Source organism: Pseudomonas sp. Xaverov 259, from assembly GCF_019352915.1.
Lineage (GTDB): Bacteria > Pseudomonadota > Gammaproteobacteria > Pseudomonadales > Pseudomonadaceae > Aquipseudomonas.
The window spans coordinates 155887-213557 of the sequence record NZ_JAAAFV010000051.1 but is presented as its reverse complement, the minus strand read 5'-3'; the positions used below and the strand labels follow the sequence as shown (position 1 = coordinate 213557).

At 60.5% G+C, this 57671-nt stretch carries 47 protein-coding genes and 1 other RNA gene (2 of these 48 only partly in view); 29 read left to right on the top strand and 19 right to left on the bottom strand.

Annotated features, from left to right (window positions below):
* The 6 genes from rraA to K0H48_RS22495 all read left to right on the top strand — a co-directional run.
* Positions 1–227: the 3' portion of a ribonuclease E activity regulator RraA gene (rraA, locus tag K0H48_RS22520; RefSeq protein WP_219269289.1), read on the top strand. The gene continues 262 nt to the left of window position 1, outside the view; the window shows 227 of its 489 coding nt (coding positions 263–489); its start codon lies off the left edge, out of view; the stop codon is at positions 225–227.
* A gap of 25 nt (positions 228–252) precedes the next feature.
* Complete coding sequence (locus K0H48_RS22515) at positions 253–1248, top strand: zinc transporter ZntB (RefSeq protein WP_138814349.1); 996 nt, start codon at positions 253–255, stop codon at positions 1246–1248.
* 86 nt (positions 1249–1334) lie between these two features.
* Positions 1335–1580 (top strand): hypothetical protein, encoded by a 246-nt coding sequence (locus K0H48_RS22510; RefSeq protein WP_005790375.1) that lies wholly within the window; start codon positions 1335–1337, stop codon positions 1578–1580.
* A 2-nt stretch (positions 1581–1582) separates the two neighbouring features.
* Positions 1583–2407: a mechanosensitive ion channel domain-containing protein gene (locus K0H48_RS22505; protein WP_003193288.1), complete on the top strand. Its 825-nt coding sequence runs from the start codon at positions 1583–1585 to the stop codon at positions 2405–2407.
* Positions 2408–2494: 87 nt separating this feature from the next.
* Positions 2495–3085 carry an RNA polymerase sigma factor SigX gene (gene sigX / locus K0H48_RS22500; protein ID WP_219269259.1) on the top strand — a complete coding sequence of 197 codons (591 nt, stop codon included), beginning with the start codon at positions 2495–2497 and terminating at the stop codon, positions 3083–3085.
* Between the two features lie 107 nt (positions 3086–3192).
* Positions 3193–4173, top strand: a complete 981-nt coding sequence (locus tag K0H48_RS22495; RefSeq protein ID WP_219269258.1) for an OmpA family protein — start codon at positions 3193–3195, stop codon at positions 4171–4173.
* A 60-nt stretch (positions 4174–4233) separates the two neighbouring features.
* Here K0H48_RS22495 and cobA read toward each other — a convergent pair whose 3' ends face one another.
* From cobA to K0H48_RS22455, 8 genes are all read right to left on the bottom strand, one after another.
* On the bottom strand, positions 4234–4977 hold the full coding sequence (gene cobA, locus K0H48_RS22490) for a uroporphyrinogen-III C-methyltransferase (RefSeq protein WP_219269257.1): 744 nt from the start codon (positions 4975–4977) through the stop codon (positions 4234–4236).
* A 10-nt stretch (positions 4978–4987) separates the two neighbouring features.
* Complete coding sequence (locus K0H48_RS22485) at positions 4988–7696, bottom strand: nitrate reductase (RefSeq protein WP_219269256.1); 2709 nt, start codon at positions 7694–7696, stop codon at positions 4988–4990.
* Positions 7696–8013, bottom strand: coding sequence for a nitrite reductase small subunit NirD (nirD, locus tag K0H48_RS22480; protein WP_219269255.1), 318 nt, complete (start codon positions 8011–8013; stop codon positions 7696–7698). The genes K0H48_RS22485 and nirD overlap by 1 nt, the downstream gene beginning before the upstream one ends.
* On the bottom strand, positions 8010–10463 hold the full coding sequence (nirB, locus tag K0H48_RS22475) for a nitrite reductase large subunit NirB (RefSeq protein WP_017134765.1): 2454 nt from the start codon (positions 10461–10463) through the stop codon (positions 8010–8012). The genes nirD and nirB overlap by 4 nt, the downstream gene beginning before the upstream one ends.
* Before the next feature lie 231 nt (positions 10464–10694).
* The gene (locus K0H48_RS22470) at positions 10695–12365 is read right to left on the bottom strand and encodes a bifunctional protein-serine/threonine kinase/phosphatase (RefSeq protein ID WP_219269288.1); all 1671 of its coding nucleotides are present in this window, start codon (positions 12363–12365) and stop codon (positions 10695–10697) included.
* Positions 12365–13576, bottom strand: a complete 1212-nt coding sequence (locus tag K0H48_RS22465; RefSeq protein ID WP_219269254.1) for a NarK/NasA family nitrate transporter — start codon at positions 13574–13576, stop codon at positions 12365–12367. The genes K0H48_RS22470 and K0H48_RS22465 overlap by 1 nt, the downstream gene beginning before the upstream one ends.
* A 183-nt stretch (positions 13577–13759) precedes the next feature.
* On the bottom strand, positions 13760–14335 hold the full coding sequence (locus tag K0H48_RS22460; RefSeq protein WP_053257467.1) for an ANTAR domain-containing response regulator: 576 nt from the start codon (positions 14333–14335) through the stop codon (positions 13760–13762).
* Positions 14336–14348: 13 nt separating this feature from the next.
* On the bottom strand, positions 14349–15575 hold the full coding sequence (locus tag K0H48_RS22455; RefSeq protein ID WP_219269253.1) for a CmpA/NrtA family ABC transporter substrate-binding protein: 1227 nt from the start codon (positions 15573–15575) through the stop codon (positions 14349–14351).
* 288 nt (positions 15576–15863) lie between these two features.
* Here K0H48_RS22455 and sctC point away from each other — a divergent pair, with 288 nt between their 5' ends.
* From sctC to K0H48_RS22435, 4 genes are all read left to right on the top strand, one after another.
* The gene (gene sctC, locus K0H48_RS22450; protein WP_219269252.1) at positions 15864–17321 is read left to right on the top strand and encodes a type III secretion system outer membrane ring subunit SctC; all 1458 of its coding nucleotides are present in this window, start codon (positions 15864–15866) and stop codon (positions 17319–17321) included.
* A gap of 206 nt (positions 17322–17527) precedes the next feature.
* Complete coding sequence (locus K0H48_RS22445) at positions 17528–17929, top strand: winged helix-turn-helix domain-containing protein (RefSeq protein WP_219269251.1); 402 nt, start codon at positions 17528–17530, stop codon at positions 17927–17929.
* Complete coding sequence (locus K0H48_RS22440) at positions 17922–18377, top strand: transglycosylase SLT domain-containing protein (RefSeq protein ID WP_219269250.1); 456 nt, start codon at positions 17922–17924, stop codon at positions 18375–18377. Before K0H48_RS22445 ends, K0H48_RS22440 begins: the two co-directional genes overlap by 8 nt.
* An 85-nt stretch (positions 18378–18462) precedes the next feature.
* The gene (locus K0H48_RS22435) at positions 18463–19482 is read left to right on the top strand and encodes a quinone-dependent dihydroorotate dehydrogenase (RefSeq protein ID WP_219269249.1); all 1020 of its coding nucleotides are present in this window, start codon (positions 18463–18465) and stop codon (positions 19480–19482) included.
* A gap of 136 nt (positions 19483–19618) precedes the next feature.
* Here the strand turns inward: K0H48_RS22435 and K0H48_RS22430 are convergent, their stop codons facing one another.
* A complete protein-coding gene (locus K0H48_RS22430; protein ID WP_002553055.1) occupies positions 19619–19834 on the bottom strand; it encodes a ribosome modulation factor in 216 nt (71 codons plus the stop codon).
* A gap of 532 nt (positions 19835–20366) precedes the next feature.
* On the opposite strand from K0H48_RS22430, the gene rlmKL reads away from it, so the two are divergent.
* The gene (rlmKL, locus tag K0H48_RS22425; protein WP_219269247.1) at positions 20367–22631 is read left to right on the top strand and encodes a bifunctional 23S rRNA (guanine(2069)-N(7))-methyltransferase RlmK/23S rRNA (guanine(2445)-N(2))-methyltransferase RlmL; all 2265 of its coding nucleotides are present in this window, start codon (positions 20367–20369) and stop codon (positions 22629–22631) included.
* A 151-nt stretch (positions 22632–22782) separates the two neighbouring features.
* Positions 22783–25167 (top strand): diguanylate cyclase, encoded by a 2385-nt coding sequence (locus K0H48_RS22420; RefSeq protein ID WP_219269245.1) that lies wholly within the window; start codon positions 22783–22785, stop codon positions 25165–25167.
* A gap of 118 nt (positions 25168–25285) precedes the next feature.
* Here the strand turns inward: K0H48_RS22420 and dacB are convergent, their stop codons facing one another.
* Entirely contained in the window at positions 25286–26746 is a 1461-nt protein-coding gene (dacB, locus tag K0H48_RS22415; protein WP_219269243.1) for a D-alanyl-D-alanine carboxypeptidase/D-alanyl-D-alanine-endopeptidase, read from the bottom strand.
* 236 nt (positions 26747–26982) lie between these two features.
* Between dacB and K0H48_RS22410 the strand changes: the two genes are divergently transcribed.
* On the top strand, positions 26983–27327 hold the full coding sequence (locus K0H48_RS22410; RefSeq protein WP_017134776.1) for a YggL family protein: 345 nt from the start codon (positions 26983–26985) through the stop codon (positions 27325–27327).
* 37 nt (positions 27328–27364) lie between these two features.
* On the opposite strand, the gene K0H48_RS22405 is transcribed toward K0H48_RS22410, so the two are convergent.
* Entirely contained in the window at positions 27365–28555 is a 1191-nt protein-coding gene (locus K0H48_RS22405) for a benzoate/H(+) symporter BenE family transporter (RefSeq protein ID WP_219269241.1), read from the bottom strand.
* Positions 28556–28769: 214 nt separating this feature from the next.
* Between K0H48_RS22405 and K0H48_RS22400 the strand changes: the two genes are divergently transcribed.
* Entirely contained in the window at positions 28770–29534 is a 765-nt protein-coding gene (locus tag K0H48_RS22400) for a GntR family transcriptional regulator (protein WP_003175499.1), read from the top strand.
* A gap of 70 nt (positions 29535–29604) precedes the next feature.
* On the opposite strand, the gene guaD is transcribed toward K0H48_RS22400, so the two are convergent.
* The 4 genes from guaD to xdhA form a co-directional block, all read right to left on the bottom strand.
* Positions 29605–30909, bottom strand: coding sequence for a guanine deaminase (guaD, locus tag K0H48_RS22395; protein WP_219269239.1), 1305 nt, complete (start codon positions 30907–30909; stop codon positions 29605–29607).
* A gap of 15 nt (positions 30910–30924) precedes the next feature.
* Positions 30925–31764 (bottom strand): xanthine dehydrogenase accessory protein XdhC, encoded by an 840-nt coding sequence (gene xdhC / locus K0H48_RS22390; RefSeq protein ID WP_219269237.1) that lies wholly within the window; start codon positions 31762–31764, stop codon positions 30925–30927.
* 120 nt (positions 31765–31884) lie between these two features.
* Positions 31885–34272, bottom strand: a complete 2388-nt coding sequence (gene xdhB, locus K0H48_RS22385) for a xanthine dehydrogenase molybdopterin binding subunit (protein ID WP_219269235.1) — start codon at positions 34270–34272, stop codon at positions 31885–31887.
* The gene (gene xdhA / locus K0H48_RS22380) at positions 34265–35713 is read right to left on the bottom strand and encodes a xanthine dehydrogenase small subunit (protein ID WP_219269233.1); all 1449 of its coding nucleotides are present in this window, start codon (positions 35711–35713) and stop codon (positions 34265–34267) included. Before xdhA ends, xdhB begins: the two co-directional genes overlap by 8 nt.
* Positions 35714–35993: 280 nt before the next feature.
* On the opposite strand from xdhA, the gene K0H48_RS22375 reads away from it, so the two are divergent.
* From K0H48_RS22375 to K0H48_RS22335, 9 genes are all read left to right on the top strand, one after another.
* Entirely contained in the window at positions 35994–36653 is a 660-nt protein-coding gene (locus K0H48_RS22375) for a GntR family transcriptional regulator (protein WP_219269231.1), read from the top strand.
* 2 nt (positions 36654–36655) lie between these two features.
* Positions 36656–40144 carry a chromosome segregation protein SMC gene (gene smc, locus K0H48_RS22370; RefSeq protein ID WP_219269229.1) on the top strand — a complete coding sequence of 1163 codons (3489 nt, stop codon included), beginning with the start codon at positions 36656–36658 and terminating at the stop codon, positions 40142–40144.
* Between the two features lie 259 nt (positions 40145–40403).
* Positions 40404–41273, top strand: a complete 870-nt coding sequence (zipA, locus tag K0H48_RS22365; RefSeq protein ID WP_017134785.1) for a cell division protein ZipA — start codon at positions 40404–40406, stop codon at positions 41271–41273.
* An 87-nt stretch (positions 41274–41360) separates the two neighbouring features.
* Positions 41361–43718, top strand: coding sequence for an NAD-dependent DNA ligase LigA (gene ligA / locus K0H48_RS22360; protein WP_219269227.1), 2358 nt, complete (start codon positions 41361–41363; stop codon positions 43716–43718).
* A 161-nt stretch (positions 43719–43879) separates the two neighbouring features.
* Complete coding sequence (locus K0H48_RS22355) at positions 43880–45043, top strand: putative zinc-binding metallopeptidase (RefSeq protein WP_219269225.1); 1164 nt, start codon at positions 43880–43882, stop codon at positions 45041–45043.
* 115 nt (positions 45044–45158) lie between these two features.
* Positions 45159–45255: signal recognition particle sRNA small type (ffs, locus tag K0H48_RS22350), an RNA gene on the top strand.
* A 193-nt stretch (positions 45256–45448) separates the two neighbouring features.
* Positions 45449–46375 carry an N-acetylmuramidase family protein gene (locus tag K0H48_RS22345; RefSeq protein ID WP_219269287.1) on the top strand — a complete coding sequence of 309 codons (927 nt, stop codon included), beginning with the start codon at positions 45449–45451 and terminating at the stop codon, positions 46373–46375.
* Positions 46376–46530: 155 nt separating this feature from the next.
* Entirely contained in the window at positions 46531–47577 is a 1047-nt protein-coding gene (locus tag K0H48_RS22340) for an N-acetylmuramidase family protein (protein ID WP_219269223.1), read from the top strand.
* Between the two features lies 1 nt (position 47578).
* Entirely contained in the window at positions 47579–48172 is a 594-nt protein-coding gene (locus tag K0H48_RS22335) for a hypothetical protein (RefSeq protein WP_219269221.1), read from the top strand.
* On the opposite strand, the gene K0H48_RS22330 is transcribed toward K0H48_RS22335, so the two are convergent.
* Positions 48169–49032: a LysR family transcriptional regulator gene (locus K0H48_RS22330; RefSeq protein WP_219269219.1), complete on the bottom strand. Its 864-nt coding sequence runs from the start codon at positions 49030–49032 to the stop codon at positions 48169–48171. The genes K0H48_RS22335 and K0H48_RS22330 overlap by 4 nt on opposite strands.
* A 102-nt stretch (positions 49033–49134) precedes the next feature.
* On the opposite strand from K0H48_RS22330, the gene K0H48_RS22325 reads away from it, so the two are divergent.
* Positions 49135–50094, top strand: coding sequence for a DMT family transporter (locus K0H48_RS22325; RefSeq protein ID WP_219269217.1), 960 nt, complete (start codon positions 49135–49137; stop codon positions 50092–50094).
* Here K0H48_RS22325 and K0H48_RS22320 read toward each other — a convergent pair.
* Complete coding sequence (locus K0H48_RS22320) at positions 50008–50379, bottom strand: VOC family protein (RefSeq protein ID WP_219269215.1); 372 nt, start codon at positions 50377–50379, stop codon at positions 50008–50010. The genes K0H48_RS22325 and K0H48_RS22320 overlap by 87 nt on opposite strands.
* 54 nt (positions 50380–50433) lie before the next feature.
* On the bottom strand, positions 50434–51210 hold the full coding sequence (locus K0H48_RS22315) for an amino acid ABC transporter substrate-binding protein (protein ID WP_219269213.1): 777 nt from the start codon (positions 51208–51210) through the stop codon (positions 50434–50436).
* Between the two features lie 133 nt (positions 51211–51343).
* Here K0H48_RS22315 and dnaX point away from each other — a divergent pair, with 133 nt between their 5' ends.
* The 5 genes from dnaX to K0H48_RS22290 all read left to right on the top strand — a co-directional run bounded on the left by dnaX (position 51344) and on the right by K0H48_RS22290 (position 57016).
* Positions 51344–53416 (top strand): DNA polymerase III subunit gamma/tau, encoded by a 2073-nt coding sequence (dnaX, locus tag K0H48_RS22310; protein WP_219269211.1) that lies wholly within the window; start codon positions 51344–51346, stop codon positions 53414–53416.
* A 46-nt stretch (positions 53417–53462) separates the two neighbouring features.
* A complete protein-coding gene (locus tag K0H48_RS22305; protein ID WP_219269210.1) occupies positions 53463–53801 on the top strand; it encodes a YbaB/EbfC family nucleoid-associated protein in 339 nt (112 codons plus the stop codon).
* Positions 53802–53982: 181 nt separating this feature from the next.
* Entirely contained in the window at positions 53983–55017 is a 1035-nt protein-coding gene (locus K0H48_RS22300) for an NADP-dependent oxidoreductase (protein ID WP_138814377.1), read from the top strand.
* A 66-nt stretch (positions 55018–55083) separates the two neighbouring features.
* Complete coding sequence (gene recR / locus K0H48_RS22295; RefSeq protein WP_017134798.1) at positions 55084–55686, top strand: recombination mediator RecR; 603 nt, start codon at positions 55084–55086, stop codon at positions 55684–55686.
* Positions 55687–55867: 181 nt separating this feature from the next.
* Positions 55868–57016 (top strand): acyl-CoA dehydrogenase family protein, encoded by a 1149-nt coding sequence (locus tag K0H48_RS22290; protein WP_219269207.1) that lies wholly within the window; start codon positions 55868–55870, stop codon positions 57014–57016.
* A 110-nt stretch (positions 57017–57126) separates the two neighbouring features.
* On the opposite strand, the gene K0H48_RS22285 is transcribed toward K0H48_RS22290, so the two are convergent.
* Positions 57127–57671, bottom strand: partial view of an adenine phosphoribosyltransferase gene (locus K0H48_RS22285; RefSeq protein WP_138814379.1) — the 3' portion only. 4 nt of this gene lie beyond the right edge of the window; 545 of the gene's 549 nt are visible here — the last part of the coding sequence; its start codon lies off the right edge, out of view; it ends in the stop codon at positions 57127–57129.

Here is a 57671-nt window from a genome sequence, read left to right as displayed (position 1 = left end):
AAGGCTTGGTGATCTACGGTTGCGTGCGTGATGTTGACGTCCTCGCCCAGACTGACCTGGGTGTGCAGGCGTTGGCTCCGCACCCGATGAAGACCGACAAGCGCGGCATTGGCGACCTGAATGTGGTGGTGACGTTTGCCGGCGTGACATTCCGCCCTGGTGAGTACATCTACGCCGACAATAATGGCGTGATCGTTTCGCCAAGCCAGCTGAAAATGCCTGAATAAACCGCAGTAGCCGAAAGGGGTGAGGATGTTCGAGGAAGAAAACGCGCAATGGGGGCTGGTGCATGCCCTGGTGCTGGACGGTAAAGGCGGTGCGCGTTCGATTGCCCGGACTGAGCTCGACGACTTGCAACTGCAGCCCCAGGAAAGCCTGTGGCTGCATTGGGATCGCAGCCATCCACAGACCCAGACCTGGTTGCGTAAATCCAGCGGTTTGAGCGAATTCGCCTGCGACTTGTTGCTGGAGGAGAACACCCGCCCGCGCCTGTTGCCGCTGCCGGACAGCGAATTGCTGCTGTTTCTGCGCGGGGTCAACCTCAACCCGGGCGCCGAGCCGGAAGACATGGTCTCGGTGCGTATTTTTGCGGCAGCCAGTCGCGTGATTTCCCTGCGCTTGCGCCCATTGCGGGCTACCGATGAGCTGCTGGTGCAACTGGCTGAGGGCAAAGGGCCAAAAACCGCTTCTGAACTCATCCTTTATATGGCGCAGTACCTGACCAATAAGGTGCAGGATCTGGTCACCGACCTGTCCGAAGTCGTCGATTTAGAGGAAGAAAAACTCGATGCCGACGAACGGTACACCCCGGAGCACGGCAACGTTTTACAGATCCGTCGAAGGGCTGCCGGATTGAAGCGTTTCCTGGCGCCGCAGCGGGATATTTTTGCCCAGCTGACGCGGATCAAATTAGCGTGGTTTTGTGACGACGATGCTGACTACTGGAACGAATTGAACAACAGCCTGACCCGCTACCTGGAAGAGCTCGAACTGACTCGGGAGCGCGTGGGGCTGGTGCTTGAGGCCGAAGACCGGCGCTTGAGCGTACGCATGAATCGCACCATGTACCGCTTCGGGATCATCACCGGGATCTTCTTGCCGATGAGTTTTCTGACCGGTTTGCTAGGTATAAATGTGGGCGGGATCCCGTTCTCTGCCAGCCCCTATGGATTCGTGATTGCCTGCTTGTTGATGGTCTCGGTAGCACTGGGGCAATGGTGGCTATTTCGACGATTGCGGTGGGTTTGACCTGAATATGACCTGAACGCAGGCAGGGTCACATGTGACCCCAAGAATTTAACCCTCGTCTTTTAACTCACTTGCGAGAGGTCTTTATGCACGATCCGTTCGAACAGTCTTTGCGTGACATGCTCAATGCGTCGCCATCCAACCGTGATGACGATGCCTGCCTGGGCCGCGTGTTGAAAACCGCCAACCGTCAGGTAGGGGCGGGAGACCTGTTCGGTCTGCTGGGTCGTTGGTTACCGGCATTGATGATGGCCTTGAACAATGGTTCGGCCCACGTGTCGCCGGTTTCGCGCCGTAAACCTCTTGCTCGCACTGCTGATAAGGCTGATTGAATATGGAACTTGATCTCTGGACTCAGAGCCTGGTCACCGCGATGACCGCATTGTGGACCAAGGTGGCGAATTTCATTCCCAACCTGTTTGGTGCTCTGGTTTTGGTGTTGCTGGGCTTTGTCGTGGCCAAGTTGCTCGACACCCTGCTGTCCAAATTGCTTGCAAAACTGGGGCTGGATCGCTTGATGGCTGGCACCGGCCTGACCAAGCTGCTGGGCCGCGCCGGGCTGCAAGTGCCGATCTCAACGCTCATCGGCAAGATCGTTTATTGGTTCGTTCTGCTTATTTTTCTGGTTTCTGCGGCTCAATCCCTTGGACTTGAGCGAGTTTCAGCTACGCTCGACATGCTGGCGCTGTATTTGCCGAAGGTTTTCGGCGGCGCGCTGGTGTTGCTGGTAGGTGTATTACTGGCGCAACTGGCCAACGGGCTGGTGCGCGGTGCTGCTGAAGGCGTGGGGCTGGACTATGCTGCGGGCCTGGGGCGAATTGCCCAGGGGCTGGTGATCATCATCAGTATTTCCGTCGCGATCAGCCAGTTGGAGGTCAAAACTGACCTTCTGAACCACGTGATTGTGATTGTTTTGATTACCGTTGGTCTGGCAGTTGCGCTGGCCATGGGTTTGGGAAGCCGGGAAATTGCCGGCCAGATTCTTGCGGGAATCTATGTGCGTGAGCTGTATCAGGTTGGGCAACAGGTGCGTGTGGGCGAGGTCGAAGGGCAAATCGAGGAGATCGGCACGGTCAAGACGACGGTGCTGACCGATGACGGTGAGCTGGTATCGCTGTCCAATCGGATTCTCCTCGAGCAGCAGGTCAGTAGCCGCTAACCCGGCAAATCCTGCTAATGTACGCCGCCGCAAACCCGGGAGACCGGGCTGTAGCGGACATTGACCTGACTGTCGGCACGACTTGTTTTGAATAAAGCCCAAACGCTGTCCACGCGCTATGACCCCCGTGAGCTCTCTGATGAGGAGTTGGTCGCGCGCTCGCACACGGAGCTGTTTCACGTAACACGCGCGTACGAAGAATTGATGCGCAGATATCAACGCACTCTGTTCAACGTTTGTTCAAGGTATTTAGGGAACGATAGAGATGCGGATGATGTCTGTCAGGAAGTGATGCTCAAGGTGCTATACGGCCTGAAGAACTTTGAGGGAAAATCGAAGTTCAAGACATGGCTCTATAGCATCACGTACAACGAGTGCATCACGCAGTATCGTAAGGAACGGCGAAAGCGTCGCTTGATGGACGCTTTAAGTCTGGATCCCCTTGAGGAGGCGTCTGAAGAAAAGGCGCCGGTACCCGAGGAAAAGACCGGGCTTGATCGCTGGTTGGTGCATGTGAATCCGATTGACCGTGAAATTCTGGTGCTACGATTTGTCGCAGAGCTGGAGTTTCAGGAAATTGCTGACATCATGCACATGGGTTTGAGTGCTACAAAAATGCGTTACAAGCGTGCTCTTGATAAATTACGTGAGAAATTTGCGGGCGAGACTGAAACTTAGTGCGTGGCAAATATCTCTTACGTGTAGGCAAGTTCTGTTAGACTTGTCGCCGAGTTGTCCCCCGGTTTGTGGGACTGCTTTACAATCACCAGATGGGGATTTAACGGATGAAACTGAAAAACACCTTGGGCTTTGCCATTGGTTCTCTTATTGCGGCCACTTCTTTCGGCGCTCTGGCACAAGGCCAAGGCGCAGTTGAAGGCCAGCTGTTCTACAAGAAGCAGTACAACGATAGCGTTAAGCACATCGAAGACGGCTTCAACCCTGGCGCTAGCATCGGTTACTTCTTGACCGACGACGTGTCGATCAACCTGAACTACGACACCACCAACCACACCCGTTCGAACGACGGTACTGGTTCCCAGAAGATCAAAGGTGACACTGGCAGCGTGACTGCTCAGTACCACTTCGGTCAGGCCGGTGTTGATTCCCTGCGTCCATACGTAGAAGGTGGTTTCGGTCACCAGAGCCGTACCAACGTTGAAGCTGATGGCCACAAAGGTCGCGACCAGACCACTCTGGCAATCGCTGGCGCTGGCGTGAAGTACTACTTCACCAACAACCTGTTCGCTCGTGCTGGCGTTGAAGCTGACTACGGCATCGACAACGGCAAGTGGGACTACTCCGCACTGGTTGGCCTGGGTGTGAACTTCGGCGGCAACGCCGGCGCAGTCGCTCCAGCTCCTACCCCAGCACCAGCTCCAGAGCCAACTCCAGAGCCAGAAGCTCCAGTTGCTCAGGTTGTTCGTGTTGAGCTGGACGTTAAGTTCGACTTCGACAAGTCCGTTGTTAAGCCTAACAGCTACGGCGACGTGAAAAACCTGGCCGACTTCATGGCTCAGTACCCAGCTACCAACGTAGAAGTTGCTGGTCACACTGACTCCATCGGTCCAGACGCTTACAACCAGAAGCTGTCCCAGCGTCGTGCTGACGCTGTTAAGCAAGTCCTGGTTAAAGACGGCGTTGCTCCAAGCCGTGTAACTGCAGTAGGTTACGGCGAATCCCGCCCAGTTGCTGACAACGCAACTGAAGCTGGTCGCGCTGTTAACCGTCGTGTAGAAGCGTCGGTTGAAGCTCAAGCTCAGTAATTACTGAGTGGTAGAAAAAAGCCCGGCTTAGGCCGGGCTTTTTTTCGCCTGTAATTTGCCTTAGGCGCTGGCTGACACGGCAATGCAGGCGGCTTGCTCTACGCCAGCCACACTGCCGATCACCAGAATCGCCGGGCTTTTCAGAGCAAATGCCTGTGCATCGGTATGCATGTGCGCCAGGGTGCTGCGGCATTCGCGTTGCTGAGGCAATGAGGCGTTCTCGATCATCGCCACCGGCATATCCGCTGCCATTCCGCCCTCCTGCAATTGCTGACGAATCTCTTCAAGCTTCGCTACGCCCATATACACCACCAGTGTCGTACCGCCCTCGGCCAGTGCGCGCCAGTTCAGGCTGCTGTCGTCCTGGGTATGCGCCGTGACCAGCGTGACGCCACGGCTTACCCCGCGCAGCGTCAGGGGAATATCGCAGTTGGTTGCACCTGCCAGGCCCGCAGTAATCCCGTTGACCAACTCCACTTCAATGCCACGTTCACGCAGCCACATCGCTTCTTCGCCGCCCCGGCCGAAAATACACGGGTCGCCGCCTTTGAGTCGCACCACGCATTTGCCCTGGCGCGCATAGCGCAGCATCAGGCGGTGGATAAAATCCTGAGGTGTAGACCGGCACCCACCGCGCTTGCCCACGGTGACCACACGAGCGTGCGGGCAGTGTTCCAGCACCACCGGGTTGACCAAGTCATCGATCAGCACCACATCGGCTGCGTGCAGGGCGCGTACCGCCTTGAGCGTCAGCAGCTCCGGATCACCGGGGCCTGCGCCTACCAGCCAGACTTTTGCGCTCATGTTTATCCCCTTACACACTGATTGCGATTGGCAGCGACGTGCTGGCCAACAGACGTTTGATTTCCGGAACACAAGAGCCGCATTGCGTGCCGCACCCCAGTTCCTGTTTAAGCCCGTCCAGGTCCAGGCCACGGCCGATACCAGCGTATACCGCGCTTTCGCTGACGTTCTTGCAGTTGCACAAAATCTTGCTGCTGGCCGCCGCGCCGCCCGGTGGTGCACTCAGTGGTGCCAGCAGCCAGCGGCGTAGTTGATCGTCAGCACGGCCTTCCAGCCATAGGTTCTGCAGCCAGTGCCGTGCCAGGGTTTCGCCGGCCAGGCGCAGCGCGGTAATACGGCCTTTTTCGATTTTTACCCGCTTGCCAATCGAACGACGCGGATCGTCATAGGCCATGACCGGGCCGTCATTGAGGCCCAGCAGTTCGTCGATACGGGTTAACAGTTGCAAGTCAGGCGCCTCCGTATGGGCTGCGCGTATCAGAAGAGCCGGCCGTTCACGCCCGGCCAGGCTCAAGCTGACGTACGCAAAGCCCTCACACAGCGGGCGTAGGGCGTCGAAGTGTTGCTGCACATTTCCTTCTATCAGCGCAAACAACTGCCATGGCAGTTGCACTGGCTCCAGGCGCACGCCGCTGTGTTTGAGTTCGGGCTGTTTCGACAAGGGGTCGAACGCGGGCTGGGTTAGGGCATTAACACCGCCCTTGAGAAAACGATCGCCCCAATGCATGGGCAGGAACGCCTGGCCGGGGCGCACGCTGTCATCACTGCTGACGGCGACGATTACGCTGCCGCGACGGCTTTTCAGGCTGACCAGATCGCCCTCTTTGAAACGGTGCCGACGCAGTTCATCCGGGTGCAGGCTCAGCAGTGCTTCATTGACATGCCCGAACAACTGCGCGGCCGTGCCGGTGCGGCTCATGCCGTGCCATTGATCGCGCAGGCGCCCGGTGATCAAGGTCAGTGGGAAGCGCGCGTCACGTTGCTCTTTAGCGGCGCGATAAGGGTCGGCGATAAAGTGCGCGCGGCCGCTGTCTGTCGGGAACACACCCTCGGTGTACAGGCGCGGCGTGCCGGCGTGTGCGCCCACGGGAAATGGCCATTGCTGCGGGCCGAGCTGGTCGAGCAGGGCATGGCTGATACCTGACAGGTCGAGGTCACGGTTGCGGGTCAGCACCTTGTATTCATCAAAGATCTGCGCCGGCTGCTCAAAGGCGAACAAACTCGGTAACCCCGGGCGCAAGCGTTGCTCCAGGCGCTGTGCGAAATCCACGGTGATCGCCCAGTCTGGCCGTGCTTCGCCGGGTGGGGCGACGGCGCGGCGGACGTGGGAAATCCGCCGTTCGGAATTGGTCACCGTGCCTTCTTTCTCGCCCCAACTGGCGGCGGGTAGCAGCAGGTCTGCATAGGCGGCGGTTTCGGTCGTGCGAAAAGCCTCCTGCAACACCACGAACGGGCAGGCCGCTAATGCGGCACGCACGCGGTTCTGGTCCGGCAAGGATTGCGCGGGGTTGGTACAGGCAATCCACACGGCCTTGATCTTGCCGGCCTGGATCTGTTCGTACAGTTCAATGGCGGTCAGCCCGGTAGGCGCCGGCAACGCTTCGACGCCCCAATAAGCCGCGACTTCAGCCCTGTGTTCAGGGTTGGCCGCCTCGCGATGCCCCGGCAGCAGGTTCGACAAACTGCCGGTTTCGCGCCCGCCCATGGCATTCGGTTGGCCGGTCAGGGAAAACGGCCCGCAACCCGGCCGGCCAATGGTGCCGGTAGCCAGGTGCAGGTTGATCAGCGCACTGTTTTTGGCGCTGCCGGCGGTGGACTGGTTAAGCCCCATGCACCACAGCGAGAGAAAACTGCTGGAGGTGCCGACCCACTCTGCACACAGGCGCAACTGCTCAACGCTGATGCCACACAACTGCGTGATCATCTGCGGCGTGTAGTCATGCACCAGTCGTTTCAACTCGACCAACCCATCGGTATGCGCCTGGATAAAGTCGCGGTCGATCCAGTCTTCCCACAGCAACAGGTGCAAGATCCCATGGAACAGCGCCACATCGGTGCCCGGCAGGATCGCCAGGTGCAAGTCGGCCAAGTCGCAGGTGTCTGTGCGCCGTGGGTCGATCACCACCACTTTCATCTGCGGGCGGCGCGTCTTGGCTTCCTCTAGACGTCGGAACAGTACCGGATGGGCGTAGGCCATGTTGCTGCCGACGATCATCACGCAATCACTTGCGTCCAGGTCTTCATAGCTGCAGGGCGGCGCATCGGCGCCCAGGCTGCGCTTGTAGCCGACCACGGCCGAAGACATGCACAGCCGCGAATTGCTATCGATGTTATTGGTGCCCACCAGCGCCCGCGCCAATTTGTTGAAGCTGTAGTAATCCTCGGTCAACAATTGCCCGGAAATATAGAACGCCACGCTGTCCGGCCCATGTGCGGCAATGGTGTCGGCGAACACATTGGCCGCGTGTTCCAGGGCGGTGCTCCAGTCGGTGCGGGCGCGGGCCAGGTCTTTGCCCAGGCGCAGTTCCGGGTACAAGGCGCGGGCGGCCAGGTCGCCGGTCAAGTGCAGGCTGGAGCCCTTGCTGCACAACTTGCCAAAGTTTGCCGGGTGGCTTGGGTCGCCTTGCACGCCGAGGATCTGCGCGCCGTCATGCTCGATCAGCACGCCGCAACCCACCCCGCAGTAACAGCAGGTGGACGCGGTGGTCTGGCGGTTCATCAACCGGCGTCCCGCAGGGCCAGCATCACTCGGCCGTTTTCCACGCGGGCGGGGTGATGATGGGCGCAGCCGACATCCGGCGCCTGGGCTTCACCCGACGCCAGGTCGATCTGCCAGTTGTGCAGCGGGCAGGCCACGCGCTTGCCGTAGATCAAGCCTTGGGACAGTGGCCCGCCTTTGTGCGGGCAGCGGTCGTCGAGGGCGAAAACCTCATCGTCACTGGTACGAAAAATTGCAATATCGCCTTTTGGCCCAGTGATGATGCGCGAACCCAGGGCGTTGATTTCATCCAGGGCGCAGATATCCAGCCAGTTCATGCCGACACCTCCAACTGCTTGACGGGGATGACTTCGAATTCCTTTTTCAGCAGCGGCTGTTCCAGGCGTTCTTTCCACGGGTCTTGCTCGAATGACAACGAGAATTGCAGGCGCTCGTTGAGGGCCTGGCGCCGTGCCGGGTCTTCCAGAACGGCTTTCTTGATGTGTTCCATGCCTACCCGTTGCAGGTAATGCACGGTGCGCTCAAGGTAGAAAGCCTCTTCGCGATACAGCTGCAGGAACGCGCCGTTGTATTCGCGCACTTCTTCAGCGGTTTTGAGCTTGACGAAAAACTCCGCGACTTCAGTCTTGATCCCGCCGTTGCCGCCGATGTACATCTCCCAGCCAGAGTCGACGCCAATAATGCCGACGTCCTTGATACCCGCCTCCGAGCAATTGCGTGGGCAACCGGACACCGCCAGCTTGACCTTGTGCGGCGACCACATATTGAACAGGTCGTGCTCCAACTCGATACCCAACTGCGTGGAGTTCTGCGTACCGAAGCGGCAGAACTCGCTGCCCACGCAGGTCTTCACGGTGCGGATGGATTTGCCATAGGCGTGGCCGGAGGGCATGTCGAGATCCTTCCATACACCGGGCAAATCCTGTTTCTTGATGCCCAGCAGATCGATGCGCTGGCCGCCGGTGACCTTGACCATCGGCACGTTGTACTTGTCGGCCACATCGGCAATGCGCCGCAGCTCCGACGGATTGGTCACGCCGCCCCACATCCGTGGGACTACCGAGTAGGTGCCGTCTTTCTGAATATTGGCGTGGGCGCGTTCGTTGATCAGGCGCGATTGCGGGTCGTCCTTGGCCTCGCCGGGCCAAGTGGAGATCAGGTAGTAGTTCAGCGCCGGGCGGCAGGTTGCGCAGCCGTTGGGCGTGCGCCAGTTCAGGTAGCTCATGGTGCCGGCGATGGTCAGCAGGTGCTGGTCGCGGATCGCCTGGCGGATTTGCCCGTGGTTGAGGTCGCTGCAGCCGCAGATGGCTTTTTCGCTTTTGGGTTTGACGTCAGCGGCGCCGCCCACGGTGTTGATCAGGATCTGTTCCACCAACCCGGCGCAGGAACCGCATGAGCTGGCGGCCTTGGTATGCTTTTTCACGTCATCGACACTGAACAATCCGTGTTCCTGGATCGCCTTGACGATGGTGCCTTTGCACACGCCGTTGCAGCCGCAGACCTCGGCGTTGTCGGCCATGCTCATGGCTTTGTCCTGGCCTTGATGGCCGACATCGCCTAGTGCGTTCTCACCGAACATCAAGTGATCACGGATCTCGCCAATGGCATGGTTCTCACGAATCTGGCGGAAATACCAACCGCCGTCGGCGGTATCGCCATACAGACAGGCACCGACCAGGATGTCGTCCTTGATCACCAGCTTCTTGTACACGCCGCCAATCGGGTCGGAGAGGGTGATGGTCTCGGTGCCTTCACCGCCCATGAAATCCCCGGCAGAGAACAGGTCGATGCCGGTGACTTTCAGCTTGGTCGACGTGACCGAACCTTTGTAAGTGGCAAAGCCCAACTGGGCCAGGTGATTGGCGCAGACCTTGGCCTGCTCAAACAATGGCGCCACCAGCCCATAAGCGATCCCACGATGGCTGGCGCACTCGCCGATGGCATAGATGCGCGGGTCGTAGGTTTGCAGCGTGTCATTGACCAGGATCCCACGGTTGCAGGGGATGCCGGATTTCTCCGCCAATTCGGTGTTGGGGCGGATACCGGCGGCCATTACCACTAGGTCGGCGGGGATGATGTCGCCATTTTTGAACTGCACCGAGCCGACGCGACCATTGCCGGCGTCGTGTAGCGCCTGGGTTTGTTCGCACAGGCGAAACACCAGGCCGCGGCTTTCCAGTTCGGTTTGCAGCAATTGCCCGCTGGTTTTATCCAGCTGGCGCTCCAGCAGCCATTCGCCGATATGCACCACGGTCACGTGCATGCCGCGCAGCATCAGGCCATTGGCGGCTTCCAGGCCAAGCAGGCCACCGCCGATGACCACCGCGTGCTTGTGGGTCCTGGCGGTGTCGATCATGGCCTGGGTATCGGCGATGTCGCGGTAGCCGATCACTCCCTGCAAGGTATTGCCGGGGATTGGCAGGATAAACGGCGTGGAGCCGGTGGCGATCAACAGGCGATCGTACTCGGCCTCGCTGCCGTCCTCGGCGATGACGATGCGTCTTACGCGGTCGATCTGCACCACTTTGCGGTTGAGCAACAGCTTGATGTGGTTATCCAGGTACCAATCGAGATCGTTGAGCACGATCTCTTCGAAGGTCTGCTCGCCGGCCAGCACCGGCGACAGCAGGATACGGTTGTAGTTGGTGTGCGGCTCGGCGCCGAACACCGTGATGTCGTACAGGTCGCTGCTCAGCTTGAGCAATTCTTCAAGGGTGCGAACCCCGGCCATGCCGTTGCCGATCATCACTAATTTGAGTTTCTTCATGTCGTTCTCCGCAATGGCTCGACAAATCGTGCGCAAACAAAAAAGGCGTCCCCACCAGTTACCTGGCGAGGACACCTTTGTCCGGTCCCGTTCTCTCGGGAAGCTCGACCCTTCGACGTTGAAGGAGCGGCTATATGTGAGTTGTTGATGAAGCTAATGCAGCGGTTGTGCCAAGTCGACAGGCGCCGGCTTTATTGGGATTTCCATCAATTTTGTGTGGGGAATTGCCCTCTAGTGGTGCAGCAGCCAGTACAACAGCACCAGATTGACCAGCAGCGAGACGCTCGCCAGGGTTTGCCAGACCTTGAGCGGCTCGCGCTCCAGCAAGGGCTTGGGTCGCACGCTCAATTCACGGCGGTCGGCCTGTTCCAGCACCAGCAACCATTCTTCGGCGGTTTCATAGCGCTCCGCGGGCTGTGCGGCCACGGCGCGCTCCAGGCTCAAGGGTAACCAGTCCGGTAAATCGGGGCGGTAACGACTGGCGCTGACGGGCTGAGCGAAACGCGGTCGTTGGAAGGCTTCGATTTCGCCGTAGGGGTAATGCCCGGTCAGCAGGTAATAGAGCGTAACGCCGACACTGTATAAATCCTGCTGCGACGTAGGGCGTTCACCACTGAACGCTTCGGGCGCGATAAAGCTCGGGGTGCCGGGCAGCAAATGGGCGCGGTCCTCGGAAAGCCCCGGGCAGTAGGCCAGGCCGAAATCCAGCACACGCAGTTCGCCATCATCGCCCTGCAGCAGGTTTTCCGGTTTGATGTCACGGTGCAGGATCTGCCGTCGATGCAGCAGGCCCACCGCCCGCAGCAAACGCTCGGCAATCGACTGCCATTGCGCCAGGGGCAGCGGGCCTTGTTGCTGGAACAGCTGCGCGAGGGTCTGCCCCGAATATTCACGCATCACGTAGTACAAATGCTGACGCCCGCTGGCTGCATGCACTTCAGGAAATGCGCGCCCGGCCACTCGGCGCAGAAACCATTCTTCCGACAGCAAGGCTTGGCCGGCATCGTTGTCATCGTCGCGGTTGAGCGGCAAGGTTTTCAGCAGCCAAGGTTGCTGCTGGGCATCGCGCACGCGGTACAGCAAGGACTGTCGGCTCTGCGCCAGCACGCTTTCAACCTGCCAGCCCTCAAACCGTTGCCCGGCCTTCAGGAGCGGGGGCAGCGGCCATTGCTGCAACTGCACCAGCGCATCGCCCAGGGTGGCGGCGCCGAGCTGGTCGATACGCACCAGCACGGCGCTGGCATTGTCCTGGCTGGCGGCCAGGTGCGCGGCGTTGACCAGCGTGTTCACCGCCGCGTCGAGATCGGTTTGTTCGCGCAGGATTGCGCTGATGCTGTGATCGCCCAACGTGGCCCACACGCCATCGCTGAGCAGCAGGAAGCACTCGCCCTCACGCAGCTCACCGTCGAGAAAATCCAGCACCAGATGCTGATCCAGGCCGAGGGCGCGCTTGAGCACATGCTGCATGCCCGGTTGTTCCCACACATGATCTTGCGTGATGCGCTGCAACTCGCCGTCCAGCCAGCGATACACCCGGCAATCCCCCACATGCGCCAGGGTGAAGCGCTGGCCGCGAAATACCAGGGCGCTGAGGGTGGTGAGCAATGGCTGGCCACCACCATTGGCCTGCAACCAGCGGTTCTGCGCCAGCAACAGTCGCTCCAGTGCCTGGGCCACGCCCCAGGTTTGCGGCGTGGCGTAGTAATCCAGCGCCAGCGCCTGCAAGGTCGAACGGGCGGCCAGACCGCCGTCGGCGCATTGGCTGACGCCATCGGCGATGGCGCACAGGTAACCCTTGCTGGCGGCCAGTTCCGGCATGGGCGTGACCACCCGCAAGGCGTCCTGGTTTTCTGCCCGCGGGCCGATGGCGCTGGCCTGGGCGACGCTCAGTTGCAGGCTCATCAGACGCGTGCGGCGGTCACGGCGGCCGAGCCCCACGTAGTTCTCCAGCGACGCTTGACGCCGTGCAGGCCGAACCAGGCCAACACGCCAAGGCTGGCAAACAACCACAAGGCCAACTGATAACTGCCGGTGCTCTGTTTGATTGCACCCATGCCCGCCGCCAGGGCAAAGCCGCCGATGCCGCCCGCCATGCCGATCAGGCCGGTCATCACCCCGATCTCGCGGCGAAAGCGCTGGGGCACCAGTTGGAACACCGCGCCATTCCCTGCGCCGAGGCCGAGCATGGTGCAGACGAAAAGCGCCAGTGCGGCGTAGGAACTTGGCAGGTTGAAACCCACAGCGGCGATGCAGATCGCTGCCACGCCGTACATGCCGAGCAGGGTGCGAATGCCACCGAAGCGATCGGCCAGTGCGCCGCCCAAGGGGCGCATCAGGCTGCCACCAAACACACAGGCGGCGGTGTAGTAGCCGGCGGTGACCGGGTTCAGGCCGTACTGGTCGTTGAAGTAGCCGGGCAGGGCGCTGGCCAGGCCGATAAAGCCGCCGAACGTCACGCTGTAGAAGAACATGAACCACCAGCTGTCGCGGTCGCCCAAGGCTTTGAAATAGTCGGCCATGGATTTGGCTTTCGGGCGCTCGGGCGCATTGCGAGCGAGCCAGGCGAACACAATCAGTGTCAGCACCAGTGGAATCAACGCGAAGCCGAACACATTACTCCAGCCGAATGCGGCGGCCAGTACCGGCGCCAGCAACGCGGCAAACACGGTGCCGGAGTTGCCGGCGCCGGCGATACCCATGGCTTTGCCTTGGTGCTCAGCGGGATACCACTGGGAGGCCAAGGGCAGGGCAACTGCGAAGGACGCACCGGCCATGCCCAGGAACACGCCCAGCAACAGGGCTTGTTCGTAGCTATGGATGCCGAGTTTCCAGGCGCCGAACAGGGCGGCGATCACAATCACCTGGCCAATCAGCCCGGCGGTTTTGGGCGACAGCTTGTCGGCCAGCATGCCCATCAAAAAGCGCAGCAGCGCACCCGCCAGAATCGGCGTAGCCACCACCAGGCCGCGTTGCTGGGTGGTCAGGTGCAGGTCGGCGGCAATCTGCACCGCGAGTGGCCCCAGCAGGTACCAGACCATGAAGCTCAGGTCGAAATACAGGAACGCGGCGAACAGGGTCGGGGTGTGCCCGGATTTCCAGAAGCTTGATTTCATCACGCACCTCAACGGTTGGGGGTCTTGTCAGAAGGCCTGTTGGCCCCATTCGCCGGGGCCAAAACGAAAAAAAACGCCGCCATCGAGTTCGCGAGTGCAAACCGGATGGGCGACGTCTTTGTCGTAGAAGGGGCAACCGCCGTTGGCTACCTGTGATGAATGCTTAGCAAGAGCTGCGCCAGTTCAGCCGAGCAGCTCACTCATGGCGATGATCTGCTCGGCCACCTGGATCAGTTTCTGCTGGCGGCTCATGGCTTGGCGGCGCATCAGGGTGTAGGCCTCTTCCTCATTGCAGTGCTTCATTTTCATCAGCATGCCCTTGGCCAACTCGATGCGCTTGCGCTCGGCCAACTGTTGGTCGCGGGCCTGGAGCTGGGCGCGCAGGGCCTGGTCGCTTTCAAAACGGGCCATGGCCACGTCGAGGATCGGCTGCAGGCGCTGGGCTTGGATGCCTTCGACGATGTACGCGCTGACCCCGGACTTGATCGCCTGGCGCATCACGTTCGGGTCGTGCTCGTCGGTAAACATCACGATCGGGCGCGGCTGGTCACGGCTGACCAGCACCACTTGCTCCATCACATCGCGGCCGGGTGACTCGGTATCGATCAGGATCACGTCCGGGCGCACCGTTTCGACGCGCGCCGGCAGGTCGATGGTCAGGCCGGACTCATCGATCACCTCGAAACCGGCCTCGGTCAAGGCGGCTTTGAGGCGTCCGACCTTGCGCGGGGTGTCGTTGATCAACAGGATTCGTAACATAGTCGTGGTCCTGTCAGCGCTGTGCCTGGCGGTTGGTGGAATCCGCCAAGGCATGCAGGCGGAAGCCGCGGGCGTAGGCGGCGGGGTCGGAGCCGTCCCAGATCTTGCCGTCGATCAGCTGGCTGCTGCGCATGTCCTGGGCGGCAGCCGGGACGCCAGCGGCAGCAGCGGCTTGGCGATACAGGTCCAATTGCTGCACCTGGCGAGCCACGCCCAGGTAGTCCGGGTCTTCGCGCAGCAGGCCCCAACGGCGAAACTGGGTCATGAACCACATGCCATCGCATAGGTACGGCAGGTTCACCTCGCCATCGGCAAAAAAGCGCAGGGCGTGCGGGTCTTTCCACTGGTTGCCGAGGCCGTCGTCATAATTTCCGAGCAAGCGGGGTTCGATGCAGTCGAGCGGGGCATCGAGGTACTCGCGGGCGCTGAGCAGTTGTGCGGTGGAACGGCGGTTTTCCTGACTTTGTTCGATGAAACGGCTGGCCTCGAGGATCGCCATGACCAGCACGCGGGCGGTGTTTGGGTATTGGTCGACGAACGCCTGGGTGCAGCCGAGCACTTTTTCTGGGTGATTCGGCCAGATCGACTGCGTAGTGGCCAGGGTGAACCCCTGGTTTTGCTGGACCGCGCTGGCGCACCAGGGCTCGCCGACACAAAAGCCGTCGATGCGCCCGGCTTGCAGGTGCGCGATCATCTGCGGCGGCGGCACCACTACACTGTCGACATCTTGCAACGGGTGAATGCCTTGGCTCGCCAGCCAGTAATACAGCCACATGGCGTGGGTGCCGGTGGGAAAAGTCTGGGCGAACGTCAGCTTTGTACGGCTTTGGTGCACGTGGCGGTCGAGTGCCTCAGGAGTGGTCACTCCCTGCTGTTGCAGGCCGTGGGACAGGTTGATGCTCTGGCCGTTCTGGTTGAGCCCCATCAGTACCGCCATATCGGTGGGCGCCACGCCGCCAATGCCCAGGTGTACGGCGTAGATCAACCCATACAGGCTGTGGGCGGCGTCCAGTTCACCGCTGACCAGTTTGTCGCGCAGGTTGGCCCAGGAGGATTGCCGCTTGAGGTTCAGGGTCAGGCCGTAGGGTTGGGCAAACCCCTGGGTCGCGGCGACCACCAATGAAGCGCAGTCGGTGAGTGCCATGAAACCCAGGTCCAGGCTGCTCTTTTCCGGGGCGTCACTGCCGTTGACCCACGCCAGTGGGTTGTTCACCGGGCTGTTGCCGACCGAGTCGTTCATCAACACCTACCTTTTCTTTCAAAAAAAAAGCATCGTTCCTTCGCATGGCAGTGCAAGCCATTGCCGGGTAACGACGCCTTTGTCTGCAAGCCTGCTCCGACGTTGGCGCGGGCTCTGATGCAGAGTCCGTAGCAAGGCACATGCCACGGGCAGGCGGATGAAGCCTGCCGTCACCTTTCCATCAAGATTGAAACTCGAGTGCCTTTCAGTATGGCCGCTTCTTTGCGCCCGATTGCCAGGAACACTCAAGTTGCCTATCGATTCACCGACCCTGATGAGCTACCACCGATGAGCTCCCGCCGGCTATGCCGCTGGCTGTTGTGCGGCGCGTTGTTGTGGGCCAATGTTCCCGCCTGGGGCGAGAGCTATGAGGCTCGGGATGAAAGCCTGCATACCTTTTTCAGTGCGTTGTCGCTTCCCTTGGGGTTGCCCATCGTCGTCAGCCGCGAAGCGGCGCGTAGACGCATTTGCGGCACTTTCGATCTGGAGGCTGCGCAGCAGACCCTCGCGACAGTCGCCGAGCAGTTGGGCCTGATCTGGTACAGCGACGGGCAGGTGCTTTACCTGTATGACGCCAGCGAAGCAAAAAGCACTGCGGTCGCGCTGCGGCACATTTCGGTCGGTAGATTGCGTGGGTTCATGCGCCGTTCGGGGTTTGATGAATCACGTTATCCACTCAGAGAGAGCGGCGCGCGCACGTTCTATGTTTCCGGGCCACCTAATTATGTGGACCAGGTGTTGCACCTGGCTCAACTGATGGACAGGCCTCGCACCGAAGTGCGTGTCGGTAAACAGGCCTTCGGCGTGGTGCAGGTGTTCAACACCCATGTGGCTGACCGTCAGTACGTCATGGGCGACGACAAGGTCAATGTACCGGGCATGGCCACCATGATCGAGAACCTGCTGGCTATCGAGCAGAAGGATGCCCGGCAGCGCCCCCCGGGGTTGCTGGCTGACAAGAGTCTATTGGTGATGGCCTACCCGGATTCCAACAGTTTATTGATCAAGGGCAAACCTGATCAGGTCAAGGTGATAGAGGAGCTGGTAGCGGAATTGGACAGGCCCAAGCGGCCAATCGAAGTGGCGCTGTGGCAGATCGATGTAGACCGTAAGGAACTCGACAAGATGGGCGTGGCCTGGGCTCAGGAAACCGGCACCGGAGCCTCGGTGACCCGCGTGCTGGAGCCCTTGGACGACAGCCGCTTGATGGCACAGCTCGGTGTGCTTGAGCGTCGACGCAAAGCCAGGGTCACCACGTTTCCCGTGCTGCTTACGCAAGAGAATGTTCCAGCGGTTTTCCAGGCTAATCATACTTTTTACCTGCCCAAGCCTGGTGTCGACAGCGGCAAGTGGGAGCCGGTGGGGTATGGCACCGAAGCCAGCGTGCTACCACGCTTTGCGGCAGCGAATCAGATTGAAATGCAGCTGACCCTTGAGGATGGCCGTCAACTGGACAGCAAACTCAAGCCTGGTTCGGTTGGGGCAGTAGGGCGGCTGGGAATCAACACGGTGGTGCGCGTGCCTTTGGGCAGGCGGTTGTGGCTGGGTGGGTTTGAACGTGAGGGCGGCGTGGGTTCTGGTCGGCGCGCCGAGGTGCGGCTGTTTGTGATCCAGGCCCGGGCGGTCGGCGCAGAGTCGCGGATGCTGGCGGGTGCTCTCGGGCCGCCGCCGCTGACGCAAAGCCAATATGAGCGTGTGCAGCGCGCATTTGTGCGCGAAAACCGCGAAGCCTCTGAAATCCAATAACTCTTTGAGCGCCTATCAACGCGTTTCTGGGTATGTGTTGCCTGGGATAGCCAAAAGTCCTACGTGATACGCACCCAAATCCTCGATTACATGGGTTTTTTCCTAACGTTGTTCAGAGGCCGACTTTCTATAGTCGCGGGGTTGTCGTATCGACCGTTTCTGGAAACAAGGGAATCAATGTCAGTAGATCAGGTACAGAGGTGAATATGACCCTCGAGAATGAAGGGCTGGCGGCCTCGTGGTTTTTTGCCGGATGGACCTTGTATGTTGATGGCCGGTTAACGGGTGAGGGTGTGGATATTCAGCTACCACCCAAGGAGTGGCAGGTGCTGCGGTTGTTGTTGGCATCCGGTGGTGTGCTGATGACCAAAGATCGTTTACTCGAGCAGGCCTGGTCCCGTGGCGAGGTTGCGGAGGAGTCGCTCACCCGTTGTATCTATGAATTGCGCAAGCATTTGAGGAAAGACAAAGGCTTTATAAAGACGATCTATGGCAAGGGGTATCGGTTTACCTGTGCCGTCACCGTTCGGCAACACATCCAACAACAGCCCGGGCAGGCGCGTGTGCCACGCATCTGTTCGGCCTGTGGTCAGGTGAATCATGATTAAGCGTTTGCGCGCCGGCTTGCTGCTGTGCCTGCTGATGGGCAGCTTCCCGGCCTGGGCCAACTGCTGGGAGGCGGTCGCCGGCCGGTATGACATCGAGCCGGAGCTGTTGCAGGCCATTGCGGTCGTGGAGTCGGGCGCACGCACTGGCGCGGTGAACGAGGCAAATAGCGATGGCTCGCGGGATATTGGCCTGATGCAGATCAATAGCATGCACTTGCCTCGCCTGGCCAAGCAGGGGATTACCGAGGAAAGACTGCTGGCCGAGCCGTGTTTATCGATCGAAGTGGGCGCTTCGATTCTGGCCGACTTTATCCAGCGCTTCGGTTACAACTGGACAGCCGTGGGCTCCTATAATGCCGGGCCAGCACCTGGGCGCGAGGCATTGCGCCTGCGTTATGCCGAAAAAATCTGGGCGCAGTATGAGGCGTTGGTTGCACAGCGCCCGTGATGATTGGGCGGCACGCCTCGCACCTGGCGTGCCACCCCGGCTATAATCGCGCCACCTTTCGCCGCCATCCGAGTCTAGCCCGCCCATGTATACCCTGGCCCGCCAGCTGTTGTTCAAACTCTCCCCGGAAACCTCCCACGATCTGTCCCTGGACTTGATTGGTGCCGGTGGCCGCCTGGGGCTCAATGGCCTGGTATGCAAGGCGCCGGCAAAAATGCCCGTGTCGGTGATGGGGCTCGATTTCCCCAACCCGGTCGGGCTGGCTGCGGGCCTGGACAAGAACGGCGCGGCCATCGATGGTTTTGCGCAACTGGGTTTCGGCTTCGTCGAAATCGGCACCGTGACCCCACGGCCACAGCCGGGCAACCCGAAGCCGCGTATTTTCCGTTTGCCCGAAGCCGAAGCGATCATCAACCGCATGGGCTTCAACAACCTGGGTGTTGATCACTTGCTGTCGCGGGTTCAAGCCGCGAAATACAACGGTATTCTCGGCATCAATATCGGCAAGAACTTCGACACGCCGGTCGAGCGCGCGGTGGATGATTACCTGATCTGCCTGGACAAGGTCTACGCCCACGCCAGCTACGTCACGGTCAACGTCAGTTCGCCCAACACACCGGGGCTACGCAGCCTGCAGTTTGGTGATTCCCTCAAGCAATTGCTCGAAGCCTTGCGCCAACGTCAGGAGGACCTGGCCGTGCGCCATGGCAAGCGTGTGCCGTTGGCCATCAAGATTGCCCCGGACATGAGCGACGATGAAACCGTTTTGGTCGCCCAGGCCCTGGTGGATTCGGGTATGGACGCGGTGATCGCCACCAACACCACCTTAAGCCGCGTCGGCGTCGAAGGGCTGGCCCATGGTGACGAAGCGGGCGGCCTGTCGGGCGCGCCGGTGCGGGACCAGAGCACCCATATCGTCAAGGTACTGGCCGCTGAGCTGGCGGGGCGGTTGCCGATCATCGCCGTGGGCGGCATTACCGAAGGCAAGCACGCCGCCGAGAAAATCGCCGCCGGCGCAAGCCTGGTGCAACTCTATTCCGGCTTTATCTACAAAGGCCCGGCGTTGATTCGCGAGTCGGTGGATGCCATCGCGGCTTTGCGCTGATAGATCAGCCAATTTCCGAGCATTAAAAAGGGCTCCAAAAGGAGCCCCCTGGGCCGAAGCCCGCCGCCCGGATAGGACGTGCGTGGTTAAGTCGTTACAAAATCTTCAAGGTGGTTGTCGGATTAAGTGCCCTGTGTCAGCCGACGGCGTGAAGTTCGTTGAGTCTGTGGATTCCCGCAGTGCCAGTCATACCGTCCCAGTTGTCGCCGCGTCCTTCTCGCCAGCCGTTGATCCAGGCTTGGCGTACCGACGGTAGAGTAAATGGGCAAAGCTCACGGGATTTACCATGAACGCCATATTGATATCCGCGTAAAAATGCTCTTTCCAACGGATCACGCTTAAGTCTTCTCATAGGGTGTTTCCCTCACTTGTTGACTGTCTAGATATCCTTCGGCCCCGCTTGGGGCCGGGCAGGGTTTTCCTGCCGTTGGTGGGCTCGCTGCCGGCGTGGCGAGCCTATGTGTCGGCGTCGTTACGGCGCCAACCTGTGTTGAGTTCTAACCAATAGGTCACATGGATTCAATGATCGTTTTGTCATAAGCACGTAACGATAACGATGCTATAGCCATAAGCTGGGATGGCTTTTCGCCCCATTTATTAGGCAAACCCAGCTATGATGTGCCCTGCATAGAGGATGGGTTTAATCCTTTAGTGAGAATGCCCGCCCGTTGCAGTCGGTTATTATTCGACGAAGGGTCGGGATATTTCTTTTTGTTGCAAACATTTATTTATCTGCCCCGGCAATTAAGGCTCAAAAGCCCGGCAGCCGGGGTGGAACGGCACATTCGTGCCACGCGAGCACTCTTCAAGAAAAGTGCTTGATTGAAAACCGAGCCGGCGATGCGTCGCCCGTTCATTTATTGCTGAAAAGCCTGGAATGCCCCATGTCGGACCGTTTTGAACTCTTCCTCACCTGCCCCAAGGGCCTCGAAGGCCTGCTGATCGAGGAAGCCGTCGGGCTTGGCCTTGAGGAAGCCCGCGAGCACACCTCGGCCGTGCGCGGCATGGCCGACATGGAAACCGCCTACCGCCTGTGCCTGTGGTCGCGCCTGGCCAACCGCGTGCTGCTGGTGCTCAAGCGCTTCCCGATGAAGGACGCCGAAGACCTCTACCACGGCGTGCTGGATATCGAATGGGCCGACCACATGGTCCCGGACGGCACCCTGGCCGTTGAATTCAGTGGCCACGGCTCGGGCATCGACAACACCCACTTCGGCGCGCTGAAGGTCAAGGATGCGATTGTCGACAAGCTGCGCACCCCGACCGGCGAACGTCCGTCCATCGACAAGATCAACCCGGACCTGCGCATTCACCTGCGCCTGGACCGTGGCGAAGCCATCCTTTCCCTTGACCTGTCCGGCCACAGCCTGCACCAGCGCGGTTATCGCTTGCAGCAGGGCGCTGCACCGTTGAAGGAAAACCTCGCGGCCGCGATCCTGATTCGCTCTGGCTGGCCGCGCATTGCGGCCGAAGGCGGCGCGCTGACGGACCCGATGTGTGGCGTGGGCACCTTCCTGGTGGAAGGCGCAATGATCGCCGCCGACATGGCGCCTAACTTGAACCGTGAGCTGTGGGGCTTCACCACCTGGCTCGGTCACGTGCCGGCACTGTGGAAAAAGCTGCACACCGAGGCCACCGAGCGTGCCGCCATCGGCATGAACAAACCGCCGTTGTGGGTACGTGGCTACGAAGCCGACCCGCGCTTGATCCAACCCGCGCGCAACAACATCGAACGCGCAGGCCTGAGCCACTGGATCAAGGTGTACCAGGGCGAAGTCGGCACTTTCGAGCCGCGCCCGGACCAGAACCAGAAAGGCCTGGTGATCTGCAACCCACCGTACGGCGAGCGCCTGGGTGACGAAGCCAGCCTGTTGTACCTCTACCAGAACCTCGGCGAGCGTCTGCGCCAGGCGTGCATGGGCTGGGAAGCGGCGGTGTTCACCGGCGCGCCGGACCTGGGCAAGCGCATGGGCATCCGCAGCCACAAACAGTATTCGTTCTGGAACGGCGCATTGCCGTGCAAATTGCTGCTGATCAAGGTCAACCCGGACCAGTTCGTCACCGGCGAGCGCCGTACCCCGGAACAGCGTCAGGCCGAACGTGAGCAAGCCGCTTACGATCAGGCCCCGACCGAGCCGGTCGAGCGCCAGTACAACAAGAACGGCAACCCGATCAAGCCGGCTCCAGCCCCGGTGGTTGAGCAGGCGCGCCTGAGCGAAGGCGGGCAGATGTTCGCCAACCGCTTGCAAAAGAACCTCAAGCAGCTGGGCAAATGGGCCAAGCGCGAAGGTGTGGACTGCTACCGTGTGTATGACGCCGATATGCCGGAATACTCCATGGCCATCGACCTCTACCACGATTGGGTACACGTGCAGGAATATGCCGCGCCGAAATCCATCGACCCGGAAAAGGCCTCGGCCCGTATGTTCGATGCGCTGGCGGCGATTCCCCAGGCACTGAACGTCGACAAGAGCCGCGTGGTGGTCAAACGTCGCGAACGTCAGAGCGGCACCAAGCAGTACGAACGTCAAAGCGCCCAAGGCAAGTTCACTGAGGTCAGCGAAGGCGGCGTGAAGCTGCTGGTCAACCTCACCGACTACCTGGACACCGGCCTGTTCCTCGACCACCGTCCGATGCGCATGCGTATCCAGAAGGAGGCGGCCGGCAAGCGCTTCCTCAACCTGTATTGCTACACCGCCACCGCCAGTGTGCATGCAGCCAAGGGCGGCGCGCGCAGCACCACCAGTGTCGATTTGTCCAAAACTTACCTGGACTGGGCACGTCGCAACTTCTCCCTCAATGGTTTCTCTGACAAGAACCGCCTGGAGCAGGGTGATGTGATGGCCTGGCTGGAAGCCAGCCGCGATGAGTTCGACCTGATCTTCATCGACCCGCCGACCTTCTCCAACTCCAAGCGCATGGAAGGCATCTTCGACGTGCAGCGTGACCACGTGCAGTTGCTCGACCTGGCCATGGCGCGCCTGGCCCCGGGCGGCGTGCTGTACTTCTCGAACAACTTCCGCAAGTTCGTGCTGGAGGACAACCTCAGCGAGCGCTACGCGGTCGAGGAAATCAGCGACAAAACCCTGGACCCGGACTTCGCCCGTAACGCGAAGATTCACCGGGCGTGGAAAATCACCGCGCGCTGATTGACACACTCAAGCTGCACCAAAAAGCCGCAAGCCCGGACTATTCCGGGCTTGCGGCTTTTTTGCACTGGTCAAACGCCAGCCTCATGGCTATAACTTAACGCCTAGCCAAAGTGACACCCCCCGCACGCTGGCGTTGTGAGTGTTGCCTATGCCGATGCAAGCCGTTCGCCCGAAAATACTAGGCTTTATCAGTGAGCAGGCGTCGGCTTGGCTGGTGGCATTGGTGGTGTTATTGGCAGGTGGCGCGCTGACGGGCATCGTCGCCTGGGCGGCCTCCGACCTCTATCAGCAGCAAGTGCGCCAGCGTTTCCAGTTGTTGGTCAACGAGCGCTACACCCGCCTTCAGGAGCGTTTTGAAGACCAGGAGCAACGCCTGGCCAGCCTGCAGCGCTTCTTCGTCAATTCCAGTGATGTGTCCCGCGCTGAGTTCGATGGTTTCGCCAAGCCTTTGCTTCTGCGCGCCCGCGCCTATGCCTGGGCGCCGCGTATATTTCGCGAACAGCGCAACGCTTTTGAACAGGAGATTTCGCGTCAGCGCGGCAGCCCTTTTGCCATTCGTGAGTTGAACGCGTCGGGTGAGCTGGCGCCTGCGCCTGAGCGCGACGAGTATGTGCCGGTGTTGTACAGCCAGACCCAAAGCCTGCTGGGTTCGCCCCTGGGATTTGATCTGTTGGCCCAGCCGCTGCGCCGTTCGGTGCTTGAACGGGTGCAAAAAAGCGGTCGGCCTGCGGTGTCCCAACCCATGCAACTGGTGGGCGTGGAGCCAGCTTATGCCGCCGGGGTTTTGCTGGTGGCGCCGGTGAGCAAACCCGCCGACACCGAGCCCCATGGTTACGTGATGGCAGTGATCAGCATGCGCCAACTGGTTGCCGATGGTTTGCCCAAGCCCAACCGCGACAACCTGGTGATGCAGATCGTCGACACCTCCGACACGCAGCAGCGTGTGCTGTACGCGTCCAGCAACGCCGTAGGCGACAGCAGCCTTGTCGCCGCGCGCCGCCTCACCCTCGGCGACCATGTGTACGCCTTGAGCATTCGCGCCAGTCAGGTGTTCGACCAGGCCAATCACTCCTCGATGCACACCATCCTGGCAATGGGCTTGCTTCTCAGCCTGCTGCTCAGTGCGTTGCTGTATGTGTTGGTCAGCCAGCGCCAGCGCGCGCTCAAGCTGGTGGAACAGCGCACGCAGCAGTTGCACGTGAGGGAGCAGGAGCTGCGCGCCGCTCACGGACAATTGCGCAGTGTGCTGAACGCCGCCACCCATGTTGCGATCATTGCCACTGACCTGCGGGGTGTGATCAACACCTTCAATGCCGGTGCCGAGAAAATGCTCGGGTACAAGTCCGAGGCGGTGGTGGGGCGGCTGACCCTGGAAAGCCTGCATCTGGCCCTGGAACTCGAAGCGCGCGCGGCCAGTTTGAGTGTGACCTTGGGCAAGCGTATTCCGGCGAGCCAGGCGATGCTGGTGGAAAGCCCGGACAATCTGCACGAGGCGCGCGAGTGGACATTACTGCGCGAGGATGGCAGCTACCTGACGGTGAATATGCTCACCACCGTGTTGCTGGACGACTATGGCCTGTGGATCGGGCACTTGGCGATCTACCTGGACGTGACCGAACAAAAACGCGCCTACGAGGCGTTGGCCGCGCGCGACCGCCTACTGAAAAAACTCAGTGCCCACGTGCCTGGCGGGATCTTTCAGTTCACCCTTGAACCCAAGGGCAAAGGGCGTTTCATCTATGCCAGCGACGGTATGCGCGATATCTATGAAATCGACATGGGCGTATTGCAGCAAGACGCGGACAAAGTGTTCGAACGCATTCATCCGCAAGACGTGGAGCGGGTGCGCCTGTCGATCCGGCTGTCGGCGCTGCAGTTGAGCCATTGGCGCGAAGAGTATCGGGTGGTGTTGCCGCAACGCGGCCTGCGCTGGATTCGCGGTGAGGCCACGCCGGAGGAGTTAACCGGCGGTGGCACCTTGTGGCACGGCTACGTGTCGGATATCTCCGATCTCAAGCGCGTCGAGGAGGAGCTACGTGCGCTGTCGATTACCGACTCGCTGACGGGCATTCATAACCGCCGTTATTTTCAGGATCGGCTCAAGGCCGAAATGCTCAGGCTCAACCGAACCACGGGCACGCTGTCGTTGATCATGCTCGATATTGATCACTTCAAGCGCATCAATGACCAGTACGGGCACGCCGTGGGCGATGGTGTGTTGCAGGAGGTGTGCAAGCGCATCGGCCAGCGCCTGCGGCGCACGGATGTGTTCTGCCGCTTGGGGGGCGAAGAGTTCGTGGTGCTGTGCCCGCATACCGATGCCCAGCAGGCTTACAGCCTGGCGATGGAGTTGTGGCAGTCGCTGCGCACCGAACCGATGGAGGTGGTGGGCGTTGTGACCGCCAGCTTTGGTGTGGCCAGCTGGCGCATCAATGAAGGAATTGACGGGCTGCTGCTGCGCGCGGACTCGGCGGTGTATGTGGCCAAACAGGCGGGCCGCGACCGCGTGGAAGCGGAACGCCTGCGCGCCTGATCATTCCCACGCTCTGCGTGGGAATGCCTCTTGTGACGCTCTGCGTCACGTTTTGGGACGCAGAGCGTCCCAGGCTGCGTTCCCACGCGGAGCATGGGAACGATCAGTTAACGATCAGTTACAAGACGGGTGCAGCGGCTGTCAGCTTCGGCTGGCGATACAGGTCCAGCAGCACCTGATCGAGCACCGACGACGCACCCCATGGCTTCGAATCGTTGAGGATCGCCACCACTACCCAAGTGTTGCCGTTGTTGTCGCGGCTGAACCCGGCAATGGCGCGCACGGTGTTCAAGGTGCCGGTCTTGACGTGAGCCTCGCCGCGCAGGGCCGTGGTTTTCAGGCGCTTGCGCATGGTGCCGTCAGTGCCGGCAATCGGTAGCGAGCTGATGTATTCCGCCGCATACGGGCCTTTCCACGCGGCTTGCAGCATGGCCGCCATCTCGCGGGCGCTGACGCGTTCGGCGCGGGACAGGCCGGAGCCGTTTTCCATCACCAGGTGCGGCGCGGTGATGCCTTTTTTCGCCAGCCACTGGCGCACCACGCGTTGCGCGGCTTTGGCATCGTCGCCATCGGCGTCGTTACGGAACTGCGCGCCCAGGCTCAGGAACAACTGCTGGGCCATGGTGTTGTTACTGTATTTGTTAATGTCGCGGATGATTTCCGCCAGGTCCGGCGAGAACGCACGGGCCAGCACTTTAGCGTCCTTGGGCACGGGCGCCTGGATATCACGGCCCTGGATGGTGCCGCCCAATTCCTGCCAGATCGCACGCACGGCGCCGGCGGTGTAGGTAGCGTGATCGAGCAACGACAGGTAGGTCTGCGAACTGCACCCATCACCCAATTGGCCGCTGACGGTCACGGTGACGCTGCCATCGGCGGCAGTGACCGGGCTGTAGCGCACATCGCCCGTGCACTGCTTGGCGTTGGAGACTTTGACCTGGTTGTCGATGCGGATGCTTGCGATCGGCGGCTCGACCGACACGATCACTCGGCCAGCGTCATTGCGGGTGACAAAGCGCAGGGCTTTGAGGTTGACCAGCAGGGCGTCGGGCTTGACCAGGAACGGCTTGTTCTCGTCGTTACCGTCGTCATTGAATTCAGGCAATTGCGGCTGGTTGAAGAAGCTGCGGTCCAGCACCAGGTCGCCGGTGACTTGCTGCACGCCATTGGCGCGCAGGTCGCGCATCAACAGCCAGAGTTTTTCCATGTTCAGCTTGGGGTCACCGCCACCCTTGAGGTAAAGGTTGCCGCGCAACACGCCACCGCTGAGGGTGCCGTCGGTGTAGAACTCGGTCTTCCACTGGTGGTTGGGGCCGAGCATTTCCAGGGCCGCGTAGGTGGTGACCAGCTTCATGGTAGACGCCGGGTTCACCGAAACATCGGCATTGAACACGGTCGGCGTGCCAGGGCCGGTGAGAGGCAGCATCACCAGCGACAGCGAAGTATTGGGTATTTTGGCTTTTTGCAGTGCCTGCTGAACATTCGGCGGCAGGGTGTTGTTGATCGGCGCGGCGGTGACGGAAAAGGCCAGTGGTAGAAGAAAACCGGCAAGTAACACTGAACGAAAAGAATTGATCATAAGAAGTAGAACCCTACTGCTGAGAAGGGTGAAAAAGGCGAGGGGTATGGAAGAAAATCCCTCATTGGTCACGAAAGTGTCGGCATTATGCCCCAAGGTGCATCCAGTTGTAGCTGAACCATAGCCGGTATTAAGGGTTTTTTTGCAGACTAATAGCCGTCCGTCCCAGAGAGTCGGGCAAAGGTCGCCCTAAACTGCTAAAGTGCCGGCCGTTATTACTTAAGAGGATTGTTCCAATGGCGACTAACCGTTCCCAGCGTCTGCGCAAAAAACTGTGCGTTGATGAATTTCAAGAGCTGGGTTTCGAACTGAACCTGGACTTCAAAGAAGACCTGAGTGAAGAAGCTACCGATGCTTTCCTCGAAGCATTCATCAAAGAAGCCATGGAAGCCAACGGTCTGGGCTATGTTGGCGGCGATGACTTCGGTCTGGTTTGCCTGCAGAAGCGTGGCTCGGTCAACGAAGAGCAACGTGCAGCTGTTGAAAGCTGGCTCAAAGGCCGCAGCGAACTGAAAAGCGCTGAAGTCAGCCCACTGCTGGACGTGTGGTATCCGGAAAAGCCGATCAACGCGGCTAAGTGATACTGAAAAAAACGGCGACCCTCGGGTCGCCGTTTTTTTATGCCTTGCGCCAGTTCAGAATCAGCAGCGTCAGCACCCCCGCCACAATCCCCCAGAACGCCGAGCCGATGGAAAACAGCGTCAAGCCAGACGCGGTGACCATAAAGGTGATCAGCGCCGCTTCCCGCTCCTTGGGCTCATTCATGGCGATACTCAAGCCATTGATGATCGAGCCAAACAACGCCAGCGCTGCAATCGACAGCACCAGTTCTTTTGGCAGGGCTGCGAACAACGCTGCCAAGGTGGCGCCAAATACCCCGGCAATCCCGTAGAACACCCCGCACCAGACTGCCGCGGTGTAGCGCTTGCTGCGGTCTTCATGGGCATGTGGCCCGGTGCAGATCGCCGCGCTGATGGCCGCCAGGTTGATGCCGTGGGAGCCAAACGGCGCCAGCACCAGCGAGGCCAGGCCGGTGGCGGTGATCAACGGCGAAGCAGGTACGGTGTAGCCGTCGGCGCGCAGCACGGCGACGCCGGGCATGTTCTGCGAGGTCATGGCCACTACGAACAGCGGGATGCCGATGCTGATGGTCGCCGCCAGCGAGAAGTGCGGCGTGGTCCACACCGGTGTGGCCACTTCCAGGTGAAAACCGCTGAAGTCCAGCAAGCCCATCAGCCCCGACAATAGGGTGCCGATCACCAATGCAGCCAGCACGGCATAACGCGGTGACAAGCGCTTGATGATCAGATAGGTGAAAAACATCCCCAGCACCAACCCGGTGCGATGTTGCGCGGCAACGAAAATCTCGCTGCCGATCTTGAACAGAATCCCCGCCAGCAGCGCCGCCGCCAACGAGGCGGGAATGCGCTTGACCAGTTTTTCAAAGCTGCCGGTCAGCCCGCAGAGCGTCACCAGCACGGCGCAGGTGATGTACGCGCCGATCGCCTCGCCGTAACTGACACCGCCCAGGCTGGTGATCAGCAGCGCGGCGCCGGGTGTGGACCAGGCGATGGTGATCGGCGTGCGATAGCGCAACGACAGGCCAATGCTGCACACCGCCATGCCGATGGAGATTGCCCAGATCCACGAAGAAATCTGCGCCGTGGTCAAACCGGCGGCCTGGCCGGCCTGGAACATCAGCACCAGCGAGCTGGTGTAGCCGGTCATCATGGCGATGAAGCCGGCGACGACGGCCGACGCAGAAGTGTCGGCCAATGGGCGCAAGGGCGCTTGAGTGGCGTCGGTCATGGCGAGGTGTTCCTTTTACCTGGGAAAAAGCGAATTCAAGCCTAAACTCAAACGTAACTACTCATTGCAATACAGCCGCCGCCGCAAATAGCCGTACAGTGTGTTGGCGCACTGGGTTGTGTACAATGTGCCCTGTTTTTAGGTGATACTTGCCAGCGACACGCTGTTGACGTATTACCGTTAATTCGCCGCCGTTCTCTAAACCCGAGTGCCCATGAACGAACAGTTGCAACCTCTCAAGAAACAACCGCGAGCCGGCAAGGCTGGTCGCAGCGGAACCCAGGACGATATCGTCTATGCGCATATCTTCGAGGCCATCCTCGAGCAACGCCTGGCGCCCGGAACCAAATTGAGTGAAGAAGCACTGGGCGAAATCTTCGGCGTCAGCCGCACCATCATCCGCCGCGCGCTCTCGCGCCTGGCCCATGAAGGCGTGGTGCTGCTGCGGCCCAATCGTGGTGCGGTGGTGGCAAGCCCGAGTGTAGAAGAAGCCCGCCAGGTATTCCTTGCCCGGCGACTGGTGGAGCGAGCGATCACTGAGCTTGCTGTGCAACACGCCACCGCCGAGCAATTGGCCGAACTGCGCCAGATGGTCAACGATGAGCGCGACAGTTTCTCACGCGGCGATCGTGGTGCCGGTATCCGTCTTTCCGGCGAGTTCCACTTGAAGCTTGCCGAGGCGGCGAAGAATGCGCCGCTGATCAGCTTCCAGCGCAGCCTGGTGTCACAAACCTCATTGATCATCGCCCAGTACGAAAGCGGCAACCGCTCGCACTGTTCCTACGATGAGCACACTCAACTGATCGATGCGATTGAAGCACGCGACGCGGCACTGGCAGTGAATTTGATGATGCACCACATGGATCACATCGACAGCAAGCTCAACCTCGACGAGGAAAGCGCGTCGGATGATTTGCACGCGGTGTTCTCGCATTTGTTGCAGACCAAGAAGCCAGGGCGTTCTTCGGTCAAACTGTAATTTTCCAGGTTCGCCTGGGACTAAAAATGTGGGAGCCAGCTCCCACATTTGTTTTGTGGTGTTGCTGAAATTAGCGCTGGTGCACCAACTGACCCGCCGCATACGTCTGCAACACCGTCCGGTCATCTCCCAGGGTCATCAACACAAACAACGTCTCGGCAATGTTATTGGCCTGCTTCAAGCGATAGCTGAGCAGCGGCGTTGCGTTGTAGTCCAGCACCAGAAAGTCCGCATCCGTGCCCGGCTGCAACGTGCCGATCTTGTCTTCCAGGCGCAGTGCCCGCGCGCCGCCCAAGGTGGCCAGGTACAGCGACTTGAACGGGCTTAAACGCGCGCCTTGCAGTTGCATGACCTTGTAGGCTTCATTCAGGGTTTGCAGCAACGAGAAGCTGGTGCCACCGCCCACGTCAGTGCCCAGGCCGACATTTAGCTTGTGCTTTTCGGCCATCGGCAAGTTGAACAAGCCACTGCCAAGGAAGAGGTTCGAGGTCGGGCAGAACGCCACGGCCGAGCCCGTCTCCGCCAGCCGTGCGCACTCGTCATCACACAGGTGTACGCCGTGGGCAAACACCGAGCGCTCGCCCAGCAGCTTGTAATGGTCGTACACGTCCAGGTAGCCGTTGCGCTCCGGGAACAGCTCTTTTACCCACTCGACTTCCTGCTTGTTCTCACTGATGTGAGTCTGCATGTACAGGTCCGGGTATTCACCCAGCAGTTGCCCGGCCAGCGCCAGTTGCTCCGGGGTGCTGGTCGGCGCAAAACGTGGCGTAACGGCATAGTGCAAACGGCCCTTGCCGTGCCAGCGTTCGATCAGCGCCTTGCTCTCCTGGTAGCCGGATTCGGCGGTGTCGGTCAGGTAGTCCGGCGCATTGCGGTCCATCATCACCTTGCCGGCGATCATGCGCAGGTCGAGTTTCTCGGCGGCTTCAAAAAATGCATTCACCGACTGCGGGTGCACGCTGCCGAATACCAATGCGGTGGTAGTGCCGTTGCGCAGCAGTTCCTTGATAAAGATGTCCGCGACTTCTTCGGCGTGGGCCTTATCGGCGAACTGGCTTTCACATGGGAAGGTGTAGGTGTTGAGCCAATCCAGCAACTGCTCGCCATAGGCGCCGACCATGCCGGTTTGCGGCAGGTGAATATGGGTGTCGATCAAGCCGGGCGTGATCAGCGCATCCTGATAATGGCTCACGTCGATGTCGGCGGGCAGAGTCGGCAGCAAATCGCTGGCGTGGCCCAAGGCGCTGATTTGGCCGTTATCGATGACCAGCAGGCCGTCTTCGAAATACTCATAAGAGGCTTCGATCCCCACTTCAGCAGGGTCGGCGATGCTGTGCAAAATGGCGGCGCGGTAGGCTTTGCGAGTCAAAGGCATGGTGATCTCAATGGTTTAGATAGCTTGGCTGCGGCGCGAAACCGGCAGCAGTTTGGCAATAGGTTCGGCGCTCGCAGTGTGCTGGCCGAAATTCGCGTTATAGGTGGCGATGATTTCGCCGGCGATGGAGATGGCGATCTCCACCGGCAGTTTGCCCTTCACCTCGTTGAGGCCCATGGGGCAGCGCATGCGTTGCAGTTGCGCGGTGTCGAAGCCGCGATCACGCAGGCGGTGTTCGAACTTGACCCGCTTGGTCTTTGAACCGATCAGGCCGAAATAGGCAAAGTCATTGCGCTTGAGCAGCGCGGCCGTCAGTTCCAGGTCCAGCGCGTGATTGTGGGTCATCACGATGCAGTAACTGCCCACCGGCAGGTCGGCAATTTCGTCGACCGGCTCTTCGCTGACGATTTTACGCACGCCCTGAGGGATGTGTTCTGGAAACTCCTGATCACGCGAGTCAATCCAGCGCACCCGGCACGGCAGGCTCGCCAACAACGGCACCAGCGCGCGGCCGACATGGCCGGCGCCAAATACCGCGATCTGCGCCTGCACCTGGCCCATGGGTTCGAACAGCAACACCGTCACGCCGCCGCAGCACTGGCCCAGGCTGGCGCCGAGGCTGAAGCGCTCTAGGTGAGTGTTTTGCTGGCCGCGCACCAGCATGTCGCGGGCGATCTGCATGGCCTTGTATTCCAAGTGACCGCCGCCGATGGTGTCGAAGGTCTGCGCGGCGCTGATCACCATTTTTGAGCCAGCGTTGCGCGGCGTGGAGCCGAGTTCTTCGATGATGGTCACCAGCACGCAGGGTTCACCCTGGTTCTGCAGGTCGGCGAGGGCGCTGATCCAGTTGTTCATAGTCACCTCCAGTCAGATCGTTCCCACGCTCCGCGTGGGAATGCATACCGTGACGCTCTGCGTCACAACAGCGGACGCAGAGCGTCCAGGGCGGCATTCCCACGCAGAGCGTGGGAACGATCAAGCCAGTTCAGTCTCAACGGCTTTTGCAGTGCTCAACTGCCGCATCTGCTCACAGCCCCACAACACTCGCTCCGGCGTCGCTGGTGCATCAATCTTCGGCTGATGGCGATAGTCACCCAGGCTCGCCACGGCATCCTTGATCGCACACCACGACGCAATCCCGAGCATGAACGGCGGCTCGCCCACGGCCTTGGAATGGAACACCGTGTCTTCCGGGTTCTTGCGGTTTTCCACCAGCTTCACGCGCAGATCCAGTGGCATGTCCGCCACGGCCGGGATCTTGTAGCTGGCCGGGCCGTTGGTCATCAGCTTGCCCTTGTTGTTCCACACCAGCTCTTCCATGGTCAGCCAGCCCATGCCCTGGATAAAGCCGCCTTCGACCTGGCCGATGTCGATGGCCGGGTTCAGCGAGGCGCCCACATCGTGAAGGATGTCGGTGCGCAGCATCTTGTATTCGCCGGTCAGGGTGTCGACGATCACTTCGCAGCAGGCCGCGCCGAATGCGAAGTAGTAGAACGGCCGACCCCGCGCCTGGCTGCGGTCGTAAAAGATTTTCGGGGTCTTGTAAAAGCCGGTGCTCGACAGTGAAACCTGGGCGAAATACGCCTGCTGGATCAGCGCCTCAAAAGTCAGGATCTGATCGCGTACGCGCACGTGGCCATTGTGGAATTCCACGTCCGCTTCACTCACGTCGTATTTGCGCGCGGCGAATTCCACCAAACGTTGCTTGATGGTTTCGGCAGCGTTCTGCGCGGCCTTGCCGTTCAAGTCGGCACCGCTGGAGGCGGCGGTCGGTGAGGTGTTGGGCACCTTGTCGGTGTTAGTGGCGGTGATTTGCACGCGGTCGATCTCGACCTGGAATATTTCAGCCACCACCTGCGCGACCTTGATGTTCAAGCCCTGGCCCATCTCGGTGCCGCCGTGGTTCAGGTGGATGCTGCCGTCGGTGTAAATGTGGATCAGCGCACCGGCTTGGTTCAAAAAACTTGCCGTGAACGAAATACCGAATTTCACCGGCGTCAGCGCCAGGCCCTTTTTCAAAATCGGGCTGTGGGCGTTGTACAGGCGGATCGCTTCGCGGCGCTCGGCGTATTGGCTGCTGGCCTCAAGCTCGGCGGTCATTTCTTCGAGCATGTTGTGCTCGACGGTCTGGTAGTAGTGGGTGACGTTGCGCTCGGTCTTGCCGTAGTAATTGACCTTGCGCACCGCCAACGGGTCCAGCGCCAAGTGGCGGGCGATGGCGTCCATGACTTCTTCGATGGCGACCATGCCCTGGGGGCCGCCGAAACCGCGATACGCGGTGTTGGACGCGGTGTTGGTCTTGCAGCGATGGCCGTTGACGGTGGCATCGCCCAGGTAATACGAGTTGTCGGAGTGGAACATGGCGCGGTCGACAATCGAGTTGGACAGGTCCGGCGAGCAGCCGCAGTTACCCGCCAGGTCCAGATTGATGCCGTGCAGGCGGCCGTTGTCGTCGAAACCCACGTCGTATTCGATATAGAACGGGTGGCGCTTGCCGGTCATCAGCATGTCCTCGACGCGCGGCAGGCGCATCTTGGTGGGCTGGCCGGTCAGGCGCGCGACCACCGCGCACAGGCACGCGGGGCTGGCGGCCTGGGTTTCCTTGCCGCCAAACCCACCGCCCATGCGGCGCATATCGACGACGATTTTGTTCATCGACACGTCGAGCACTTCCGCCACCAGTTTTTGCACTTCGGTGGGGTTTTGCGTGGAGCAGTAGACAATCATGCCGCCGTCTTCGGTGGGCATTACCGAAGAGATCTGGGTTTCCAGGTAGAAGTGTTCCTGGCCGCCGATATGCAGGGTGCCCTGGATACGGTTTTTCGCCGTGGCCAGCGCACCGGCGGAATCACCGCGCTGGTGGGTGTGGCTGTCGAGCACAAAGTGTTTGTTGCGAAAGGCCTCGACCACATCCAGCACCGGTTCCAGGTCTTCGTATTCGATCACCGCCGCCATGGCCGCTTTGCGTGCGGTTTCCAGGTCGCGGGCGGCCACGGCCAACACCACCTGGCCGACAAACTGCACGGTGTCGATGGCCAGCAACGGGTCGCCAGGCATCAGCGGGCCGATGTCTTTAAGGCCCGGCACATCTTCGTGAGTGATGGCGATGCGCACGCCTTCAAAGGCGTAGCAGGGCGCGGTGTCGATGCTGATGATGCGCGCATGGGCGCGGTCGGACATGCGCGCATACAGGTGCAACTGGTTAGGAAACTCCAGGCGATCATCGATGTACTGCGCTTCACCGCTGACATGCTTGGCGGCGCTGTCATGCTTGACGCTGCGGCCGACCCCGGTGGTCAGGTCCTGGGCAAACAGCTCGGCGAGTTCGGCCTGGGTTTTAACGACGGCGTGATGGTTAGACATAAGCGGTCACCCGAGTCTCGATGTGCGGTGTTTGCAGTTCGATGAAGTATTTGCGCAGCAGGTTCTGCGCGCTGAGCAGGCGGTATTCCTTGCTGGCGCGAAAGTCCGACAGTGGGGTGAAATCCTGGGCGAGGGCGGCGCAGGCTTTCTCCACCGTGGCGGCGTTCCAGGTGGCGCCGACCAGTACGGCTTCGCAGCTTTTCGCGCGTTTGGGCGTGGCGGCCATGCCACCGAACGCCACGCGGGCGTCGCTGATCACACCGTTGTCGAGCTTCAGGTTGAAGGCCGCACAGACGGCGGAGATATCATCGTCCAGGCGCTTGGAAACCTTGTAGGCCCGGAACAGCGCGTGGCCCTTGGGCACGATGATTTTCTCGATAAACTCGCTGTCCTGACGGGCTGTGACGCGGTAGTCGATGAAGTAATCTTCCAACGCCAGGGTGCGACGAGTGTTGCCCTTGCACAGCACGATCTGCGCGCCGAGAGCGATCAACAGTGGCGGCGAATCGCCGATGGGCGAGGCATTGCCGATATTGCCGCCCAGGGTGCCCTGGTTGCGGATCTGCAGCGAAGCAAAGCGGTGCAACAAATCGCCGAAGTCAGGGTATTCGTGGTGCAGCGCGCTGTAGCAGTCGGACAGCGGTGTGGCCGCGCCGATTTCCAGGCGGTCGTCGAACGACTCGATGCGCTTCATCTCTTCAATGTTGCCGACGTAGATCATCACTGGCAGTACGCGGTGGAACTGCGTGACTTCCAGCGCCAAGTCAGTGCCGCCCGCCAGCAAACGCGCCTGCGGGTAGGCGTCGTAGAGGTCGGCCAGGTCGGCCACGGTCAGCGGCACCAGGCAGCGTTTGTCGCCGCTGTTGAGTTCACCGGTTTGCGTGGGCGCGATGGCTTTGAGGCGGGCGATGGTTTCGGCCTGGCGGCTGTCGAACTGATCCACCGGCTTGTTGCAGCAGGCCTGTTCGGCGGCGGCCAGAATCGGGCGATAACCGGTGCAACGGCACAGGTTGCCGGCCAGCGCTTCATGGGCTTTTTGGCTGTCGGGGGCGTCGCTGTTCTTTTGCAGGGCAAACAGCGACATCACAAAGCCTGGGGTGCAAAAGCCGCATTGCGAGCCGTGGCACTCGACCATGGCTTGCTGCACGCTGTGCAGTTGGCCTTGATGCTTGAGGTCTTCGACGCTGATCAGTTGTTTGCCGTGCAATGACGACACAAAGGTCAGGCAGGAATTGAGGCTGCGATAGCGAATCTGCTCTGCGCCTTGATCATCGGTGTGCAATTCGCCGACCACCACGGTGCATGCACCGCAATCGCCGCTGGCGCAGCCTTCCTTGGTACCGGATTTGCCCAAATGCTCGCGCAAATAGTTGAGCACGGTCAGGTTGGGGTCCAGGGCGTGCTCACTACGGAGTTCCTGGTTTAGTAAAAACTGGATCACGGAAGGCCTCGCAGACTCATTATTGTTGTTAACCGCTTTGCGCCGAATCTAGTCATGTCTGACTTTTCGGTCAACGATTTTCTGACCAGAAGGTCAAGAAATTGCGATCACAACCCTTTCAATTATGGTTCAGTCTTCTGGAACCGGTGTTTTTGCTGGCTTTTGGCTTTTCACCGTTGCTTATTTCATGCCAAATTCGCCCCGGTGGGCGTAGCGCCATCAGCCAGCCAATGCGCTACACTGCCGCGCTTGTACCGATAGAAGATTTTGAAGGGAAAACATGACGTTCAAGGCGCCGGACAGTCTCGCCGAGCAAATCGCTCACCACCTCGCCGAACGTATCATTCGCGGCGAACTCAAGCCTGGGGAGCGGATCCAGGAACAGAAAGTCACGCTGGCACTTAACGTCAGCCGTGGCTCCGTGCGTGAAGCTTTGTTGATCCTCGAGCGTCGCCACCTGATCGCGATCCTGCCGCGCCGTGGCGCCCACGTCACCGAACTCACCGCGTACAAGGTGCAGAGCCTGTGCACGCTGATGGGCGAGTTGTACATATTGCTCGGCAATTCGGTGGCTGAGGGCTGGCAGGTCCAGGCCGACATGGCGCCGTTCCTGCAGATCCAGCAACGCCTGATGACCAGTTTCGAGCGTGAGGACGTGCGTGCCTTCGTCGAAGAAAGCTTCAGTGTGATGCGCGCCGCGTACCCCTTCGCCAACAACCCGTACTTGCAGGAAACCGTCGAAAACCTGCAGCCGGCGATGAACCGTGCCTATTACCTGGCCCTGGACCAGCGCAAGGCGGAGATGAGTGAGTACCTGACGCTGTTCGAGCAACTGCTCGCGGCGGTGCTCGCCCGTGACCTGCCGCAGATCCGCCAAGTGCTGTCGGCCTACTGCGAGCGCAGCAGCTCGCTGGTCATCGCTGCGCTGGCGGACGCCTAAACGTGCGGCTCAAGTGCATCAAACTGGCGGGGTTCAAATCCTTCGTCGACCCGACCACGGTGAACTTCCCCAGTAACATGGCGGCGGTGGTCGGGCCCAATGGTTGCGGCAAGTCGAACATCATCGACGCCGTACGTTGGGTGATGGGCGAGAGCTCGGCAAAAAACCTGCGTGGCGAGTCGATGACCGACGTCATCTTCAACGGCTCCACCAGCCGCAAGCCGGTGAGCCAGGCCAGCATCGAACTGGTGTTCGATAACTCCGATGGCACCTTGATCGGCGAATACGCGGCCTACGCGGAAATCTCGATTCGCCGCAAAGTCACGCGCGACAGCCAGAACAGCTACTTCCTCAACGGCACCAAATGCCGTCGACGCGACATCACCGATATTTTCCTCGGCACCGGCTTAGGCCCGCGCAGCTACTCGATCATCGAGCAGGGCATGATCTCCAAGCTGATCGAAGCCAAGCCCGAAGACCTGCGCAACTTTATCGAAGAGGCCGCCGGGATCTCCAAGTACAAGGAGCGCCGCCGCGAGACCGAAAACCGTATCCGCCGTACTCACGAAAACCTTGCCCGCCTGACCGACCTGCGCGAAGAGCTGGAGCGTCAACTTGAGCGCCTGCATCGCCAGGCCCAGGCAGCCGAGAAGTACCAGGAATACAAGGGCGAGGAGCGCCAGCTCAAGGCGCAGCTCTCGGCCCTGCGCTGGCAGGCGCTGAATGATCAGGTCGGCCAGCGCGAAGCGATCATCGGCACCCAGGAAATCAGCTTTGAAGCACTGGTGGCCGAGCAACGTAATGCCGACGCCAGCATCGAGCGCTTGCGTGACGGTCACCATGACCTGTCCGAGCGCTTCAATCTGGTGCAGGGGCGTTTCTACTCGGTGGGCGGCGATATTGCCCGGGTCGAGCAGAGCATCCAGCACGGCCAGCAACGCCTGCGCCAGTTGCAGGATGACTTGAAGGAAGCCGAACGCGCGCGCCTGGAGACCGAGTCGCACCTGGGCCACGACCGCACCTTGCTGCTGACGCTGGGCGAAGAGCTGGACATGCTCACGCCCGAGCAGGAAATCACCAGCGCTGCCGCCGAAGAGGCCGCCGCCGCCCTCGAAGAATCTGAAACCACCATGCACGGCTGGCAGGAACAGTGGGACGCTTTTAACCTGCAATCCGCCGAGCCGCGCCGCCAGGCTGAGGTGCAGCAATCGCGCATCCAGCAACTGGAAACCAGCATGGAGCGCCTGGCCGAGCGCCAGCGCCGCATGCAGGAGGAGCGCGCGTTGCTCGCCGCCGACCCGGAAGACGCTGCGATCATGGCGCTGAGCGAGCAACTGGCCGAAAGCGAAATGACCCTGGAAGAACTCGAGGCCAGCGAAGAACAACAAGTGGAGCGCCTGGAGCAATTGCGTCAGCAACTGCAGCAGGCGACCCAGGCCCAGCAGCAGGCCCAGGGCGATTTGCAGCGGCTCAACGGGCGCTTGGCCTCGCTTGAAGCCTTGCAGCAAGCTGCGCTGGACCCAGGCACCGGCACCGCCGAATGGCTGCGTGACCAGCACTTGGCCGAGCGCCCGCGCCTGGCCGAAGGCTTAAAAGTTGAAGCGGGTTGGGAGCTGGCGGTCGAGACCGTGCTGGGCGCCGACCTGCAAGCCGTATTGGTGGACGATTTTGGCGGTTTCGACCTGGCCGGCTTTGCCCAGGGCGATTTGCGTTTGCTCAGCCCCGCAGTCGATGGCACGCGAGTGCCGGGCAGTTTGCTCGATAAGGTGGAGGCGGCGATTGATCTGTCGCCGTGGCTAGGCCAGGTCAAACCCGTCGAATCATTGGAGCAAGCCCTGGCCCAGCGTGGCCAATTGGGCACCGGTGAAAGCCTGATCAGCCGCGACGGTTACTGGGTGGGCCGGCATTTCCTGCGCGTGCGTCGCGCCAGTGAGGCCGAGAGCGGCGTATTGGCCCGTGGTCAGGAAATCGTCAACCTGAGCGCCGAACGCGAAGAGCGCGAAGCCACCCTCGAAAGCCTCGAAACCGAGCTGCAAACCCTGCGCGCCACCCAGCGCCAACAAGAGACCGGCCGCGAACACCTGCGCCGCCTCTTGCAGGACGAAGCGCGCCAGCAAGGCGAATTGAAAGCCCAACTGTCGGCGAGCAAGGCCAAGGCCGAGCAACTGACTCTGCGCCGCACCCGCCTCGACGAAGAAGTGGCGGAGATGGGCGAGCAGCGCGCCCTTGAACACGAACAAGTTGGCGAGGCGCGCCTGCAGTTGCAGGAAGCCCTCGACAGCATGGCGCTGGATACCGAGCAGCGCGAACTGCTGCTGGCCCAGCGCGACAGCCTGCGCGAACGCCTTGACCGCGTGCGCCAGGAAGCGCGCCAGCACAAAGACCACGCCCACCAATTGGCCGTGCGCCTGGGCTCGTTGCAGGCCCAGCACACCTCCACGCGCCAGGCCCTTGAGCGCTTGGAGATGCAGTCCGAACGCCTCACCGAAAAGCGCGAGCAACTGAGCCTCAATCTGGAGGAGGGCGAAGCGCCGCTGGAAGAGTTGCGCCTCAAACTCGAAGAGTTGCTCGACAAGCGCATGACCGTCGACGAAGAACTCAAGACCGCGCAAATCGCCCTGGAAGACGCCGACCGCGAACTGCGCGACGCCGAGAAGCGCCGGACCCAGGCCGAACAACAATCCCAGTTGATTCGCGGCCAACTCGAACAACAGCGCATGGAATGGCAAGCCCTGACCGTGCGCCGCAAGACCCTGCAAGACCAGTTGCTCGAAGACGGCTACGACCTGCACGGCGTGCTCACTACCTTGACCGCCCAGGCCAACGAAAAAGACGCCGAAGAAGAACTTGAGCGCATCGCCGCGCGTATCCAGCGCCTCGGTGCGATCAACTTGGCGGCCATCGACGAATACCAGCAGCAGTCCGAACGCAAACGTTATCTGGACGCCCAGGACGCCGACCTGGTCGAAGCGTTGGACACCCTGGAGAACGTGATTCGCAAGATCGACAAGGAAACCCGTAATCGCTTCAAAGATACCTTTGATCAGATTAATGGCGGTTTACAGGCGTTATTCCCGAAAGTTTTCGGTGGAGGCAGCGCCTACTTGGAACTGACGGGCGAAGATCTACTCGATACAGGGGTGACGATCATGGCGCGGCCGCCGGGCAAGAAGAACAGCACCATCCATTTGTTGTCCGGTGGCGAAAAGGCCCTGACCGCATTGGCGCTGGTATTTGCGATCTTCAAGTTGAACCCTGCGCCGTTTTGCATGCTCGACGAAGTTGACGCGCCGCTGGATGACGCTAACGTTGGACGCTACGCTCGGTTGGTTAAAGAGATGTCCCAGACCGTGCAGTTCATCTATATCACCCACAACAAGATCGCCATGGAAATGGCCGATCAGTTGATGGGCGTGACGATGCATGAGCCGGGGTGTTCGCGATTGGTGGCGGTGGATGTCGAAGAAGCGATGGCGATGGTTGAATCCTGAGCCGGGCTTGGAAAGGATTTTGGTAGGGCGATGTAAGGCGATTTACCGGTCTGGCAAAAGTGGCAAATGGACATATTTGTTCAAGGCATTTTGACAGACGGTGTAAAGTTATCTTTGGTCGTGCTAGTTTAATGTCAAATTTTCGTATGCGTGGGCAAAACGTCAGTCAGAACATAGAGTTGGCGCCACGTTTTAAAGCGGTTTGGACGTTGCTAAACCCCTTATTTTTCAGCATTTTTTATTAGAGGCACGGGATTACATGGAAATCGGTCTGCGCGAGTGGCTGATCGTCATCGGCATTATTGTCATTGCCGGTATTCTTTTTGATGGCTGGCGCCGCATGCGCGGTGGCAAGGGCAAGCTCAAATTCCGTCTGGACCGTAACCTGTCCAACTTGCCCGACGACGACGGCAGCGCCGAGCTGCTGGGGCCGCCCCGTGTGCTGGACAACCATAAAGAACCGCAACTGGACGAGCATGACCTGCCGTCGATGAGTGCGCCGGTGCGTGAAGCCCGCGAGCCGTCGTCCAAGCGTGGCAAGCGCGCCAGTGCCGCCGTCGCCGAGCCGCATCAGGGCGACCTGAACCTCGACGTGGATGAAGGCCCGAGCTTCAGCAGCCGCGACGACGATTTCCCGGATGAAAATATCGGCAAGGCTTCCAGCGCGCCGCGCCAATCGGTCAACGACCAGCCGGCTGCCGAAGAAGTCTTGGTGATCAGCGTGATCTGCCGCGACGCCGCCGGCTTCAAAGGCCCGGCGCTGTTGCAGAACATCCTTGAAAGCGGCCTGCGTTTCGGCGAGATGGATATTTTCCACCGCCACGAAAGCATGGCCGGCAACGGTGAAGTGCTGTTCTCCATGGCCAACGCGGTCAAGCCGGGCACCTTCGACCTTGATGATATCGACCTGTTCAGCACCCCGGCCGTGAGCTTCTTCCTCGGTTTGCCAGGCCCGCGTCACCCGAAACAAGCGTTCGACGTGATGGTGGCGGCAGCACGCAAACTGTCCCAGGAACTCAACGGCGAGCTCAAGGACGACCAGCGCAGCGTACTCACTGCCCAGACCATCGAGCATTACCGTCAGCGTATCGTCGAGTTCGAGCGTCGCGCCCTGACACAGAAACGCTGAGGATTGGTCTTCAGCGTTGTCAGTAGAATAAGCGCACTAACATATTGAGCAGCTTCGGCTGCTCTTTTGCTTTATGAGAGAACACCCATGACCGCCGCCCACACCCGCATCCTCGAACTGCGCGCTGAACTGGATCAGCACAACTACCGTTACCACGTCCTCGATGAGCCAAGCATCCCGGACGCCGAGTACGACCGGTTATTCCATGAGTTGAAGGCGCTGGAAGCCGAGCACCCGGAACTGGTGACGCGTGATTCACCGACACAGCGGGTCGGCAGTGCGGCGCTCTCGGCGTTCACCCAGGTCAAGCACGAGATACCGATGCTCAGCCTGGGCAACGCGTTTGATGAAACCACCATGTTCGAATTTGATCGCCGGGTTACCGAAGGTCTCGACCTGCCGGTGGGCGACCTGTTTGGCGGCGGTGCAGCGGTGGAATACAGCTGCGAGCCCAAGCTGGATGGCCTGGCGGTCAGCCTGCTGTATCAGGATGGCGAACTGGTGCGCGGCGCCACGCGTGGCGATGGCACCACCGGCGAAGACATCAGCGTCAACGTGCGCACCGTGCGCAATATCCCGTTGAAACTGCACGGCAGCGGCTGGCCGGCGACCCTGGAAGTGCGCGGCGAAGTGTTCATGTCCAAGGCCGGCTTCGAGCGCCTCAATGCCTCGCAGCTGGAAGTGGGCGGCAAGACTTTCGCCAACCCGCGTAACGCCGCCGCCGGCAGCCTGCGTCAGCTGGACTCGAAGATTACCGCCAGCCGTCCGCTGGAGTTCTGCTGCTATGGCGTGACCACGGATATCAGCGACACCCATATCGGCAACCTGCAACAACTCAAGAAGTGGGGCATGCCCATCAGCCATGAGCTGAAGCTGGCCAAGGGCATTCAGGATTGCCTGGCGTACTACCGCGATATCGGCGAGCGGCGTAACAGCCTGCCGTATGAGATCGACGGCGTGGTGTTCAAGGTCAACAGCATTGCCTCCCAGCGTGAGTTGGGTTTCCGCGCCCGCGAACCACGCTGGGCCATCGCGCATAAATTCCCGGCCATGGAAGAGCTGACCGAACTGCTCGACGTGGAATTCCAGGTCGGCCGCACCGGTGCCGTAACGCCGGTAGCACGCTTGAAGCCGGTCAAGGTCGCCGGTGTAACGGTGTCCAACGCAACCTTGCACAACATGGACGAAGTCGCGCGCCTGGGTGTGATGATCGGCGACACCGTGATCATTCGCCGCGCCGGTGATGTGATCCCGCAGGTCGTGTCGGTGGTGCTCGAACGCCGTCCGGAAAACGCCCGTGCCGTGCCGATCCCCGAAAGCTGCCCGGTGTGCGGCTCCCATGTGGAGCGCACGCAGTTGGTCAAGCGCAGCAAGGGCAAGGAAACCGTCAGCGAAGGCGCGGTGTACCGCTGCGTCGGGCGCCTGGCGTGTGGCGCGCAGCTCAAGCAGGCGATTATCCATTTCGTCTCACGGCGTGCCATGGACATTGACGGCCTGGGCGACAAAACCATCGAGCAATTGGTGGATGAAAAGCTCATCGGCTCGCCGGCTGACCTGTACAAACTCAAATACGAGCAGATCATCGACCTGGAAGGCTTTGCCGATATTTCCAGCAAAAAGCTGATCACCGCCATCGAAAACAGCAAGACCCCGACCTTGGCGCGGTTTATCTACGCCTTGGGCATTCCGGACGTGGGCGAAGAGACCGCCAAGGTCCTTGCGCGTTCGCTGGCGTCACTGGAGCGCGTGCAGCAGGCCTTGCCCGAAGTGCTGACGTACTTGCCGGACGTGGGCCTGGAAGTCGCCCACGAGATTCACAGTTTCTTTGAAGACAGCCATAACCAGGAGGTGATTGGTGCGCTGCTGTCGCCTGATGAGTGCGGCTTGCAGTTGCAGGATCAGGGCGACCTGAGCGCCGAATTTGCCGCCAGCACTACCTTGGGCGGCTTGCTCGACAAGCTGCACGTGCCGTCCGTGGGCCCTGGGGCTGCGCAAAAGCTTGCCGACAAGTTTATAAGCCTCGAAGGCGTGATCAAGGCCGACTGGCTGGACATGCGCCAGGCGCTGCCCGAGAAGCAGGCCAAGGCGGTGCGCGAATTTTTTGATAACCCGGACAATGCCAACCATGCCCTGGCCATCGAGCAGCAGCTCAAAGACTTCGGTATGCATTGGCAGAGCGAGAAGAAGGTCGTCGAAGGCTTGCCGGAAGCGGGGCATACCTGGGTGCTGACCGGCTCCCTGGAGCTGATGAGCCGCGACGTGGCCAAGGACAAGCTCGAAAGCCTGGGCGCCAAGGTCGCGGGTTCTGTTTCGGCCAAGACTCACTGCGTGGTCGCCGGGCCGGGCGCGGGTTCCAAGCTGGCCAAGGCCACCGAGCTGGGCCTCAAGGTGCTGGACGAAGAGGCCTTCGTCGCCTTCCTGGCCAAACACAACATCACCGTCTGACGCTCGTTCCCACGCTCCGCGTGGGAATGCAGCCCTGGACGCTTTGCGTCTGCTCTTGAACGTCGTGACGCAGAGCGTCACCGCAGGCATTCCCACGCAGAGCGTGGGAACGATCCTTCACGGGAAATGATCTAGTCTTGGTCACCCAGGGAGAGATCGCCATGTTCCGCTACTTCGAGCAACTCAGTACGCGCATCGCCGCACCGTTCATGGCCGGATCCTCGCGCAGCAGCAAGGTCTGGCAGTGCCGGTGCGGCCAGTCGCTGTTCTTTCGCAACAGCCAGTGCCTGGCCTGCTCGGCCCTGCTGGGCTATGAGCCGCAGCAAAGTCGGTTGTCGTCTTTGCAGCCCGGCCCCGTCGAAGGCACTTGGCTGCAAGACGATAACCTCGATGCCGGCGCCTTCCGCCGCTGCGCCAACCTCCACACCCCGGCCGCCTGCAACTGGCTGATTCCGGCCCACAGCACCGCGACGTTGTGCGTGGCCTGTAGCCTTAACCGCACTATCCCTGACCTGTCGATCCCGGAAAACCCCGAACGTTGGCGCAAGGTCGAAACCGCCAAGCGCCGGTTGGTGGCGCAACTGATCAGCCTGGGCCTGCAGGTGGTGCCCAAAAGTGTTGACGAAAACAGCGGCCTGGCTTTCGATTTCGTCGGCATCGACCTGGAAGGCAACGCACCGACCATCGGCCATGCCAACGGCCTGATCACCCTCGATATCAAGGAAGCCGACGACGCCCATCGCGAGAAAGTCCGTGTGCAAATGCGCGAGCCGTATCGCACATTGCTCGGGCACTTTCGCCACGAAGTCGGCCATTATTACTGGGATCGGCTGATCGCCAACAGCCATTGGCTTGAACCGTTTCGCCAGCTATTCGGCGACGAGCGCGCCAGTTACGCCGAGGCACTCGACCAGCACTACCAGAACGGCCCGCGCCCCGACTGGCAGCAAACCTGCGTCAGCGCCTACGCGACCATGCACCCCTGGGAAGACTGGGCCGAAACCTGGGCTCACTACCTGCACATGATGGATGCAGTCGATACCGCGCTGGGCTTTGGCATGAGCGCCCGCGAGATGGACCTGGATTACCAGCCATTCCCGTTGACCACGCTCTACGACCCCGAGCACCCTGGCGGCCCGGCCTTCCTGTCGTTCGTCAACGCCTGGATCGAACTGGCCGGTATGCTCAACGAGCTGTCACGCAGCATGGGCCAGCCGGATTTCTACCCCTTTGTGTTGCCGCCGGCGGTGATCGCCAAGCTGCACTTCATTCACTTGGTGATTCAGGAGGAGGGCGGCAGGGCCGACACGGCCGTGATTTTGTAGCGGCACAAGTGCTTGAGCCCCTTCATATTTTTAATCCGGAACAACGGTTGTAACTTCCGATGAGATCGGTACAATGGCGCGGCTTGCCGAGAGGCCAGCGTCGTTATGGTGACCCCATCGGTCCCCCCGCAACGATTACCCGTGAACCTGGTCAGAGCCGGAAGGCAGCAGCCACAGCGGGAACATTGTGTGCCGGGGTGTGGCTGGTGGGGTTGCCTCCATAACGCTCTTCCTTGTTTTCACCCTTCCTGTTTCAAATCAAACACTCTTTCACTCGCTCATCTGCCATTTTTTGCGCAGCGTGACGGCTTTGTGCTGGAAAACTTTCAGTTGCCTGCTAGCGTCATTCTTGTAAGCGACCCCGTGCTGGAGTAGTGAAGATGTGATGGCACTCCTTTTTGATCCATTAAGGTGATTGCCATGCCTGCACTTATCAGTGCTTCAGTCGGTACCCCAGGCAAGGCGCGTAATGTGCCTGCAGATGTTCAGTACATTCAGCGCCTGTTTAACCTGATTACACCCCACCCCGCTTCGCGGCTGGTGGAAGATGGCAAGTGCGGTCCGCTGTTATTGCAGCGCATCAACGACTATCAGATGAATCGTCTCAAGTTCAGTAACCCCGATGGGGTGATTGACCCGGCAGGTCGCACGTTCAGCAGCCTGGTAGAAGATGCGAGCAAGGCCAGCTCAGGCGTGGCACCCCATCAGCCGTTAGTCACCCAGGCCACGTGTGACGGTCGTATCACCCTCACCGATGCTGACTTTCAGAGCGCCGCCACAGCATTGGGTAATGGTGTTTCAGTGAACCTGATCAAGGCGTTCGCCACGGTGGAGTCCGGTGGACGTTCCGGGTTCGGGCCGGCCAAAATGCCGGTTATCGCCTACGAGGGCCATATCTTTCGCAAGTACACGCAACAAAAGTACGACAGGGTCTACCCGTTTCTCTCATACCCTTATCTGGAAAAGGCCGGCCCGCAATGGTGGGCTAACAACAGGGATCAAACCAAGGCCTGGCAGACGCTGGCCGATGCATTCGAGTTGGACCAGGAGGCAGCGCTGATGTCGGCTTCCTACGGCATGTTTCAGGTAATGGGCTTCAACTTTGCGGCGTGCGGATTCAAAAACGTGTTTGATTTTGTTGCGGCGATGAAACTCAATGCCGGCCAGCAATTGATGGCGTTCGTTGGTTTTTGCCGCAAGAATCCGGCCTTGCTCAAAGCCATGAAGAACAAGGACTATGCCGGCATGGCGCGCAATTACAACGGCAAAGACTATGGCGACTACGATCGGCGGATTCAGCGCGCCTATGAGGCGCTGGAAAGGAAAAAGTAGCGGCGTATGACGGGTGTTTCACAACGTGCAAAGCGCCCACTGGACAACCCAAAACCATCTTGCTAGTTTCCGCCAGCCATTTGTTTCAATTCATGACAAGTGTGCTGCGCTGATATTGAAGTGCTATCACTTCTTTAATTAACAAGGATGTCTTGATGAAAAGCCTGCCAGGGTTGCCACGTCTTATCAGTGCTTCAGTGGGCGCGCCGGGTAAAGCGCGCAATTTGCCCGCCGATGTTCAGTGCATTCAGTATTTATTTAATTTGATCATTCCCAAGATGGGCTTTGCGTTGGCCGAAAACGGTAAGTGCGATGGCCAATTGGTGCAGTGCATCAGCCAGTACCAGTTCCGGCATCTCAAGTATGCGCACCCCGACGGTGTGATCGACCCCACTGGTCGCACCTTTAACAGCCTGATCGAAGAGGCGGTGAAAGTGCCGGTAAAAGCTTTCCCGGCGATGCGCATTCCCAGCTTTCTCAACGCGTTTGGCAATAACAGCGGCGATGCGGTCCAGGCCACGGTGAATGTGTACCTGGAGCGCATGCGCGCCATGATCGAAGCCGAGCGGCGCAACCGGCAGCTGATGCTCCAGGCTACGTGTGACGGCGGCATGACATTGACCGACACCGACTTTCAGAGCGCCGCCACACAGTTGGGCAGCGGTATTTCGGTGAATATCATCAAGGCGTTCGCCACGGTCGAATCCGGCGGGCGTTCCGGTTTCGGGCCGGCCAAGTTGCCGGTGATTGCCTTTGAAGGGCACTTGTTTCGCAAGTACACCAAGCATATCTACGACCAGGCGCACCCGCTGCTGTCTTATATCTACGTGAGAAAGGCCGGGCCGCAGTGGCAGGTCAATAACAAGGATCAGACCAAGGCCTGGGAGACCATGGCCACCGCGTTTGCGCTGGATCAGGAGGCGGCATTGATGTCGGCGTCCTGGGGCATGTTTCAAATAATGGGGTTCAACTACACCTCCTGCGGTTACAAGACGGTGTTTGAATTCGCCGCAGCGCTGAAGATCAATGCCGGTAACCAATTAAAAGCGTTTATCGGTTTTTGCAGCCAGAGCCCGGCCCTGATCAAGGCCATGAAAGATAAAGATTACGTGGCCATGGCGCGTAACTATAACGGCAAGGATTACGGCGACTACGACAGCCGTATCAAAAAGGCCTACGAAGCATTGGAAGGGAAGAAATAAGATGAGCCGTATTCTAGCGTTGAGTGTGTTGTCGTTGTGCGCCTTGGCGCCCACCTTGGCAGGTGCCGCCGAATTGCACTCCGGCAAGTACGAAGGGCTGATGCTGGCGGTCACGCCTGAGCATCAGGTCGAAGGCTACTACGCAGAAGAGCTGGGCGAGGGCGTGACCCGCAGCTGCACGTTCTACCTGCAAGGCCAGCCTGAAGCGCTCACCACCTGGCTCGACAAGGCCTACCCCGGCAGCGTGGCAGCGTCCTCCGACGGCGTGACCTTGACGGTGGAGCAGGGGCGCGAGCATCCCGGTTGCATCAGCGTGCTGATGCCGGAAATCGCCACCGGCCTGGACTTGACCCAAACCGCCAGCAAGCAATGGATCGGCTTGGTGACGGTGACAGCCGACAAGGCCTATTTGTTGGATGAACCTGACGCCGACGCGGCCAAGCGCCCGTATATCGTCAAGGATGATGTGGTCGGCGTGCTGGCGTTCAAGGACGGCTGGGCCAGGGTCGAGTTCACCAATGCCAAGGACCATACCTACACCGGCTGGATCAGCCAGGACCAATACGCACGACTGGTTGCGCCGCAAGCCGACTAACCAAACGTTTCCCGCAGCAGCCCGGCAAACGCATCCCGCGCCAGGTGGCGCTGGGTGTCTGTGTGCCAGAACAGCAGGTTGTCCACGGCCTGCAATTCCTCGAACCGGTAGGACGCCAGTTGGTTGGCCTGCTCATAGCGGGCCAGGATACCTTCCGGCGCCAAGGCCACGCCAATCCCCGCACTGACGCAGCCGATGATCGTGCCCCAACTGGCATAGCTGGCGATGCTCGGCTTGAAGGCGTGCGGTTTGATCCAGTGCTCCAGTGCCGCGCGATACGGGCAGCCCGGTGGCCACACCAGCAAGGTACGGCCGGCGAGGTCTTCAGCGCTGTTGATCGGCGCGCTGGAGGCGCTGGCGATCAGCACCAGACGCTCGCTGTAGACCACGCTGTGTTCGAGCTTGGCGCGCTTGCCGCCCGAGGCCACCAGCGCCACATCGAGGCGATGGTGTTGCAGGTCGTCGAGCAGTTGCGCCCAGGCGCCGGTGACCAGCTCCAGGCTGACATCCGGGTAACGCCGGTGGTATTCGGCCAGCAGTGGCGGCAGGCGGCCGCTGGCGCTGGATTCCACCGCGCCGATGCGCAAGGTGCCACGCGGAATCGCGTTGGCGTCGACGGCGCGTTTGGACTCATCCACCAGTGCCAGGATGCGTTCGCAGTAATCGAGGAAAATTTCACCAGCGGCACTGATAGCCAGCCCACGGCCTGCGCGAATAAACAGCGGCGTGCCCAGCTCACTTTCCAGCTGCTTGATGCGCGTGGTGATGTTGGATGGCACGCAGTGCAATTGCAGCGCGGCCTGGGCCACGCTGCCGGTTTGTGCCACGGCGCGCACCATTTTCAGTTGGGCCAGTTCCATTGCTCAGTTCCAATGATTTCAGAAGTCAGAAACGCTTAATTGTCCTGCGCTTTGCGCGGCTCAAGACTGAAGGTATTCCTTCTCAGTCTCTGGATGCCTTCGATGAATGCCCCGTCACCCGTAAAGCTTACGCTAGTCATCGCTGGCGTGATCCTCTGTTGGGCCTATTCGCCGATTGGCGTGCATATGGGGCTGCACAGCTACAGTCCTGGTCAATTGGCGTTGCTGAGGTTTCTGATCGCGTCGGTGTTCATGGGCGGCATCGCCCTGGCGGTAGGCATCGGCCGCCCGCGTGTGCGGGATTTGCCGTGGTTGCTGGTATTGGGTTTTTTCGGCGTGTTCCTGCACCACACCAGCCTCAACTACGGGCAACAGTGGGTGACGGCGGCGGCATCGAGTGTGCTGGCGCAGTCGGCGCCACTGTTCAGTGTGGTGATCGCGTTTTTCTGTTTGAAAGAACGGGTCAGTGTCTGGCGCTGGGGCTGTGTCTTGCTGGGCTTGCTCGGTGTGCTGGTGGTGATCTGGGGCGATCATGGCGTCGGTGATATCGACCCGCGCGGCTTGCTGATCCTGTTGGCGGCCGTGTCGTGGAGCGTGTATTTCGCCATCCAGAAATACTACGCGCATCGCTACAGCCCGCTGACCATGGCGTGTTACATGGTGTGGGCGGGCACCTTGATGCTGTGTGTGAACCTGCCGGGCTTGCCGGCTGCGGTGGCGCAGGCGCCACTGCCGGAAAACCTCTCGGTGCTGGTATTGGGGATTTTCCCCAGCGCCCTCGCGTACCTGGCCTGGGGTTATGTACTCAAGCATGTGGACGTCAGCCGCGCTTCGGTAGCGATGTACCTGATTCCGCCAGTGGCCATGCTGATGGCTTCGACACTGCTGGGCGAGCACATTGCCCTGCAAGTGATACTCGGCGCGGTGATCGTGTTGGCCAGTGTCGCCGCCATCAGCCTTGAAGGGCGCTGGCGCTCAATCGCTCAGGCTGAACGCGCGCAGGCGGTGGCCGTCGAGGTCCTCGGCGACAAAGGTGTAGCCGAAGTCCAGGTGGGTCGGTGATTGGATGATGGTTGCGCCGCGCTCTACCCATTGAGCGTGCAGGGCGTCCACGGCGGTCGGGTCCGCCAGCGAAAAACCAACCTCACCGCCGCCGCCGGTAAGCTGAGCCGCAGGCTCTACGGTGTGACGCGACCACAGCCCCAGCTTGACGCCGTTGTCGAGGATGAACAGGGCGAACGTCGGGTTCAGCTCCACCGGCGGCTTGCCGAGCAAGCGGCTATAGAAGTTGGCGCTGGTGGCCGGGCTGTCGACGTAGAGCAGGAAGTAATGGGCGACGGTGTGCATGCAGGCTCCTTGAGAATGGGCGGTTAAGTGAGCCCAGTCTAGGGGGTAGCCTTGTCAGTTCTTGTCAGGAGTGTTCTTGTAAGGAGCCTGCAGCGGTCGCGCATTTTCCCCGGTGTAGAGTTTGATCAGGTCGTCGATCTCGCCCGACATTTTCATCCTCAGCAGCGTGCGCAAGATCCGTTGCACCGGCACGTCAGGGTCATTACGCACGATGCAGCCCAGGCTTTGTTCGTCGATCACCGCGACCTTATGCAGCCGCAGGTTTTCGGGCAGCTTCAGGTTGAAACGGTCCAGGGTCCATTCGTTGATCACGGCGTATTCGAAACGCGCGGCCACCAGCTTATGCAGCACTAACTCTTCGCTGCGCGAATCGTCGCGAGTCAGTTGGCCACTGGCGAACAGCGGTTCGAGCACGGCATAATGGTAGTTGAGCACCGTGCCAATGGCCTGCGGTGCCAATTTGGCCACCTGAACCGGCAGGGCGTGAGCACTGACCAGCACATTGCGTTGCACCATCAAGGGCACGCTCCAGGTGTAATCGCCGGACAGGTTGCCGACCCAATCCTGGGCGACATAGCAGCGCACATCGACCTCGGCGCGGGCCATCGCGCCGGCCAGACGTGCCCGCGCCAACACGTGGAACTCGGCTGGCCGCCCGACCTGGGTGGCCAGGCTCAACATCAAGTCATACAAAATGCCCTGGGTGGGCTGGCCGCCCTCTATCTGGGCCATGGGCATTGCCCAGCTGTCGGAAACCGAAAAACGCAACGGCGCGGGCGCCGCAAGGCTGACTACGGAAATCATCCATAAAGCGCCCAGGACTACGCGCATACACTCTCCGGGTTCAGGCCTTTGTGGGGCCATTCAGGAGAGCTTAGTCAGATTAGACGAGCGTGCCGGATGCAATTTCCCCCTTGCTCCGCTAGCATTACCGGCTTCCGCTTCCCAGTTGCGACGGTTTTCGATGAGTTATCAGGTTCTTGCACGTAAATGGCGTCCGCGCTCGTTCCGCGAAATGGTTGGCCAGACCCATGTGCTCAAGGCTCTGATCAATGCCTTGGACAGCCAACGGCTGCACCACGCCTACCTGTTCACCGGTACTCGGGGGGTGGGCAAGACCACTATCGCGCGCATTATTGCCAAGTGCCTTAACTGTGAAACCGGCATCACGTCGACACCCTGCGGCACCTGTTCGGTATGCCGCGAGATCGACGAAGGGCGTTTTGTCGACCTGATCGAGATCGACGCCGCGAGCCGCACCAAGGTCGAAGATACCCGCGAGCTGCTCGACAACGTGCAGTACGCGCCGAGCCGTGGGCGCTTCAAGGTCTACCTGATCGACGAAGTGCACATGCTTTCCAGCCATTCCTTCAACGCGCTGTTGAAGACCCTGGAAGAGCCGCCGCCCTACGTTAAGTTCATCCTGGCCACCACCGACCCGCAGAAACTTCCTGCAACGATTTTGTCGCGGTGCCTGCAGTTCTCCCTGAAAAACATGACGCCTGAGCGCGTGGTCGAGCATTTGACCCATGTGCTCGGCGTCGAGAACGTGCCGTTCGAAGACGACGCTTTGTGGCTGCTCGGCCGTGCCGCTGACGGTTCGATGCGTGACGCCATGAGCCTCACCGACCAGGCCATCGCCTTTGGTGAAGGGAAGGTCATGGCCGCAGATGTGCGCGCCATGCTTGGCACTCTGGACCACGGCCAAGTGTTCGACGTGTTGCACGCGCTGATCGAAGGTGACGCCAAGGCGTTGCTCGAAGCCGTGCGCCACTTGTCTGAGCAAGGCCCGGACTGGAACGGCGTGCTCTCGGAAATCCTCAATGTGCTGCACCGCGTGGCCATCGCCCAGGCGTTGCCCGAAGGTGTCGACAACGGCCATGGCGACCGCGACCGCGTGTTGGCGCTGGCCCAGGCGTTGCCGGCCGAAGATGTGCAGTTTTATTACCAGATGGGCCTGATCGGTCGCCGGGATCTGCCCCTGGCGCCGGACCCGCGCGGTGGCTTTGAAATGGTTTTGCTGCGGATGCTGGCCTTCCGGCCCGCCGACTCGGCAGACGCACCGAGACAGCCGCTAAAGCCAGTGGGGATCAGCCAGGCCACAGTTGATTCCGCCAAACCAGTGGCTGGTGCGGCGGCAGTCGCGCCAGTAGTTGCTGCACCTGAACCTGCGCCAGTTGCTCCGGCGCCAGAACCAGTGGTTGCCGCGCCGGTGGTCGAACCTGCGCCCGTGGTTGAGCCTGAACCTGCTCCCGCGCCGGTGGTTGACCTTCCTTGGAACGATCCGGTCGACGCTGAACCTGAGCCTGAAGTCGAGCAAGTACCTGCCGTGGAGCCCGTGCTGGAAACCACCGGCGAGCAGCCCGAACTGACGCCGATGCCCACGCCGACTCCGGACAGCGCGGTTCCGGACGCGCCGGAATGGGTGTCGGCACCGGTTCCCGAGCCGACTGTCGCGCAGGTAGACGCGGCCACGCCGGGTATCGACCTTGATGACGAGCCGCCGCTGGACGAAGATTACATCGAGCCGGACATGGACTCGGCCTACAGCTACCTGGACGACTTGGCCAGCGAGCACACCGCCGAGCCGGCCCCCGAGCCCGAAGCGGAACCCGCTGCCGCCCCGGCCACCGGCCTGGCGTTGCAATGGTTGGAATTGTTTCCGAAATTGCCAATCTCCGGCATGACCGGCAGCATCGCCGCCAACTGTACCTTGATCTCCATCGAGGGCGACCACTGGCTGTTGCACCTGGACCCGGCCCACAGCGCCCTGTTCAACGCCACCCAGCAACGCCGACTCAACGATGCGCTCAACCAGTACCATGAACGCACGTTGACCATCGCCATCGAACTGATCAAGCCCGAGCAGGAAACCCCGGCCCAGGCGGCGACTCGTAAGCGCATCAACCGTCAGCGTGAGGCTGAAGACTCGATCCATGGCGATCCGCTCATCCAACAGTTGATGCAACAGTTCGGTGCGGTGGTGCGTCACGATACTATTGAACCTGTCGAAGCCCCGGTGCCCCAAGCGTCATAAAACCGGGCTACTAATTGATTGATCTACGTACTTTGAGGTGATTCCCATGATGAAAGGTGGCATGGCCGGCCTGATGAAGCAGGCGCAGCAGATGCAGGAAAAGATGGCCAAGATGCAGGAAGAACTGGCCAACGCCGAAGTCACCGGTAAAGCCGGTGGCGATATGGTCAGCGTGGTGATGACCGGTCGTCACGACATCAAGCGTGTGAGCATCGACCCAAGCGTATTGCCTGGTGTCGGCGAAGATGACCTGGAAATGCTCGAAGCGCTGTTCGCCTCGGCCGTCAACGACGCCGTGCGCAAGATCGAAGCCAACAGCCAGGAAAAAATGGGTGGCGTCACCGCCGGCATGCAACTGCCGCCGGGCATGAAGCTGCCGTTCTGATCGTGCAGCGTTAGCTAGACTCAAATGCCAGGCATCGCGCCTGGCATTTTTGTTTGTGCTGTGATCGTTCCCACGCTCTGCGTGGGAATGCCGCCCCAAGACGCTGCGCGTCTAATATGAACCCTGGCATGGCACGCAGGGTCTGCACCCTATACCGAAAGATTCGTTAAAGGAGCCCCTCATGCCTCAAGAGCCCATTCTTAACCAACGCATTGTCTTGGTCTCGCGCCCGCAAGGCGCACCCACGCCGGAAAACTTTCGCCTGGAACGCGTGAACCTGCCGGAATTGGCTGATGGCCAGGTGTTGCTCAAAACCCTGTACCTGTCCCTCGACCCCTACATGCGTGGACGCATGAGTGATGCGCCGTCCTACGCAGCTCCGGTGGAAATCGACGAAGTGATGACCGGTGGTGCTGTCAGCCGTATCGAGCAATCGCGTAACCCGAAGTTCGGTGTAGGTGACCTGGTAGTAGGTTCCACCGGCTGGCAGAGCCATAGCATATCCGACGGGCACAACCTGATCCCGGTGCCCAAAGGCCTGGCCAGCCCCTCGATGGCATTGGGCGTCTTGGGCATGCCCGGCATGACCGCCTACATGGGCCTGATGGACATTGGCCAGCCCCAGGCCGGGGAAACCCTGGTAGTGGCGGCTGCCTCTGGCGCGGTGGGCTCGGTGGTCGGGCAGGTGGCCAAGCTCAAGGGTTTGCGCGTGGTGGGTATTGCCGGCGGTGCGGACAAGTGCCGTTATGTGGTCGATGAGCTGGGCTTTGACGCCTGTATCGACCACAAGAGCGCCGATTTTGCCCATGAGCTGGCGTTGGCCTGTTTCAAAGGCGTGGACATCTACTTTGAAAACGTCGGCGGCAAAGTCTTCGATGCCGTGCTGCCGCTGCTCAACCCCAAGGCGCGCATTCCGCTGTGCGGCCTGATCGCCGGCTACAACGCCCATGAAGCCCCCAGCGGGCCTGATCGGCTGCCGGCACTGCAACGCACCTTGTTGACCAAGCGCGTGCGCATCCAGGGCTTTATCGTGTTCGACGACTACGGCGATCGCCAGCCCGAATTCCTCAGCGCCATGGCGCCGTGGGTGCGCGACGGCAAGATCAAGTTCCGCGAAGACGTGGTCGACGGCCTGGAACAGGCACCCGAAGCCTTTATCGGTTTGCTCGAGGGGCGCAACTTCGGCAAGTTGGTGGTGCGCGTCGCGCAGGATTGAGCATTTGACGCTAATCCGAGGCGCGGGTATAAACCGCGTCTCGTTGTTTTGTCGGACCCTTCGCCCATGAGCTTCAGCCCCCTGATTCGCCAACTGATCGACGCCCTGCGCACTTTGCCGGGCGTGGGCCAGAAAACCGCCCAGCGTATGGCTCTGCAACTGCTGGAGCGTGATCGCAGCGGCGGCACGCGGTTGGCCCAGGCCTTGAGCCAGGCCATGACCGGCGTCGGCCACTGCCGCCAGTGCCGCACCCTCACCGAAGAAGACCTGTGCCCGCAATGCGCCGACCCACGTCGCGACGACACCTTGCTGTGCGTCGTTGAAGGGCCGATGGACGTGTATGCCGTGGAGCAGACCGGCTATCGCGGGCGCTACTTCGTGCTCAAGGGGCACCTTTCGCCGCTCGATGGCTTGGGCCCGGAAGCCATCGGCATCCCGCAACTGGTGACACGCATTGAAGAGCAGGGCACGTTTACCGAGGTGATCCTGGCGACTAACCCAACGGTGGAGGGCGAGGCGACCGCGCATTACATCGCCCAGTTGCTGACCAACAAGGGTTTGATCACCTCGCGTATTGCCCATGGCGTGCCGTTGGGTGGCGAGCTGGAATTGGTGGATGGCGGCACGCTGGCGCACTCGTTTGCCGGTCGCAAGCCGATCGCGCTTTAAACAACCACACAGTTCAAAATGTGGGAGCGGGCTTGCTCGCGAATGCGGTGGATCAATCTGTGACTGACACTCCGCATTCGCGAGCAAGCCCGCTCCCACAGTGGTTTTGTGTTGCCACGGATATGTTGATAACCAAGCAAGCGCTTGGTAAGTTCTCTCCACCTCACCGTGGAGCTTGCCGATGTCTGCCTATCAGGACTACTTCGACCCCAGCCACCAATTGGTCCGCGACAGCGTGCGCCGTTTTGTCGAGCGCGAAATGTTGCCGGGCATCGAGCAATGGGAGGAGGCTGAGAGCTTTCCCCGCGAGCTGTACCTCAAGGCGGGCGCAGCAGGGATCCTGGGCATCGGCTACCCCGAAAGCCTGGGCGGCAGCCACGAAGGCGACCTGTTCGCCAAGGTCGCCGCCAGCGAAGAGCTGATGCGTTGCGGTTCTGGTGGCGTGGTAGCGGGCCTGGGTTCGCTGGATATTGGCCTGCCGCCGGTCGTCAAATGGGCGCGCCCCGAGGTGCGTGAGCGGGTTGCGCCGCAAGTGCTGGCCGGTGAGAAGATCATCGCCTTGGCCGTCACCGAACCCGGTGGCGGCTCCGATGTGGCCAACCTGCAAACCCGCGCCATTCGCGATGGCGACTATTACCGCGTCAGCGGCAGCAAAACCTTTATCACCAGCGGCATTCGCGCCGACTTCTACACGGTGGCCGTGCGCACCGGCGGGCCGGGTTTTGGCGGCATCAGCCTGTTGCTGATCGAAAAACACACGCCCGGCTTCACCGTCGGCCAGCCGCTGAAGAAAATGGGCTGGTGGGCGTCGGACACGGCTGAATTGTTCTTCGACGATTGCCGCGTGCCGGTAGGCAACTTGATCGGCGTCGAGAACATGGGCTTCGCCTGCATCATGGGTAACTTCCAGAGTGAACGCCTGGCGCTGGCGCTGATGGCGAACATGACCGCGCAGCTCGCCCTGGAAGAAAGCCTCAAGTGGGCGAGCCAGCGTGAAGCTTTCGGCAAACCCATCGGCAAATTCCAGGTGCTCAAGCATCGATTGGCGGAAATGGCTACGTCAGTGGAAGTCTCCCGCGAGTTTACCTACCGCCAGGCGGCGAAGATGGCGGCCGGCAAGAGTGTGATCAAGGAGATTTCCATGGCCAAGAACCTGGCCACTGATACGGCTGATCGGGTGACCTATGACGCGGTACAGATCCTGGGTGGGCAGGGCTATATGCGAGGCAGCCTGGTGGAGCGGCTGTATCGGGATAACCGCATTCTGTCTATCGGCGGTGGCACCCGTGAGGTGATGAACGAAATCATCAGCAAGCAGATGGGGTTGTGATGTGGGGTGTCCTTGAGGGCCTCTTCGCGAGCAAGCCCGCTCCCACACTTGGAATGCATTTCAAAATGTGGGAGCGGGCTTGCTCGCGAAGGCGTCAGTACTGACAACCCTTATCTCTCGGTCAACCCAAACTGCGTCAGGCAAAACGTCGGAATGCCCATATCCTGCAGGCGCTGCGAACCACCCAGCTCCGGCAGGTCAATAATCGCCGCCGCTTCGAAGATCTTCGCGCCCATGCGCCGTACCAGGTTTGCCGCCGCAATCAAGGTGCCGCCGGTGGCGATCAGGTCATCGAACATCAGCACCGAGTCGCCGTCACACAGGCTGTCGGCGTGCACTTCGAGAAAGGCTTCGCCGTATTCGGTCTGGTAGCCCTCAGCCAGCACGTCAGCCGGCAGCTTGCCCTGTTTGCGGAACAGGATCAGCGGTTTGTTCAACTGGTAGGCGATGATCGAACCGATCAGGAAGCCACGGGCATCCATCGCGCCGATGTGGGTAAAGTCGGCCTCGACATAACGCTGGGCAAAACTGTCGGCCACCAGGCGCAGGGCGCGGGGCGATTGGAACAACGGAGTGATGTCACGAAAGATCACCCCAGGCTTGGGGAAGTCGATGACGGGGCGGATCAGGGATTTGATGTCGAACGAATCGAAGG

What these genes read in the sequence shown, in the direction of transcription:
- K0H48_RS22515 (WP_138814349.1), top strand. Translation starts at nt 253, where the DNA reads ATGTTCGAGGAAGAAAACGCGCAATGGGGGCTGGTGCATGCCCTGGTG.
- K0H48_RS22510 (WP_005790375.1), top strand. Translation starts at nt 1,335, where the DNA reads ATGCACGATCCGTTCGAACAGTCTTTGCGTGACATGCTCAATGCGTCG.
- K0H48_RS22505 (WP_003193288.1), top strand. Translation starts at nt 1,583, where the DNA reads ATGGAACTTGATCTCTGGACTCAGAGCCTGGTCACCGCGATGACCGCA.
- K0H48_RS22495 (WP_219269258.1), top strand. Translation starts at nt 3,193, where the DNA reads ATGAAACTGAAAAACACCTTGGGCTTTGCCATTGGTTCTCTTATTGCG.
- cobA (WP_219269257.1), bottom strand. Translation starts at nt 4,977, where the DNA reads ATGAGCGCAAAAGTCTGGCTGGTAGGCGCAGGCCCCGGTGATCCGGAG.
- K0H48_RS22485 (WP_219269256.1), bottom strand. Translation starts at nt 7,696, where the DNA reads ATGAACCGCCAGACCACCGCGTCCACCTGCTGTTACTGCGGGGTGGGT.
- nirD (WP_219269255.1), bottom strand. Translation starts at nt 8,013, where the DNA reads ATGAACTGGCTGGATATCTGCGCCCTGGATGAAATCAACGCCCTGGGT.
- nirB (WP_017134765.1), bottom strand. Translation starts at nt 10,463, where the DNA reads ATGAAGAAACTCAAATTAGTGATGATCGGCAACGGCATGGCCGGGGTT.
- K0H48_RS22470 (WP_219269288.1), bottom strand. Translation starts at nt 12,365, where the DNA reads ATGAGCCTGCAACTGAGCGTCGCCCAGGCCAGCGCCATCGGCCCGCGG.
- K0H48_RS22465 (WP_219269254.1), bottom strand. Translation starts at nt 13,576, where the DNA reads ATGAAATCAAGCTTCTGGAAATCCGGGCACACCCCGACCCTGTTCGCC.
- K0H48_RS22460 (WP_053257467.1), bottom strand. Translation starts at nt 14,335, where the DNA reads ATGTTACGAATCCTGTTGATCAACGACACCCCGCGCAAGGTCGGACGC.
- K0H48_RS22455 (WP_219269253.1), bottom strand. Translation starts at nt 15,575, where the DNA reads ATGAACGACTCGGTCGGCAACAGCCCGGTGAACAACCCACTGGCGTGG.
- sctC (WP_219269252.1), top strand. Translation starts at nt 15,864, where the DNA reads ATGAGCTCCCGCCGGCTATGCCGCTGGCTGTTGTGCGGCGCGTTGTTG.
- K0H48_RS22445 (WP_219269251.1), top strand. Translation starts at nt 17,528, where the DNA reads ATGACCCTCGAGAATGAAGGGCTGGCGGCCTCGTGGTTTTTTGCCGGA.
- K0H48_RS22440 (WP_219269250.1), top strand. Translation starts at nt 17,922, where the DNA reads ATGATTAAGCGTTTGCGCGCCGGCTTGCTGCTGTGCCTGCTGATGGGC.
- K0H48_RS22435 (WP_219269249.1), top strand. Translation starts at nt 18,463, where the DNA reads ATGTATACCCTGGCCCGCCAGCTGTTGTTCAAACTCTCCCCGGAAACC.
- K0H48_RS22430 (WP_002553055.1), bottom strand. Translation starts at nt 19,834, where the DNA reads ATGAGAAGACTTAAGCGTGATCCGTTGGAAAGAGCATTTTTACGCGGA.
- rlmKL (WP_219269247.1), top strand. Translation starts at nt 20,367, where the DNA reads ATGTCGGACCGTTTTGAACTCTTCCTCACCTGCCCCAAGGGCCTCGAA.
- K0H48_RS22420 (WP_219269245.1), top strand. Translation starts at nt 22,783, where the DNA reads ATGCCGATGCAAGCCGTTCGCCCGAAAATACTAGGCTTTATCAGTGAG.
- dacB (WP_219269243.1), bottom strand. Translation starts at nt 26,746, where the DNA reads ATGATCAATTCTTTTCGTTCAGTGTTACTTGCCGGTTTTCTTCTACCA.
- K0H48_RS22410 (WP_017134776.1), top strand. Translation starts at nt 26,983, where the DNA reads ATGGCGACTAACCGTTCCCAGCGTCTGCGCAAAAAACTGTGCGTTGAT.
- K0H48_RS22405 (WP_219269241.1), bottom strand. Translation starts at nt 28,555, where the DNA reads ATGACCGACGCCACTCAAGCGCCCTTGCGCCCATTGGCCGACACTTCT.
- K0H48_RS22400 (WP_003175499.1), top strand. Translation starts at nt 28,770, where the DNA reads ATGAACGAACAGTTGCAACCTCTCAAGAAACAACCGCGAGCCGGCAAG.
- guaD (WP_219269239.1), bottom strand. Translation starts at nt 30,909, where the DNA reads ATGCCTTTGACTCGCAAAGCCTACCGCGCCGCCATTTTGCACAGCATC.
- xdhC (WP_219269237.1), bottom strand. Translation starts at nt 31,764, where the DNA reads ATGAACAACTGGATCAGCGCCCTCGCCGACCTGCAGAACCAGGGTGAA.
- xdhB (WP_219269235.1), bottom strand. Translation starts at nt 34,272, where the DNA reads ATGTCTAACCATCACGCCGTCGTTAAAACCCAGGCCGAACTCGCCGAG.
- K0H48_RS22375 (WP_219269231.1), top strand. Translation starts at nt 35,994, where the DNA reads ATGACGTTCAAGGCGCCGGACAGTCTCGCCGAGCAAATCGCTCACCAC.
- zipA (WP_017134785.1), top strand. Translation starts at nt 40,404, where the DNA reads ATGGAAATCGGTCTGCGCGAGTGGCTGATCGTCATCGGCATTATTGTC.
- ligA (WP_219269227.1), top strand. Translation starts at nt 41,361, where the DNA reads ATGACCGCCGCCCACACCCGCATCCTCGAACTGCGCGCTGAACTGGAT.
- K0H48_RS22355 (WP_219269225.1), top strand. Translation starts at nt 43,880, where the DNA reads ATGTTCCGCTACTTCGAGCAACTCAGTACGCGCATCGCCGCACCGTTC.
- K0H48_RS22340 (WP_219269223.1), top strand. Translation starts at nt 46,531, where the DNA reads ATGAAAAGCCTGCCAGGGTTGCCACGTCTTATCAGTGCTTCAGTGGGC.
- K0H48_RS22335 (WP_219269221.1), top strand. Translation starts at nt 47,579, where the DNA reads ATGAGCCGTATTCTAGCGTTGAGTGTGTTGTCGTTGTGCGCCTTGGCG.
- K0H48_RS22330 (WP_219269219.1), bottom strand. Translation starts at nt 49,032, where the DNA reads ATGGAACTGGCCCAACTGAAAATGGTGCGCGCCGTGGCACAAACCGGC.
- K0H48_RS22325 (WP_219269217.1), top strand. Translation starts at nt 49,135, where the DNA reads ATGAATGCCCCGTCACCCGTAAAGCTTACGCTAGTCATCGCTGGCGTG.
- K0H48_RS22320 (WP_219269215.1), bottom strand. Translation starts at nt 50,379, where the DNA reads ATGCACACCGTCGCCCATTACTTCCTGCTCTACGTCGACAGCCCGGCC.
- K0H48_RS22315 (WP_219269213.1), bottom strand. Translation starts at nt 51,210, where the DNA reads ATGCGCGTAGTCCTGGGCGCTTTATGGATGATTTCCGTAGTCAGCCTT.
- dnaX (WP_219269211.1), top strand. Translation starts at nt 51,344, where the DNA reads ATGAGTTATCAGGTTCTTGCACGTAAATGGCGTCCGCGCTCGTTCCGC.
- K0H48_RS22305 (WP_219269210.1), top strand. Translation starts at nt 53,463, where the DNA reads ATGATGAAAGGTGGCATGGCCGGCCTGATGAAGCAGGCGCAGCAGATG.
- K0H48_RS22300 (WP_138814377.1), top strand. Translation starts at nt 53,983, where the DNA reads ATGCCTCAAGAGCCCATTCTTAACCAACGCATTGTCTTGGTCTCGCGC.
- recR (WP_017134798.1), top strand. Translation starts at nt 55,084, where the DNA reads ATGAGCTTCAGCCCCCTGATTCGCCAACTGATCGACGCCCTGCGCACT.
- K0H48_RS22290 (WP_219269207.1), top strand. Translation starts at nt 55,868, where the DNA reads ATGTCTGCCTATCAGGACTACTTCGACCCCAGCCACCAATTGGTCCGC.